The 55,782-nt window shown below is 60.1% G+C and carries 40 protein-coding genes, 1 pseudogene and 1 riboswitch (1 of these 42 only partly in view); of the genes and pseudogenes, 28 read left to right on the forward strand and 13 right to left on the reverse strand.

What is annotated here, in order from left to right:
• The 4 genes and pseudogenes from BK660_RS25020 to BK660_RS25035 all read left to right on the forward strand — a co-directional run.
• A pseudogene (locus BK660_RS25020) lies at positions 1-1,879 on the forward strand (type VI secretion system Vgr family protein); its annotated part reaches 131 nt to the left of the window's first position; the annotation flags it as partial.
• 1,503 nt (positions 1,880-3,382) lie between these two features.
• Positions 3,383-4,120 (forward strand): DUF4123 domain-containing protein, encoded by a 738-nt coding sequence (locus tag BK660_RS25025; RefSeq protein WP_259698532.1) that lies wholly within the window; start codon positions 3,383-3,385, stop codon positions 4,118-4,120.
• 356 nt (positions 4,121-4,476) lie between these two features.
• Positions 4,477-4,800, forward strand: coding sequence for a hypothetical protein (locus BK660_RS25030; RefSeq protein ID WP_123435593.1), 324 nt, complete (start codon positions 4,477-4,479; stop codon positions 4,798-4,800).
• Between the two features lie 392 nt (positions 4,801-5,192).
• The gene (locus BK660_RS25035; protein WP_123435550.1) at positions 5,193-6,032 is read left to right on the forward strand and encodes a 23S rRNA (adenine(2030)-N(6))-methyltransferase RlmJ; all 840 of its coding nucleotides are present in this window, start codon (positions 5,193-5,195) and stop codon (positions 6,030-6,032) included.
• Between the two features lie 150 nt (positions 6,033-6,182).
• Here BK660_RS25035 and msrA read toward each other — a convergent pair whose 3' ends face one another.
• From msrA to aceE, 5 genes are all read right to left on the reverse strand, one after another.
• Complete coding sequence (gene msrA / locus BK660_RS25040; protein ID WP_123435551.1) at positions 6,183-6,830, reverse strand: peptide-methionine (S)-S-oxide reductase MsrA; 648 nt, start codon at positions 6,828-6,830, stop codon at positions 6,183-6,185.
• A gap of 188 nt (positions 6,831-7,018) precedes the next feature.
• A complete protein-coding gene (locus BK660_RS25045; protein WP_123435552.1) occupies positions 7,019-9,712 on the reverse strand; it encodes a putative bifunctional diguanylate cyclase/phosphodiesterase in 2,694 nt (897 codons plus the stop codon).
• A gap of 193 nt (positions 9,713-9,905) precedes the next feature.
• Complete coding sequence (locus BK660_RS25050) at positions 9,906-11,300, reverse strand: alkaline phosphatase D family protein (RefSeq protein ID WP_123435553.1); 1,395 nt, start codon at positions 11,298-11,300, stop codon at positions 9,906-9,908.
• Between the two features lie 272 nt (positions 11,301-11,572).
• Entirely contained in the window at positions 11,573-13,543 is a 1,971-nt protein-coding gene (aceF, locus tag BK660_RS25055) for a dihydrolipoyllysine-residue acetyltransferase (protein ID WP_123435554.1), read from the reverse strand.
• A gap of 11 nt (positions 13,544-13,554) precedes the next feature.
• Positions 13,555-16,200, reverse strand: coding sequence for a pyruvate dehydrogenase (acetyl-transferring), homodimeric type (aceE, locus tag BK660_RS25060; protein ID WP_123435555.1), 2,646 nt, complete (start codon positions 16,198-16,200; stop codon positions 13,555-13,557).
• Between the two features lie 383 nt (positions 16,201-16,583).
• Between aceE and glnE the strand changes: the two genes are divergently transcribed.
• From glnE to BK660_RS25145, 15 genes are all read left to right on the forward strand, one after another.
• Positions 16,584-19,523, forward strand: coding sequence for a bifunctional [glutamate--ammonia ligase]-adenylyl-L-tyrosine phosphorylase/[glutamate--ammonia-ligase] adenylyltransferase (gene glnE, locus BK660_RS25070; RefSeq protein WP_123435556.1), 2,940 nt, complete (start codon positions 16,584-16,586; stop codon positions 19,521-19,523).
• A gap of 307 nt (positions 19,524-19,830) precedes the next feature.
• Positions 19,831-20,865, forward strand: coding sequence for a lipopolysaccharide heptosyltransferase II (waaF, locus tag BK660_RS25080; protein WP_123435558.1), 1,035 nt, complete (start codon positions 19,831-19,833; stop codon positions 20,863-20,865).
• 1 nt (position 20,866) lies between these two features.
• The gene (waaC, locus tag BK660_RS25085; RefSeq protein WP_123435559.1) at positions 20,867-21,928 is read left to right on the forward strand and encodes a lipopolysaccharide heptosyltransferase I; all 1,062 of its coding nucleotides are present in this window, start codon (positions 20,867-20,869) and stop codon (positions 21,926-21,928) included.
• On the forward strand, positions 21,928-23,049 hold the full coding sequence (locus BK660_RS25090; protein WP_123435560.1) for a glycosyltransferase family 4 protein: 1,122 nt from the start codon (positions 21,928-21,930) through the stop codon (positions 23,047-23,049). The genes waaC and BK660_RS25090 overlap by 1 nt, the downstream gene beginning before the upstream one ends.
• A complete protein-coding gene (gene rfaP, locus BK660_RS25095) occupies positions 23,049-23,855 on the forward strand; it encodes a lipopolysaccharide core heptose(I) kinase RfaP (protein WP_123435561.1) in 807 nt (268 codons plus the stop codon). Before BK660_RS25090 ends, rfaP begins: the two co-directional genes overlap by 1 nt.
• Positions 23,855-24,589 carry a lipopolysaccharide kinase InaA family protein gene (locus tag BK660_RS25100; protein ID WP_123435562.1) on the forward strand — a complete coding sequence of 245 codons (735 nt, stop codon included), beginning with the start codon at positions 23,855-23,857 and terminating at the stop codon, positions 24,587-24,589. The genes rfaP and BK660_RS25100 overlap by 1 nt, the downstream gene beginning before the upstream one ends.
• Entirely contained in the window at positions 24,586-25,338 is a 753-nt protein-coding gene (locus BK660_RS25105) for a lipopolysaccharide kinase InaA family protein (protein ID WP_123435563.1), read from the forward strand. The genes BK660_RS25100 and BK660_RS25105 overlap by 4 nt, the downstream gene beginning before the upstream one ends.
• On the forward strand, positions 25,338-26,789 hold the full coding sequence (locus tag BK660_RS25110; RefSeq protein WP_123435564.1) for a lipopolysaccharide kinase InaA family protein: 1,452 nt from the start codon (positions 25,338-25,340) through the stop codon (positions 26,787-26,789). Before BK660_RS25105 ends, BK660_RS25110 begins: the two co-directional genes overlap by 1 nt.
• A 191-nt stretch (positions 26,790-26,980) precedes the next feature.
• Entirely contained in the window at positions 26,981-27,316 is a 336-nt protein-coding gene (locus BK660_RS25115) for a YceK/YidQ family lipoprotein (protein WP_123435594.1), read from the forward strand.
• Positions 27,317-27,480: 164 nt separating this feature from the next.
• Positions 27,481-29,238 (forward strand): carbamoyltransferase family protein, encoded by a 1,758-nt coding sequence (locus BK660_RS25120; RefSeq protein WP_123435565.1) that lies wholly within the window; start codon positions 27,481-27,483, stop codon positions 29,236-29,238.
• The gene (locus tag BK660_RS25125; protein ID WP_123435566.1) at positions 29,222-30,352 is read left to right on the forward strand and encodes a glycosyltransferase; all 1,131 of its coding nucleotides are present in this window, start codon (positions 29,222-29,224) and stop codon (positions 30,350-30,352) included. Before BK660_RS25120 ends, BK660_RS25125 begins: the two co-directional genes overlap by 17 nt.
• Positions 30,352-31,248 (forward strand): antimicrobial resistance protein Mig-14, encoded by an 897-nt coding sequence (locus BK660_RS25130; RefSeq protein WP_123435567.1) that lies wholly within the window; start codon positions 30,352-30,354, stop codon positions 31,246-31,248. The genes BK660_RS25125 and BK660_RS25130 overlap by 1 nt, the downstream gene beginning before the upstream one ends.
• An 8-nt stretch (positions 31,249-31,256) precedes the next feature.
• The gene (locus BK660_RS25135) at positions 31,257-32,699 is read left to right on the forward strand and encodes a PIG-L deacetylase family protein (protein ID WP_123435568.1); all 1,443 of its coding nucleotides are present in this window, start codon (positions 31,257-31,259) and stop codon (positions 32,697-32,699) included.
• Positions 32,696-33,850 (forward strand): glycosyltransferase family 4 protein, encoded by a 1,155-nt coding sequence (locus BK660_RS25140; protein WP_123435569.1) that lies wholly within the window; start codon positions 32,696-32,698, stop codon positions 33,848-33,850. The genes BK660_RS25135 and BK660_RS25140 overlap by 4 nt, the downstream gene beginning before the upstream one ends.
• Complete coding sequence (locus tag BK660_RS25145; RefSeq protein ID WP_123435570.1) at positions 33,847-34,731, forward strand: glycosyltransferase; 885 nt, start codon at positions 33,847-33,849, stop codon at positions 34,729-34,731. Before BK660_RS25140 ends, BK660_RS25145 begins: the two co-directional genes overlap by 4 nt.
• 60 nt (positions 34,732-34,791) lie before the next feature.
• Here BK660_RS25145 and BK660_RS25150 read toward each other — a convergent pair whose 3' ends face one another.
• Together BK660_RS25150 and BK660_RS25155 are read right to left on the reverse strand one after the other, a co-directional pair.
• Positions 34,792-36,009 carry an acyltransferase family protein gene (locus BK660_RS25150; RefSeq protein WP_123435571.1) on the reverse strand — a complete coding sequence of 406 codons (1,218 nt, stop codon included), beginning with the start codon at positions 36,007-36,009 and terminating at the stop codon, positions 34,792-34,794.
• Positions 36,009-37,871 (reverse strand): bifunctional O-antigen ligase/aminoglycoside phosphotransferase family protein, encoded by a 1,863-nt coding sequence (locus BK660_RS25155; RefSeq protein WP_123435572.1) that lies wholly within the window; start codon positions 37,869-37,871, stop codon positions 36,009-36,011. The genes BK660_RS25150 and BK660_RS25155 overlap by 1 nt, the downstream gene beginning before the upstream one ends.
• Positions 37,872-38,027: 156 nt before the next feature.
• On the opposite strand from BK660_RS25155, the gene msbA reads away from it, so the two are divergent.
• Both msbA and hldE read left to right on the forward strand, forming a co-directional pair.
• Positions 38,028-39,830 (forward strand): lipid A export permease/ATP-binding protein MsbA, encoded by a 1,803-nt coding sequence (gene msbA / locus BK660_RS25160; protein ID WP_027922025.1) that lies wholly within the window; start codon positions 38,028-38,030, stop codon positions 39,828-39,830.
• 204 nt (positions 39,831-40,034) lie between these two features.
• Positions 40,035-41,459, forward strand: a complete 1,425-nt coding sequence (hldE, locus tag BK660_RS25165) for a bifunctional D-glycero-beta-D-manno-heptose-7-phosphate kinase/D-glycero-beta-D-manno-heptose 1-phosphate adenylyltransferase HldE (protein WP_123435573.1) — start codon at positions 40,035-40,037, stop codon at positions 41,457-41,459.
• A 175-nt stretch (positions 41,460-41,634) separates the two neighbouring features.
• On the opposite strand, the gene BK660_RS25170 is transcribed toward hldE, so the two are convergent.
• The 4 genes from BK660_RS25170 to BK660_RS25190 all read right to left on the reverse strand — a co-directional run bounded on the left by BK660_RS25170 (position 41,635) and on the right by BK660_RS25190 (position 45,151).
• Positions 41,635-42,600: a metal ABC transporter ATPase gene (locus BK660_RS25170; protein WP_123435574.1), complete on the reverse strand. Its 966-nt coding sequence runs from the start codon at positions 42,598-42,600 to the stop codon at positions 41,635-41,637.
• A gap of 32 nt (positions 42,601-42,632) precedes the next feature.
• Entirely contained in the window at positions 42,633-43,445 is an 813-nt protein-coding gene (locus BK660_RS25175) for an aldo/keto reductase (RefSeq protein WP_123435575.1), read from the reverse strand.
• A complete protein-coding gene (locus BK660_RS25180; RefSeq protein WP_123435576.1) occupies positions 43,442-44,617 on the reverse strand; it encodes an NAD(P)/FAD-dependent oxidoreductase in 1,176 nt (391 codons plus the stop codon). The genes BK660_RS25175 and BK660_RS25180 overlap by 4 nt, the downstream gene beginning before the upstream one ends.
• Positions 44,618-44,818: 201 nt before the next feature.
• On the reverse strand, positions 44,819-45,151 hold the full coding sequence (locus BK660_RS25190) for a DMT family transporter (protein ID WP_123435577.1): 333 nt from the start codon (positions 45,149-45,151) through the stop codon (positions 44,819-44,821).
• Positions 45,152-45,254: 103 nt separating this feature from the next.
• Between BK660_RS25190 and BK660_RS25195 the strand changes: the two genes are divergently transcribed.
• Complete coding sequence (locus tag BK660_RS25195) at positions 45,255-46,151, forward strand: LysR family transcriptional regulator (RefSeq protein WP_123435578.1); 897 nt, start codon at positions 45,255-45,257, stop codon at positions 46,149-46,151.
• Between the two features lie 11 nt (positions 46,152-46,162).
• Positions 46,163-47,440 (forward strand): lipid IV(A) 3-deoxy-D-manno-octulosonic acid transferase, encoded by a 1,278-nt coding sequence (gene waaA / locus BK660_RS25200; protein ID WP_123435579.1) that lies wholly within the window; start codon positions 46,163-46,165, stop codon positions 47,438-47,440.
• Between the two features lie 36 nt (positions 47,441-47,476).
• Here the strand turns inward: waaA and BK660_RS25205 are convergent, their stop codons facing one another.
• On the reverse strand, positions 47,477-48,919 hold the full coding sequence (locus tag BK660_RS25205) for a TolC family outer membrane protein (RefSeq protein ID WP_123435580.1): 1,443 nt from the start codon (positions 48,917-48,919) through the stop codon (positions 47,477-47,479).
• A gap of 193 nt (positions 48,920-49,112) precedes the next feature.
• A riboswitch (TPP riboswitch) is annotated at positions 49,113-49,218 on the forward strand.
• Between the two features lie 168 nt (positions 49,219-49,386).
• Here BK660_RS25205 and thiC point away from each other — a divergent pair.
• Together thiC and cytX are read left to right on the forward strand one after the other, a co-directional pair.
• On the forward strand, positions 49,387-51,276 hold the full coding sequence (gene thiC / locus BK660_RS25210) for a phosphomethylpyrimidine synthase ThiC (protein ID WP_007946989.1): 1,890 nt from the start codon (positions 49,387-49,389) through the stop codon (positions 51,274-51,276).
• Between the two features lie 151 nt (positions 51,277-51,427).
• Entirely contained in the window at positions 51,428-52,720 is a 1,293-nt protein-coding gene (gene cytX, locus BK660_RS25215) for a putative hydroxymethylpyrimidine transporter CytX (protein ID WP_123435581.1), read from the forward strand.
• Here the strand turns inward: cytX and BK660_RS25220 are convergent.
• Positions 52,689-53,435: an RsiV family protein gene (locus tag BK660_RS25220; RefSeq protein WP_059181735.1), complete on the reverse strand. Its 747-nt coding sequence runs from the start codon at positions 53,433-53,435 to the stop codon at positions 52,689-52,691. The two genes, cytX and BK660_RS25220, sit on opposite strands and share 32 nt — an antisense overlap.
• Before the next feature lie 228 nt (positions 53,436-53,663).
• Here BK660_RS25220 and BK660_RS25225 point away from each other — a divergent pair, with 228 nt between their 5' ends.
• The 3 genes from BK660_RS25225 (at position 53,664) to cpdA (ending at position 55,648) form a co-directional block, all read left to right on the forward strand.
• Complete coding sequence (locus tag BK660_RS25225; protein WP_123435582.1) at positions 53,664-54,281, forward strand: NUDIX domain-containing protein; 618 nt, start codon at positions 53,664-53,666, stop codon at positions 54,279-54,281.
• Entirely contained in the window at positions 54,272-54,724 is a 453-nt protein-coding gene (locus BK660_RS25230) for a DUF1249 domain-containing protein (RefSeq protein WP_027922011.1), read from the forward strand. Before BK660_RS25225 ends, BK660_RS25230 begins: the two co-directional genes overlap by 10 nt.
• 108 nt (positions 54,725-54,832) lie before the next feature.
• Positions 54,833-55,648, forward strand: a complete 816-nt coding sequence (gene cpdA, locus BK660_RS25235; RefSeq protein ID WP_123435583.1) for a 3',5'-cyclic-AMP phosphodiesterase — start codon at positions 54,833-54,835, stop codon at positions 55,646-55,648.
• Positions 55,649-55,782 lie beyond the last annotated feature (134 nt).

Below are 55,782 nucleotides of genomic sequence, written 5' to 3' on the forward strand. Positions count from 1 at the left end.
TGAACGGCCAGACATAGAACTGGAAAGCCTGCTGCACCGTCAGGCGTTTCTGAGTTTTGATGCACAAGGCGCCGGTATCCACGGTCAGATTTTTCGCGTCGGCCAAAGCGATTCCGGGAAGCGTCTGACGGGCTACCAGATCAGCCTCGTACCGCAACTGGCCTACCTCGGTCAGCGCATCAACCAGCGGATCTTCCAGCACAAAAGTGTGCCAACGATCATCGCCCAGGTCCTCAAGGATCACGGCATCCAGCGCGATGCGTTCGAGTTTCAACTCGGCAGCGACTACGCACCTCGCGAGTACTGCGTGCAGTACGCCGAAAGCGATCTGGCGTTCATCCAGCGGCTGTGCGCCGAGATCGGCATTCACTACCACTTCCAGCACAGCCCCGACGGGCATTTGCTGGTGTTCGGCGATGACCAGACGGTTTTCCCTCGTCTGCCCGAGTCAACGCTATACCTGCCGGGCAGCGGAATGGCGGCGCAGGCGCCGGCCATCAAGCGCTTCAACGTGCGGCTGGAAACCCGCACCACCGCAGTCGCCCGTCGCGATTACGACTTCAAAAAACCACGCCTGCAACTCGACACCCGTCTCGACAGCGAACAACACCCGGTGCTGGAGGATTACCACTTTCCCGGCCATTTCACTGATCGCGAACAGGGCAAGCAACTGACCCACCGCACACTCGAACGCCACAACGCGGACTTCCGTCAGGCCGAAGGTAAAGGTGACGATTCGGCGCTGGTTTGCGGACATTTCCTGCACCTCGCCGAGCATCCACGTCAGGCATGGAACGACCTGTGGCTGATCACAGAAATCGAACACCGCGGCCGCCAGCCACAAGTGCTGGAGGAGTCGGCCACCAGCGACGACCCGGACGACTTCCAGGGTTATCGCAATACGTTTCTGGCAACGCCGTGGGACGTTTCGTTTCGTCCGCCACTGGGACCGCAAAAGCCTCGCATGCTCGGCTATCAACCGGCCGTGGTCACCGGGCCGACTGACAGCGAAATCCATTGCGACGAGTTCGGGCGGGTCAAGGTTCAGCTCGCCTGGGACCGCGACGGTCAGCTCAACGAACACTCCAGTTGCTGGCTGCGCGTGGCCACGGGCTGGGCGCATGACCGTTATGGCAGCGTGTTGATCCCGCGTGTTGGCATGGAAGTGTTGGTCGGCTTCATCGACGCCGATGCCGACAAACCGCTGGTGATGGGCTGCCTGCCGAACGCGGCGACGCCCGTTCCGCTGGACCTGCCCGCCGACAAGACCCGCAGCATTTTCCGCAGCCAGAGCAGTCCGGGAGGCGGTGGCTACAACGAACTGCGCATCGAGGATCGCAAAGGCGCCGAGGAAATCTACCTGCGCGCCCAGCGAAACTGGACCCAGCACGTGTTGAACGATCAACAGGTGCAGGTCGATAACCAGCGCAGCATCGTCGTCACCGGCACCGCTCGCCATGAGTTGAAAGCTGACGAGCAGCGCATCACCCATGGTCAGCGCCAGGCCGAAGTGAAGCTTGACGATCACTTGGTGGTGATGGGTGATCGGCACATCCGCGTGACCAGTCAGGCGCTGAATGCCAGTCAGCAGTTCCACGTCAGCGCCGGCCAGCAAGTGGTGATCGACGGCGGCGCCAGCGCGACGATTCAGGCGGGCGGGCAGTGGATCAACATCGGGCCTGGGGGGATTTTCAGCAGCGTGCCGATTCAGGTGGGCGGGGCGCTGGTGCCGGCGATGGCTGCCGCGCCGACGTCGCTGAATACGCCGTTGAAACTCGCCGCCGCACCAGCCGCGTTGTTGAGCGCCGCACAGATCATGAGCCTGAAAAGCGACGCGCCGTTTTGTGAGGAATGTGAGCGCTGCAAGGATGGGGTATGCCCTACGCCGGTCACGCAGACCCACTCCCCAAAGCCTTCAGCCCAGCCGGCAGTCTCCAGCGTTGAGCCGGGTTTTCACGTCGTCGAGCAGGGAATGTCCCGGTCTGCGCTCGAATCAATCCTGTTTCCACAACCGGAATCGGCGGTACTGGAGAAGTTTCGCAGCCTTAATCCACAACTCACCCAGTACGCCAAGCCTGGGCAATTGATTGTCCTGAGCGATCCGCGCAATAAGCAATGCACTCGTGAAGAAGCGCTGCTGATGGAGGCAGCGCAAAAAGTCGATGCAGCGCTTGAGCCATTGAGTGATGCCGAGGCGGAGTTCATGACTCGTCATCATGGGGAAATTGAATCGTTTCTTTCGCAGGGCTCGACAGGCGTTGGCATTGGTTCGGCGATGTTCGGCAAGCACTTGGGCAACTTGAAAGGCACCTTGGTAGAACTTGAAAACCTGCACAAGCGCACCTTCGATAAACACGGAAAACTCCAAGGGGCGGATTTTTTTGCTGAGCGTAAAAAATTGATGGGGCGGCTGGATAACAGCCTTGGGCCATTGGTGCGCAAAGGTGTGGGTATTCCTGATCATCCGAAACTGAAGAATGCGCTGGGGATTTCAAACCGCAGCCTCGTGCATCATTGGAGTAAGGCGGGCACGGCTGGGGGGATTCCTGGGTATGCGACGCATATTGATGGGGTGAGTAAGGCTGGGAAGGTGATGAAGCTGGGTGGCTGGGTTGGGATTGGGCTGCAAGCAACTGCGTCAGGTCTCAAGGTAAAGGAAACCTGCCGCAGCGGAACTCAAGAGGTCTGCAAAAAAGTGCAGTTTACGGAAAGTGGTAAGTTTGGTGGGATCGTGGCGGGAGGAGCTGCTGGTGCTGCAATGGGTGCTCCAATATGTGTGGCGATAGGGATAGGGACGTTAGGAGTCGGAGGCGTAGCATGTGGGCTCGTATTTACTGGGTTGGGCGCTGCTGTTCTGGGGGATGAACTAGGCAGTCTTGGCGAGCGCGGAGCTGAAGTTCTATATGAGGTGACGAGGTGAGAAGTGGGTCTGAAACAATATTTTTGTTGGGGGGATTGGTTTTAATTGTATTGATTTTGTCGGTTGTGTTGGTTTTGTTGTTTGTCGCCTATTTTTGGATGCGAACAATACTTAAGTACTTGAGTAATTCCCCTGGTGTGATTTCTAAACATAGTTATTTAGGCTGGGATCCAATTAGTCGCTTTCTTATGGTCAGCTATGTGGGGGCACTGATGATTTTTCCAGCGCGATCGTCTAGAAAAGGGGAGCTAAGCTTGCAAGACTATGAGCTTTTTCCCGTTAAATTAAAGCATGTGTTACGAATGTGTTGTGGGTCAATGATGGTCCTTGGGGTGATAGCCATAGGATTTGTATTGGTCGGCAGATATATGGGTTGGTCGAAATAAAAACATTTTAGCTTGATCTTGATAATCGACTTACTGGTTAAGTTGTTTGAACGGCTTTCTTTTTTTGAAGTAGTTGATGGAAAAATTCATGGCCACCCACCCCGATCTTTGGCTAGTTAACCAGCCCCTTAGTAGCACCGAGCAGATATTCGCGATTTTCAGCAATGCTAGTGCAGTTGAGCCGTTCAAGGCTTGGCAGCGCTCATTGAACACCGCCCCGAGCCCGATTTGGGCCGATACGATTTACTCCGAGTGGGAAGCAGTGATGCCCTATGTCGGAATTGTCGCTTCTGATAGCCAGTTCCTCGATTGGGTTGCCACGACAGCGTCTTGCGATTGGGGTTGGTTGGCAGTGTCTTCGGCGAGCCTTGAGGCAGTGGTCGAACATTTGCGCAGTCTCACACTGGTCAAAATGCCGAATGGAAAATTCGTTTTTTTCCGCTTTTGGGATGGGCGTTATTTGCTGCCGATTTTGCAGTCTGTTGATGTGAATGCCCCGGAACTGTTGCCGGTGATCCAGAGGTGTTTGATCAATGGGCAGTCGGTCGACATTGGGGGCTGTGCATTGCAAGCATCGAAAGTTTTTCCATGGTGGGAAGTCTCTGAGCCCCTCCTGCAATACCTCGATGCTGAAGATGCTTCGACACTTATCAACAATCTGATGCGCTGGTTGAGTGAAGAGCACCGGAGTCTGTTCGAGGCGTTTTCAGAAAGCGTTTTGCGCAGGAAAGTCGAGACGTTTCTTACGACGCCTGGCCTGTCTGCCGGGCCAAAAGCTGAGTTGTTGGAGCACTTGATGGAGGAGGTGGCTTAATTTGGCGGAGGGGCCAGTCGAATTTTCCGGGCAAGGTCGTCGGAAGTTTCCTTCAACTCGTATCGGTTTCCATGAACTGGTTTGAAATGCATTCCATCGATAGTCTCTGGTGGTCACTGAGTTTCAGTGGCGGGGTGTAGGAACCCTTCAAGACTGATGGGATGCTCTTAGCGTCAATACATGGTTTGCGGCCGTTAACAAGCGTCCGTAAGATCTGTTGCGGCGGCTATGCGCGAGCACGCTTCGGCGTGGTCGAGTTTTCCCAAAGGTCTCGATATTCCTACCTCGCGTATAGCTGCCACCCCTAGCCTGTAGGAAGGCTGATGGCAGCTCCTATTCTTCTTTGGGAGTCTCTAATGAAAACACTTCACCCCGATCCACCCTACGAAAAACCAATCCCCCACCCCAAAAGCCGCTTCATGGCCCTCACCAGCAACTGCACTGACATGCCCACGCTGTTCGTCGATACCCACGCGCCGCTCGATGTTTTATACGACGCCGCCAACTACCGAATTCGCGCCGTCACTCAGGTGCTGGAGAACATGTCGATGCGCGGTTCGGTTGAGTGTGAGTCGTTCATTCTTAGTGATTTTGCGTTGCTGTGTGCCATTCCGTTGCGGGATGGGTGTGATGTGCTGGATGTGATTGGGCGGCGGTTGCGGGCTCGGTCACCGGAATAACGGCGTACGGCTATTTGTGGTGAGGGGGCTTGTCGGAACGCCGCATCGCCCCGTTGGGTCGCGCAGCGGCCCCAAAACCTGCAATCCGGTTATGTCAGTTGTACCGAGGGGTTTGGTTTGGCGACTGCTTCGCAGTCGAGCGGGAGCAAGCTCCCTCGCCACAGGTTTTGTGATGTGGCGGGATGTTTTGGGGCTGCTGCGCAGCCCAACGGGGGCAAGCCCCCTCGCCACAGGGTTTTGTGGGTGGCTGGATGTTTTGGGGCTGTTGTGCAGCCCGACGGGGGCAAGGCCCCTCGCCACAGGTTCGTGGGGCTGCAAGTGCCCGCTCGGCTGTGAGGTCCTGACGTTGGCCGCCTTACAAGGTAAACTTCCCGGCCTTCGCAGGAGCAATCATGAATTATCGTCACGCCTTCCATGCCGGCAATCACGCCGATGTGTTCAAACACCTGACTTTGACCCGCCTCATCGCCCTGATGTCGCGCAAGGAGCAGCCGTTTGCCTATCTCGACACTCACGCCGGCATTGGTCTGTATGACCTGCAGGGTGATCAGGCGAGCCGTACCGGTGAGTACCTGGAAGGTATTGCGCGTCTGTGGGATCAGCCGGATCTGCCGGCGCTGACCGCCGATTACATGAAAGTGCTGCACGACATGAACCCGGATGGCCAGTTGCGCTATTACCCGGGGTCGCCGGAGCTGGCGCGGCGTCTGACGCGGCCGCAGGATCGGGTGATGCTCAACGAGAAGCACCCCGAAGACGGCTTGCTGCTCAAGGACAACATGGCCGGTGATCGTCGGGTGAAGGTGCATCTGGGCGAAGGCTGGCATGTGCCGCGCGCGATGTTGCCGGTGCAGGAGAAGCGGGCGGTGATGTTGATTGATCCGCCGTTTGAACAGCTCGATGAGATGCAGCGCTGTGCGGCGTCGTTGAAAGAAGCAGTTGGCCGGATGCGTCAAACCGTGGCGGCGATCTGGTACCCGGTGAAGGATCAGCGCATGTTGCGCCGCTTCTATCAGGATCTGGCGGGCTCGGGCGCGCCGAAGTTGTTGCGGGTGGAATTGCTGGTGCATCCGCTGGATACGCCGAACAGTCTGAACGGGTCCGGGTTGGCGATTGCGAATCCGCCGTGGGGGCTGGAGGAGGAATTGCGTGAGTTGCTGCCGTGGTTGTCCAAGAAGTTGGGACAGACCCAGGGTGGGTGGCAGATGGATTGGTTGATTGCCGAGAGTTGATTTTTAGTCATCTGCATTGGTGGTGCCTGAGAGGGCGCCTTCGCGGGCAAGCCCGCTCCCACATTGGTTTCGTGATCGGCCTCAAAATTTGGGGCGGCTCAGGACTATTGTGGGAGCGGGCTTGCCCGCGATGCTTTTAGGGCCCGAAAATCAGATCGGGCAGGTCACGCCTGTGCCGCCAATCCCGCAATAGCCTTCAGGGTTCTTCGCCAGGTACTGCTGGTGGTACGCCTCGGCGAAGTAGACCGTCGGCGCTTCGTCGATTTCGGTGGTGATTTCGCCTTTCCCGGCCTTGGTCAATTCAGCCTGGAACACGTCCTTGCTGTGCTTGGCGGCTGCCAGTTGAGTTGGGTTGGTCGCATAGATCACCGAGCGGTACTGAGTGCCGATGTCGTTGCCCTGGCGCATGCCCTGAGTCGGGTTGTGCAATTCCCAGAACATCTTCAGCAGCTCGTCGTAGCTGACTTTTTCCGGTTCGTAGACCACGAGCACCACTTCGCTGTGGCCGGTCAGGCCTGAGCAGACTTCTTCATAGGTCGGGTTCGGTGTGAAACCGCCGGCGTAACCCACGACTGTGCTGACCACGCCTTCACGCTGCCAGAAACGACGTTCCGCGCCCCAGAAGCAACCCAGGCCGAAAATGGCAAAGTCGACGTTGGTGACGAACGGGCCCAGCAGCGGGGAGTCGTGGACGAAATGTTTTTCCGGCAGGTTCATCGGGGTTTCACGGCCGGGTAGAGCTTGTTCTTTGGTTGGAAGCACGTTTTTGTTCACCAGGATTTCCGAGCGCAAGACCATGATCAGTCCTCTCAGTCAGGTTTAGATGTAGGGAATCAGACCGCCAGTGTGCCCAAACCCTTCCCGTTACGCACTACCCCTGTAGGAGCGGGCTTGCTCGCGAAGGCGGCGTGACAGTCGGCATTAATGTTGTGAGGTATACCGCATTCGCGAGCAAGCCCGCTCCCACAAGGGATTTGCGTGTGCTGTCAGACCAGAGGGCCGCGCGGGTAGCGCTTGAGCTTTTCGATCAGCTCGGCGCCGGGGATCGGGCGGTCGAACAGGTAGCCCTGGCCGACGTCGCAGCGGTGGCGGCGCAGGAACGCCAGTTGTTCGGCGGTCTCGATGCCTTCCGCCACGACCTTGAGTTTCAGGTTGTGGGCCATGGCGATCACAGCGGAGGTGATTTCCATGTCGTCCTGGTTGTCCGGGATTTCGTGGATGAAGCTGCGATCGATCTTGATGATGTCGATCGGGAATTTTTTCAAATAGCTGAGCGACGAGTAACCGGTGCCGAAGTCGTCCATGGCCAGGGTCAGGCCCAGGCGCTTGAGCTGGTCGAGCTGCAAGTGGGTGTCTTCGGTGGCTTCCAGCAGCAGGCCTTCGGTCAGTTCCAGCTCCAGCAGGTTGGCCGGCAGCGCTTCTTCCTTGAGGATGTTGGCGATGGACGACACCAGGTCCGGGTCGGAGAACTGCTTGGGCGACAGGTTGATCGCCACTTGAAGATTGCCCAGGCCGGCGGCGCTCAGTTCTTTACTCATGCGGCAGGCCTGACGCGCGATCCATTTGCCGATCGGGATGATCAGGCCGGTTTCTTCAGCGACGCTGATGAACTGGTCCGGGCGGATCATGCCTTTGTCCGGATGGTTCCAGCGCAGCAGCGCTTCCATCCCCAGCAGACGGCCGCTGCGCAGGCAGAGCTTGGGCTGGTAGAACACATCCAGCTCGTTCTGGGTCAGGGCGCGGCGCAGGTTGTTCTCGACGAACAGTTTGTAGCTGGCCTCGGCATTCAGCGCTTCGGTGAATACCTGGACCTGATGCTTGCCGTTGGCCTTGGCCTTGTGCAGCGCCAGACCGGCGTTGCGCATCAGGGTTTGCGGGTCGCGGCCGTGTAGCGGCGCGCAGGCCAGGCCCACGGAGCCGGTGACGCTGATCAACTGGTTGTCGACGAACATCGGCTTGTCGAGGGTCATCAACAACTGATGAGCGACCTGTTGGCCGGTGCGCAGGTCGGTGTTGTCCAGCAGTACGGCGAATTCGTTACTGGCGAAACGCGCCAGGCTGCCGCTCGGGCTCAGGCTGTTGCGCAGGCGTCGGGCCAGGCTGATCAGCAGTTTGTCGCCGGTCTGGTGACCGAGGCTGTCGTTGATCCGCTTGAAGTTGTCGATGTCCACCAGCAGCAGGCTGATCGGCGTATCAGTGTCGCGGGCGAAGCGTTCGTCGAGGTTACGGATGAACGCCGGGCGGTTGCCGAGGTTGGTCAGGTTGTCGGTGTAGGCCAGGCGCTCGATGCGCTGCTGGGCGAGTTTGGTCTGGGTGATGTCTTCGTAAATGCCGATGTAATGCGTCAGCTCGCGGTTGTCGCCATAGACCTTGGAGATCGATAGCTGGCCCCAATACGGTTCGAGGTTTTTGCGGCGGCTCTTGAATTCGCCCTGCCAACTGTTGCTCTTGGCCAGCGCCGAGGGCGCGTCGAACAGCAGTTCGCTGAGGTTCTCCAGCGCCGGCAGTTCCGACAGCCGCTGGCCGTGGACTTCTTCGGTGCTGTACTGGGTGATTGCGGTGAAGCTAGGGTTGACGTATTCGACCACGCCGTCGCAATTGACCAGCAAAAAGGCGTTGGCGCTTTGCTCGACCGCACGCTGGAACAGGTGCAGGGCGCTGGTGGCGGTGCGGCGGTTGTGGTTGTTGATGACCTGGGCGAACTGATCCGCCAGCTCGCCGGCGAAAGCGATTTCGTCCGACTGCCAGGCGCGGGTTGCACCGGTCTGTTCCAGGCACAGCACGCCGACCACCTGGCCGTCGACGCGGATACTGGCGTCGAGCATCGCGTTCACATCGCGCGGGCGCAGGCTCTCGGCCATGTCCCGGGTGCGCGGGTCACGCATGGCGTTGTGGGCATCGATGGCGCGGCTGCTGTGCAAGGCTTCGAGGTAATCCGGGAACCCGCTGACGTCGATCGGTTCCGGCAGCAGGTATTCACTGCTGGCGCGGTGATAGGCCGATATCGGCACCAGCATCGAGCCTTCGAGGTTCCACAGGCTGGCACAGTCGATTTCGTAGATGTCGCACGCGCTGCGGGTGATCAGCTCGGCGGCTTCTTGCAGGGAATTGTTGGTGCTGTAGCGCTGGCGAGTCAGCAACAGGATCAGGTCCTGCTGGGCGCGCACCCGGTCCAGATGCTGCAATTGTTCCTGCTGGGCACGCTGGTTGAGCTCGAGGGCGATTTGCAGGCGCGAGTTCTGGGTTTCCAGATCCTGCGCGGGCTGTAGCTGAAGGCCCTCGAACAGGTCATCGACCACCAGCAGATAACCGCGCAACAAGTGCCGATTGTGCTGTTTATAGGCTTCGCCCACTTCCAGCAGGTTCAAGGCGCCCGAGGCGGTGTGCAAGGTGTAGCGGATCTGGTAGTTCGGACTGTCGGTCAGTTGCTGCTGGACCGCGTCATGCAGCTGATAGCGCGCTTCGGGCTCCATCAGGCTGGCGTAGGGGGAGTCGACCAGCGCACACAGGTCCACGGCCGGCAGACCGAAATGGCGTTCGCAATTCGGATCGAGAAACAGCAGCGCCCAGCTAGGCTCATTCAGCCGTTCGAAACGCAGCATGCCGAGCCGCGAGGGCACAGGCAACTGCGTCACTACCTCGGCCACCATACGGCTGGCGGCATCGGGTTGGCTTTTCATTGAGGGAAACTCGCTTCGAATGTGCTGATCGCGCCGGGCTCTCGCCCTCTTAACTGTTGTCTGCGGCAAGGTTGCATCATTGCGGCCCCGACTGACAAGAGACATGAAGGCCAAGTGCTATAAGAATATGTCGGCAGGCGCGAAGTTTTCTCCAGCGCAGGCTCAAAACTAATGCATTTGACCTTCAATAGCCTTAGTGCAGCGGGATGTTGACCGTTTGTAATCGTTGGCCGTCCCGGTCGTGGTAATTGACCTGAATCTGCTCGCTATCAACGATCAGGTGGGCAAAGTTGTCCTCGCTGACCACATTGCTGGTCAGTTCATGCCGATAGTCTCCCGCAGTCGTTTGCGCCAGAGGCTGATCAAGAATGAAGGTGGAGGCCTTGGCGTACGGCAGCAGTTTGCTGTTGCACAGCGGCGAGGAGACGACGGTGTGCACCTCGAAGTCCGGGTCTTCGCTGTGGGTCAGGCGACTCGTCAAGGAGCCGTGGACATCGCCCGAGACGAAGATGACGTTCTTGATGCGGTGCGTGCGAATTGTCTCCAGCAACCGCAGGCGTTGCTCCGGAAAGGCTTTCCAGGCGTCGTCGCCATTGAGTTTGCGGTCGGGGTAGAACATCACGCTGGTGACCACGAATTTGACCCTTGCCGGGCTGTGGATCAGCCATTTGCACAGCGCCTGCTCCTGTTCCTCGTCGAGGATGCGGCGATCATCGGCCGACAAGTTGCGCCGAGTACGGCTGTCGGTGACAAACCATTCAATATCACCGTCGCTGAACTGATACCAATACTGTTCAAGTTTTCTGCTGATCTGTCCATTGGCTAGAAGTTCATGCGCCGGACTATGGCTGGCTTGATATAACTCATAAGCGGCTATGGCATTTTTATATAAGTCTGCATCTGATTTGCTCTCGTTGGCCGGCCAGTTGTCTTCAATTTCGTGGTCGTCGAGGATCATGTAAGTCGACAGGCTGGACATTAACGTTGTAATGCCCGGCTGGGAAAAAGCTGTGCGGTATTTTTTGAGTATGTCGTTGTATTCCCGGTCGGGCGCAATAACGTTCAAATCATCGACGTAAATTTGATCTCCGGTCATCAGCATCGCACTGATGGGCGGTTCGGCCCGCTGCGCGAGGTCGGTGATCGAAGCAAAAATTCGGTCGCCGGCCTTGGGTGTCATGGCGATCCCCGCGGTCATGCGCAAATAGCGGCAGGAGCCGACGATATAGGCCCGTGGCAGGCGGGCCTTGCTGGGCCGCGTGCGAAACCGGTAAATCTCTCGTGGCCATTGCAATGGCAGTTCCTCGACCGTTTCCACGGTATGCACCGGGCTCATCGGGCTGAACCAGCCGGCCTGATATTCGTATTCGGTGTCGCTGGCCAGTTGGTTGAGCACGATCACGTCGGACATGTCGCGCAAGATCGTCAGTTTTACAAATGCGCCCTGGGACCAACGTTCTTCACCCAGACGCCGATAACGAACCCCTGCAAATACCAACGCATTGTCTTGAAGTTCTCCGCGCAGAAAAATGCGCGCGTGATTAGTTGTAGTGTGGCCAATAATAGGGCCGACAGTCGGTTTGAACATGTTCGAATCCATTCGAAGTAATTGCTAACTAAGCAGAGAATAAATAACGCAGTTTTTATTAAATACAGTCCAACTAAGACTAGTTGCTGTTTCAAAAAAAATATCGGGAGGAAGTGGACTTGAGTTGTGGGCAATGTAAGCCGCCGCTGTAGGAAGAGTCTTTATTCAAGGCAAAAAAAAGCCCCGCCAAATTGGCGGGGTTGAGGTACGAGCGTGGCGCTCGGAAAACGTGGTACGCGAACGGCCCTCCGGTGAGGGAGGGCCGGCCGGTGTTACAGCAAGATGGTGCGGATGTCCGCCAGCAGGCTGCTCAGGCGCTGGGTGAAGCGTGCAGCAGCGGCGCCGTTGATCACGCGGTGATCGTAGGACAGCGACAGCGGCAGCATCAGTTTCGGCTGGAAGGCTTTGCCGTCCCAAACTGGCTGGATGGTTGCCTTGGAAACACCGAGGATCGCCACTTCCGGCGCGTTGACGATCGGCGTGAAGCCGGTGCCGCCAATGTGGCCGAGGCTGGAAATGGTGAAGCAGGCGCCTTGCATGTCGTCAGCGGTGAGCTTTTTGTCGCGGGCTTTGGCGGCCAGCACAGCGGCTTCGGCTGCCAGTTGCAACAGGCTCTTCTGGTCGACGTTCTTGATGACCGGTACCAGCAGGCCTTCAGGGGTGTCGACGGCGAAGCCGATGTTCACGTACTTCTTGCGGATGATCGCTTTGCCGCTTGGTGCCAGCGAACTGTTGAAGTCCGGCAGTTCCTTGAGCAAATGCGCGCAGGACTTGAGCAGCAGCGGCAGGATGGTCAGCTTGACGCCGGCCTTCTCTGCAACGGCTTTCTGAGCGATACGGAACGCTTCCAGCTCGGTGATATCAGCCGAATCGAACTGAGTCACGTGTGGGATGTTCAGCCAGCTGCGATGCAGGCTCGACGCGCCGATTTGCATCAGGCGAGTCATCGGCACTTCTTCGGTTTCACCGAAGCGGCTGAAGTCCACGACCGGAATCGGCGGGATGCCCGCGCCGCCGGTTGCGCCGGCAGCAGCGGCCGGTGCTTCCTTGGCCTTCTGCATCATCGCCTTGACGTAAACCTGCACGTCTTCCTTGAGGATGCGACCGTGCGGGCCACTGGCGCCGACGGCGTTCAGCTCGACGCCGAACTCGCGAGCCAGTTGACGCACGGCTGGGCCAGCGTGAACTTTGGCGCCAGGCTTGGCTGGAGCAGCAACCGGGGCAGCAGCCGGTGCGGCTGCGGCAGGCGCAGCAGCGGCTTGAGCCGGAGCACTTGGTGCAGCAGCGGCCGGAGCCGGGGCAGCAGCAGGCGCAGCGCCTTTGACTTTCAGCTTGAGGATCAGGTCGCCGGTACCGACTTCGTCATCCAGCTTGATGGAAACGCTTTCCACCACGCCAGCGGCAGGCGATGGAATTTCCATGCTCGCCTTGTCGGATTCCAGAGTGATCAGCGACTGGTCGGCTGCAACGGTGTCGCCGGCCTTGACCAGGACTTCGATGATCTTGGCCTTGCCCGCCGAACCGATGTCCGGAACGTGGATGTCCTGAACACTGTCGGCCACTGGAGCAGCCGGAGCTGCAGCGGCTGGCGCAGGAGCCGCGGCGGCCGGTGCAGCCGCCTGAGCTGGAGCGGCAGCAGGGGCCGCAGCACCCGCCACTTCCAGGTCCAGAATCAGGTCGCCGGTGCCGACTTCGTCGTTGAGCTTGACGCTGATGGCCTTGATCACGCCAGCGGCAGGCGATGGGATTTCCATGCTCGCCTTGTCGGATTCCAGGGTGATCAAGGATTGATCAGCCTCGACGGTGTCGCCGACCTTGACCTGGATCTCGATGATCTGGGCCTTGCCCGCCGACCCGATATCCGGCACGTGCACTTGCTGAACCGAAGCGGCAGCCGGGGCCGCCGGGGCAGCAGCAGGCGGGGCGGCAGCAGGAGCAGCAGCCGGTTTGGCTTCAGCTTTTGCAGCCGGCGCAGCGGCAGCGGTAGCCGCCGGGGCCGCAGCTGCGGCACCTTCGACTTCCAGCTCGAGCAATTCGTCGCCTTCTTTCAGGCGATCGCCCAGCTTCACTTTCAGGCTTTTGACGATGCCGGCTTTAGGCGCAGGAATTTCCATGCTCGCCTTGTCCGATTCCAGCGTCAGGATGCTCTGGTCGGCTTCGACACGGTCGCCGACCTTCACAAACAGTTCAATTACTTCACCTTCACCGCTGCCGATGTCAGGTACGCGAATGAGTTCGCTCACAGAATCTCTCCTCAGCAGTCCAGTGGGTTGAGTTTTTCCGGGTTGATACCGAACTTGGTGATGGCTTCAGCCACAACCTTAGGTTCGATGTCACCACGGTCAGCCAATGCTTCCAGGGCTGCCAACACCACGAAATGACGGTCGACTTCGAAGAAATGACGCAGTTTCTTGCGGCTGTCGCTGCGGCCGAAACCGTCGGTGCCCAGGACTTTGAATTCCTTGGACGGGACCCACTGACGAATTTGCTCGGCGAACAACTTCATGTAGTCGGTAGAAGCGATGACCGGACCTTTACGGCCGTTCAGGCACTCTTCGACGTAGCTCAGCTTAGGCTTCTGGCCCGGGTGCAGACGGTTGGTGCGCTCGACGGCCAGGCCGTCGCGACGCAGTTCGTTAAAGCTGGTAACGCTCCATACGTCAGCGCCGACGTTGAACTCTTCACGCAGAATCTTCGCCGCTTCACGGACTTCACGCAGGATGGTGCCGGAGCCCATCAACTGAACGTGGTGCGCCGCTTCACGGGTGTCTTCTTCGAGCAGGTACATGCCCTTGATGATGCCTTCCTCGACACCGGCCGGCATGGCTGGCTGCTGGTAGGACTCGTTCATCACGGTGATGTAGTAGAAAACGTCCTGCTGCTCTTCGGTCATCTTCTTCATGCCGTCCTGGATGATCACCGCCAGCTCATAGCCGTAGGTTGGATCAAAGGTGCGGCAGTTCGGGATGGTGCCGGCCAGGATGTGGCTGTGACCATCTTCGTGTTGCAGGCCTTCGCCGTTCAGCGTGGTGCGGCCGGCGGTGCCGCCGATCAGGAAGCCACGGGTACGGCTGTCGCCAGCGGCCCAGGCGAGGTCGCCGATACGCTGGAAGCCGAACATCGAGTAGAAGATGTAGAACGGCAGCATTGGCTGGTTGTGGCTGGAGTACGAAGTACCGGCAGCGATGAAGGAGCTCATGGCGCCTGCTTCGTTGATGCCTTCTTCGAGGATCTGGCCCTTCTTGTCTTCCTTGTAGAACATCACCTGGTCTTTATCGACTGGCTCGTAGAGCTGGCCGACGGAGGAGTAGATGCCCAACTGACGGAACATGCCTTCCATACCGAAGGTACGGGCTTCGTCCGGGATGATCGGAACGATGCGCGAGCCGATTTCCTTGTCCTTGACCAGTTGCGCGAGGATCCGCACGAACGCCATGGTGGTGGAAATCTCACGGTCGCCCGAGCCATCAAGGATTGCCTTGAGGGTATCGAGTGGCGGCGTTGGCACGCTGATGCTCTTCGCGCGGCGCTGAGGTACGAAACCGCCCAGTGCAGTGCGGCGCTCGCTCAGGTAGCGGGCTTCGGCGCTGTTTGGCTCCGGCTTGAAGAACGGCAGGTTTTCCAGCTCTTCGTCCTTGACCGGGATGTCGAAACGATCGCGGAACAGCTTCAGGCTTTCAACATCAACTTTCTTGGTGTTGTGCGCGGTGTTCTTCGCTTCGCCGGCACCGGTGCCATAACCCTTGATGGTCTTGGCCAGGATGACGGTTGGTTGTTCTTTGTGGTTGACCGCTTCGTGGTACGCCGCGTAGACCTTGTACGGGTCGTGGCCACCACGGTTGAGTTTCCAGATCTCGTCGTCGGACAGATCAGCAACCATCGCCTTGAGTTCTGGCGAGTTGAAGAAGTGTTCACGTACGAACGCGCCGTCTTTGGCTTTGTAGTTCTGGTACTCGCCGTCGATGACTTCGTCCATGCGGCGTTGCAGGATGCCGTCGACGTCCTTGGCCAGCAGTGGGTCCCAGAAACGGCCCCAGATGACTTTGGTCACGTTCCACTGAGCACCACGGAACACGCCTTCGAGTTCCTGGATGATCTTGCCGTTGCCGCGAACCGGGCCGTCGAGGCGCTGCAGGTTGCAGTTGATGACGAAGATCAGGTTGTCGAGCTTCTCGCGGCCAGCCAGCGAGATCGCGCCCAGGGATTCCGGCTCGTCACACTCGCCGTCGCCCAGGAAGCACCAGACTTTCTGCTTGCCTTCAGGGATGAAGCCACGGGCTTCCAGGTACTTCATGAAACGTGCCTGGTAGATCGCCTGGATCGGGCCAAGACCCATGGATACGGTCGGGAACTGCCAGAAGTCAGGCATCAGCCAAGGGTGCGGGTAGGACGACAAGCCGTGACCGTCGACTTCCTGGCGGAAGTTGTTCATCTGGTCTTCGGTGATGCGGCCTTCCATGAATGCACGGGCGTAAACGCCTGGCGAGGTGTGGCCCTGGAAGTAGATCAGGTCGCCGCCGTGTTCGTCGGTCGGGGCCTGGAAGAAATAGTTGAAGCCGATGTCATACAGGGTGGCGCTGGAGGCGAAGCTGGAGATGTGACCGCCCAGGTCAGAATCTTTCAGGTTCGTACGCATCACCATGGCCATCGCGTTCCAGCGTACCAACGAGCGAATGCGGCGTTCCATGAACAGGTCGCCAGGCATGCGTGCTTCGTGGGTAACAGGAATGGTGTTGCGGTATGGCGTGGTGATGGCGTAAGGCAGTTGCGAACCGCTGCGGGTCGCCAATTCGCCCATACGGGTCATCAGATAGTGAGCGCGGTCTTCGCCTTCTTTGTCGAGAACCGATTCCAGGGCGTCCAGCCATTCCTGGGTTTCGACGGGATCGAGGTCTTGCATGGCTTGCTCCAGGGCGGAAAGGCTTCCAGAATCGGTTGCCTGAGTTTGCGACTGGCCTTGTGGGCAGACGATATAAATTCTTGGATTGCCGAGAGGTTGTTCCGGCGGCGTGTAGTTTTACTACAAATCTTCGGGCATTTCAGCCTTTCGAATGTATATACGAGTAGTAAAACTACAGATGAATGGCTTGTGGCCTCCGGCTGCGTTGTGAGAATAATCGTTAAGGTTGGTCTTTTACCAACCACAAAAGGTGAAAGCTTGATGTTCACTGCCAAAAATAAAGAATTTTCAGCTATTTCTAACTTTTGTTCGACAGTCCTCCACGTAGTGCAATATGAAAATTCACTACATGCAACCCGTTCTACGCCGATCAAGGATAGACCATGAGCCTGCCCACGTTTGCCGAACTGCCCGCCATTCTCCTGCCGTTTGTCACCCGTGCCGAGCAGTCGTTTCGTGCCGCCGTTGCGGCACTTGAAGACGACCATCGCCTGTCGGCCTGGACGCCTGAACGCTGGGCGCACTTCGCCCGCGTCGCGGCGGCCAGCGACTTTGTGATTGAACAGAGTGTGCGTGACCCTTTGATGTTGCTGGCGCTGGTGCAGTCCGGCGAACTGGACCGCGGCTATGCGCCCGGCGAGCTGTGCGCACAGATTGCGGCGGCAGTGAATGCAGCGCAAACCGAAGACGAACTCGGCCGCGTCCTGCGTCGCCAGCGCACCCGTCATCAGGTGCGGATTATCTGGCGCGACCTGACCCGTCAGGCCGATCTGGTCCAGACCTGCCGCGACCTCTCGGACATGGCCGATGCGAGTATCGATCAGGCCTATCAGTGGTTGTATTCGCGTCATTGCCAGCAATTCGGCGTGCCGACGGGCCGGCGCAGTGGCGAGCCGCAACAAATGGTCATCCTCGGCATGGGCAAGCTCGGCGCCGTGGAGCTCAATCTGTCGTCGGACATCGACCTGATCTTCGCCTACCCCGAGGGCGGCGAAACCATCGGGGTGAAGCGCTCGCTGGATAACCAGGAATTCTTCATCCGCCTCGGCCAGCGTCTGATCAAGGCGCTGGACCCGATGACCGTCGACGGCTTCGTGTTCCGCGTCGACATGCGCTTGCGGCCATACGGCTCGGCCGGTGCATTGGTCTTGAGCTTCAATGCGCTGGAGCAGTATTACCAGGATCAGGGCAGGGACTGGGAGCGTTACGCGATGATCAAGTCGCGGGTGGTGGCGGGTGATCAAGTGGCCGGCGCGCAATTGCAGGAGATGCTGCGCCCGTTCGTTTACCGGCGTTACCTGGACTTCTCGGCCATCGAAGCGCTGCGCACCATGAAGCAGCTGATCCAGCAGGAAGTGCGGCGCAAGGGCATGGCCGACAACATCAAGCTCGGTTCCGGCGGCATCCGTGAAGTCGAATTTATCGCCCAGGCCTTTCAGCTGATCCACGGTGGTCGGGACCTGAGCCTGCAACAACGCCCTCTATTAAAAGTACTGAGCACGCTGGAAGGTCAGGGTTACCTGCCGCCGGCGGTGATCAGCGAGTTGCGCGAAGGCTACGAATTCCTGCGTTACACCGAACACGCGATCCAGGCGATCGCCGACCGCCAGACCCAGATGCTGCCCGACGGCGCACAGGATCAGGCACGCATTGCCTTTATGTTGGGCTTCGCCGACTGGGACGCTTTCCACGAGCAGCTGATGTATTGGCGTGGCCGCGTGGCCTGGCACTTCGCTCAGGTGATTGCCGATCCCGATGAAGAGGAAGGCACTGAAAGCGAAGTGGTTGTCGGCGGCGAATGGCTGCCGCTGTGGGAAGAGGCTCAGGACGAAGAGGCCGCTTGCCGGCAGCTGGAAGAGGGCGGTTTCAAGGACGCCACCAAAGCCCTGAAAGCCTTGGCCGGTTTGCGCAGCAGTCCGCAACTGCGGGCGATGCAGCGTCTGGGCCGAGAACGCCTTGATGCCTTTATTCCTCGCTTGCTGGCGCAGGCAGTGGAGCATGCCAACCCGGATCTGGTGCTGGAACGCGTGTTGCCGCTGGTGGAAGCCGTGGCCCGTCGGTCCGCGTACCTGGTGTTGCTGACCGAAAACCCCGGTGCGCTGCGCCGCTTGCTGACCTTGTGCGCCGCGAGCCCGTGGATCGCCGAGCAGATCACCCGTTTCCCGCTGCTGCTCGACGAATTGCTCAACGAAGGCCGGCTATTCAAGCCGCCGCTGGCGCCGGAACTGGCCGCCGAGTTGCGCGAGCGTCTGACGCGGATTCCCGAGGACGACCTCGAACAGCAAATGGAAGCCCTGCGCCATTTCAAACTGGCGCATCGCTTGCGCGTCGCCGCCTCGGAAATCGCCGGCAGCCTGCCGTTGATGAAAGTCAGCGACTACCTGACCTGGCTCGCTGAAGCGATCCTCGAACAAGTGCTGGCCCTGGCCTGGCGCCAGACCGTGGCCAAGTACGGCACACCACTGCGCACCGACGGTACGTTGTGCGATCCCGGCTTTATCATTGTCGGTTATGGGAAAGTCGGCGGACTGGAATTGGGGCATGGTTCGGACCTCGACCTGGTGTTCATCCACGACGGCGATCCGCAGGCGGAAACCGACGGGCCGAAACCGATTGATGGCGCGCAATTTTTCACCCGGCTGGGGCAGCGGATCATTCACTTGCTGACGGCGCAGACCAACTCCGGCCAGTTGTATGAAGTGGACATGCGCCTGCGACCGTCCGGTGCGTCGGGGTTGTTGGTCAGTTCGCTGGGGGCGTTTGCCCGCTATCAGGAAAATGAAGCCTGGACCTGGGAGCACCAGGCGTTGGTGCGAGCGCGGGTGCTGGTGGGCAGCCAGGACGTCGGCCAGGCGTTCGAAAAAGTGCGCGCGGCGATATTGGGCAAGGCGCGTGACTTGTCGACCCTGCGTCAAGAGGTCAGCGAGATGCGCGCCAAGATGCGCGACAACCTTGGCAGCAAGAGCACCGCGGCCGGCACCGGGGCAAACGCCTTCGAGGCCACGGCGCCGTTCGATCTCAAGCAGGACGCCGGAGGTATCGTCGATATTGAATTTATGGTGCAATACGCGGCCCTGGCGTGGTCCGAAACACACCCGCCATTGCTGCGCTGGACTGACAACATCCGCATTCTGGAAGAGCTGGAACACGAAGGGCTGATGCCCGTCGAAGATGCCAACTTGCTGCGCGAGGCCTATAAAGCCTACCGCTCCGCCGCTCACCGGCAGGCCTTGCAGAAGGACGCCGGGGTAATACCAGGCGACCAGTTCGCGGACGAACGGCGACAGGTAGTGCGGATCTGGCGTGAGCTGGGGTTAAGCTGAAACGCGCTTGTTGCGGTAACAAGATTCAAATGTGGGAGCGGGCTTGCTCGCGAAAGCGGAGTGTCAGTCGACATTGATGTTGGATGTGACGGCCCCTTCGCGAGCAAGCCCGCTCCCACAGTAGATCTGCCTTGTTTCGCAGATCGATGTACACCAAATCCCAATGTGGGAGCGAGCTTGCTCGCGATAGCGGAGTGACAGTCGACAGCAATGTTGAAGGTGATGACCCATCGCAAGAAGCCCCGTTCCCACAGTGATTCTCGAGGCGGGGAGGCGTAGGCCTCCCCGGTTCGTTTTTGGAAACCACATGAAAATTCTGATCGTTGGGCCCAGTTGGGTCGGTGACATGGTGATGGCGCAGACACTGTTTCAGTGCCTCAAGCAACGCCACCCGCAATGCGAAATCGACGTCCTGGCCCCCGAGTGGAGCCGGCCGATCCTGGAGCGCATGCCCGAAGTCCGGCAGGCCTTGAGCTTTCCGCTCGGCCACGGTGCCTTGGAGCTGGCGACCCGTCGGCGCATCGGCAAATCCCTGGCCGGCCAGTACGACCAGGCGATTTTGCTGCCCAATTCGCTGAAGTCAGCGCTGGTGCCGTTCTTCGCCGGCATCCCGAAACGCACCGGCTGGCGTGGCGAATTCCGCTACGGCCTGCTCAATGACGTGCGGACGCTGGATAAAGAACATTATCCGCTGATGATCGAGCGCTTCATGGCCCTGGCCTATGAGCCCGGCGCCGAACTGCCGACCCCTTATCCACGCCCGAGCCTGCAGATCGACCCGGTCACCCGCGAAGCGACGCTGGCCAAATTCGACCTGGCCCTCGACCGTCCGGTGCTGGTCCTGTGCCCCGGCGCCGAGTTCGGCGAGGCCAAGCGCTGGCCGTCCGAGCATTACGCCAAGGTCGCCGAAGCGAAGATTCGCGAAGGCTGGCAAGTCTGGCTGTTCGGTTCGAAAAACGATCACGCGGTCGGTGAAGACATCCGCGCACGGCTGATTCCCGGCCTGCGTGAAGAGGCGGTCAACCTCAGCGGCGGCACCTCGCTGGCGGAAGCCATCGACCTGATGTCCTGCGCCGACGCGGTAGTGTCCAACGACTCCGGCCTGATGCACGTTGCCGCCGCATTGAACCGCCCGCTGGTGGCGGTCTATGGCTCGACATCGCCGGGCTTTACCCCGCCGTTGGCCGAGCACGTCGAAGTGGTACGCCTGGGTATCGAATGCAGTCCGTGCTTCGATCGCACGTGCCGTTTCGGTCATTACAACTGCTTGCGCCAGCTGATGCCGCAAGCCGTGAACGAAGCCTTGCAGCGGTTGCAGGGCACTGTGGTCGAGGTCAAATAGTTTGCGGGTTCTGCTGATCAAGACTTCTTCGCTGGGCGACGTGATTCACGCGTTGCCGGCGCTGACCGACGCGGCGCGGGCGATCCCCGGCATCACGTTCGACTGGGTGGTGGAAGAAGGCTTTGCCGAGATTCCGACCTGGCACCCGGCCGTGGGCAAGGTGATCCCGGTGGCGATCCGTCGCTGGCGCAAGAACCTCTGGCAAACCATCAAGAGCGGCGAGTGGAAACGCTTCAAACAAGCCGTTCGTGCCGAAAAATATGATCTGGTGATCGACGCCCAGGGCCTGCTGAAAAGCGCCTGGCTGACACGCTACCTCAAGGCGCCGGTCGCCGGGCTGGACAAGGATTCTGCCCGCGAGCCGGTGGCGGCGCGTTTCTACTCCCGTCGTCTGGCGGTGGGTCGTGGACAGCACGCGGTGGAGCGGGTGCGTCAATTGTTCGCCCTGGCGTTGGGCTACGACTTGCCCAAAGGCTTGGGTGATTACGGCCTGAACGTCGAACGCCTGGTCGAACTGCCGCGCAAGAATCCGTACGTGCTGTTCCTGCATGGCACCACGTGGGACACCAAACACTGGCCGGAAGCCTACTGGCGTGAACTGGCCGAGCGCGTTGGTTATCTGGGCGTCGGCGTGAAGCTGCCGTGGGGCAACCCGATCGAGAAAGCCCGGGCCGAACGCATCGCCGCCGGGTTCCGCCATGTCGAAGTGCTGCCCAAGCTGAACCTGGCCGGTGTCGGCAAAGTGCTGGCCGGCGCGCAGGCTTGTGTCGCCGTGGACACCGGCCTTGGTCATCTGGCCGCCGCGCTCGACGTCCCGACCCTGTCGCTGTTCGGCCCGACCAACCCGGGCCTGACCGGCGCCTACGGTAAGGCGCAGATTCACATCGCCAGCGACTTCCCTTGCGCACCGTGCCTGCAAAAGAAATGCACGTATCAACCGACGGAACAGGATGCCCGTCAGTTCAACCTGAAACGCGAGTGGCCACTGTGCTTCACGCGCCTGAATCCCGAGCGTGTCGCGACCCGACTGAGCACGTTGTTACTGGCTGAGGAGCTGCGCTGATGCAATTGGCATTCGTCTTGTACAAGTATTTTCCGTTCGGAGGGCTGCAGCGTGACTTCATGCGCATCGCCCTCGAATGTCAGCGGCGCGGCCATCAGATTCGTGTCTACACGCTGATCTGGGAAGGCGAGGTTCCGCCGGGTTTCGAAGTGCTGGTGGCGCCGGTCAAGGCGTTCTTCAATCATCGCCGTAACGAAAAACTCAGCGAGTGGATGGAAGCGGACCTGGCCAAGCGCCCCGTGGACCGCTTGATCGGTTTCAACAAAATGCCCGGCCTGGACGTTTACTACGCCGCCGACGGCTGCTTCGAAGACAAGGCGCAGAACCTGCGGCACTCGCTGTACCGGCGCTGGGGCCGCTACCGGCACTTTGCCGAGTACGAGCGCGCGGTGTTCGCCAAGGACGCCAAGACTGAAGTGCTGATGATTTCCGAGGTTCAGCAGCCGCTGTTCATCAAGCATTACGACACGCCGCTGGAACGTTTCCACCTGCTGCCGCCGGGGATTTCCCAGGACCGTCGGGCGCCGCCCAATGCCGCCGAGATTCGTGCCGGTTTTAGAGCTGAATTCAACCTGAAAGACGATGAACTGCTGCTGGTGCAAATCGGCTCCGGGTTCAAGACCAAGGGCGTGGATCGCAGCCTCAAGGCACTGGCCGCATTGCCCGCTGATCTGAAGAAACGCACCCGGCTGTTTGTAATTGGCCAGGATGACCCCAAATTATTCCAGATGCAGAGCGCTACTTTGGGCCTGGGCGATAACGTGACGTTCCTCAAGGGTCGTAGCGATATCCCGCGTTTCCTGCTCGGTGCCGATCTGTTGATTCACCCGGCGTACAACGAAAACACCGGGACCGTGTTGCTCGAAGCCCTGGTGGCCGGGCTGCCGGTATTGGTGAGCGCGGTCTGTGGTTACGCCCATTACATCGCCGAGGCCGATGCCGGCCTGGTGCTGGACGAACCCTTCGAGCAGGCACAACTGACGCAGTACCTGACCGGCATGTTGAACGACGCTCAAGCACGGGCGGCCTGGAGCCGCAACGGTCTGGCCTTTGCCGAGACGGCCGACCTCTACAGCATGCCGCAACACGCGGCCGATGTGATTCTGGCGGAGCACGCTTAATGAAGTTGATGCTGGCTGAACCGTTCAAGAGCCTTTGGGCCGGACGCGATGCGTTCACCGAAGTCGAAGGCCTCGAGGGCGAGGTTTACCGTGAGCTGGAAGCGCGCCGGACCTTGCGCACTGAAGTGAACGGCAACGGTTTTTTCGTGAAGATCCACCGGGGTATTGGCTGGGGCGAGATCTTCAAGAACCTGCTGACGGCCAAGCTGCCGGTCCTCGGCGCGGGTCAGGAATGGAAAGCCATTCAGCGCCTGCAAGAAGTCGGCGTGCCGACCATGACCGCCGTGGCTTACGGCGAGAAGGGCAGCAACCCGGCGGATCAGCACTCGTTCATCGTCACCGAAGAACTGGCGCCGACCGTCAGCCTCGAAGACTTCAGCATCGACTGGATCAAGAACCCGCCCGTGCCCAAACTCAAGCGTGCGCTGATCGCCGAAGTCGCGCGCATGACCGGCATGATGCACCGCGCCGGGGTCAACCATCGCGACTGCTACATCTGCCACTTTCTGCTGCACACCGACAAACCAGTGACGGCTGATGATTTCAAACTCTCGGTGATCGACCTGCACCGTGCCCAGACCCGCCCGGCGATCACCCAGCGCTGGCGCAACAAGGATCTGGCGGCGCTGTACTTTTCGGCCCTGGACATTGGCCTGACCCAGCGCGACAAATTGCGTTTCCTCAAGGGCTACTTCCAGCAGCCGCTGCGCCAGATTCTGGCCGAGGAAGCGTCATTGCTCGCCTGGCTTGAAGGCAAGGCCAATAAACTCTATGACCGTAAACAGCGATACGGGGATGCGCTCTGATGGCGGGTTGGAGACTGGAGCCCGCTTACAGCGATTTGGCAGAAGATTTTGGCAGCCTTGAGGCGGTGTTCGCCCTGCAAGGTGAGCGGCTGACCCGCGACCTGTTGTCCGAGGTCATCCGCGTCAATCGCAACGGCGTCAATTACTACGTCAAACGCTACGTCGGCGCCGGCAAAGGCCTGCGCCGTTACCTGGGCAAACCTCGGGTGAAGGCCGAATGGCAGAACCTCAAGCGCTTCGCCAAGTGGGGCATTCCCACCGCCGAAGTGGTGGCCTGGGGCCTGGAACGACGTGGCGCGGCGTACGATCGTGGGGCGATGATTACCCGCGAGTTGCCCAACACCGAAGACTTGTCGGCCCTCGCTGATCGGCGCGATCCCAAGTTGGCGGACCGCGCCTGGGTCGACTCGATCAGTCGGCAATTGGCCGGTTACACCCGGACCATGCACGACAATCGCTTTACCCATAACGATTTGAAGTGGCGCAACCTGCTGGTCGATGATCAAGCCCGACTGTTCCTGATCGATTGCCCCAATGGCGATTTCTGGCACGGCTTCTGGCTTAAGTACCGCATCACCAAAGACCTGGCCTGTCTGGACAAGGTGGCCAAATATCACCTGTCGGCGACCCAGCGCCTGCGCTTTTATCTGCAATACCGCCAGCGTGACCGGCTGAATGCCGCCGACAAGAAACGCATCCGGCACGTGGTGAGATTTTTCGAGGGACGCGAATGACTGATTTTCTGGCCGCTGAAGACCGTGCGCTGCTTGAGCGCCATGGCCTCGGTACGTTCGATGCGCTCTGGGCCAAACAGCTCGAGGCCGTGGATGAGCCCAACACCGCGGGTGGTGGCTGGAGCAGTGTGTTTCGGCTGGATCTGGAAGGTCGTGGCTTCTACCTCAAGCGCCAGAGCAACTACCTGACGCGTACCTTTCACGCGCCGTTTGGCGAGCCGAGCTTTGCCCGTGAGTTTCGCAACATCAGCCGCTATGAAAAGCTCGGTATTCCGGCGCTGAAGGCGGTGTTTTTTGGTGAGCGTAAAGTCAACGGCGAAGTCCGCGCGGTATTGCTGACTCGCGCGCTGGACGGTTGGGATGACCTGGATTCGCTGTTACAGCGCTGGTCGGACCTGAGCGAGGCGCAACACTTGGCCATTCTCAAAGCCTGTGGCGAACTGGCGCGCCGCCTGCACGGCGTGCGTCAGGTTCATGGTTGTTTCTACCCAAAACATATTTTTCTTCAGGCGACGGGCGACGGATATCTGGCTCAGTTGATCGACCTGGAAAAGACCCGGCCGCTGTTGTTCGGTCAACGTGACCGGGTCAAGGATCTGGAACCGTTGCTGCGTCGCGCGCCGGAGTGGACCGACGCGCAGTTGCGCGAGTTGTTGGCGGTCTACGTCGATCAGCCCTCGGACAGTTCGTTGGTGGACAGTTGGGTGTCGCGCCTGACTGCGCGGCGCAGTCGCAAGGAGACCCGCTGATGCGTTTGTCCGAACTGAAAAACGCCGGCCGCAGCCCGAGCCTGCCCATGAGCATTGCGCTGGCCGATGCCGCAGGTCCCGCCGATTTGCAATTGTTGAGCCTGCTGCGGGTCTTGCCGGGGCAGCGTTATGTGGGTGCCGGTGTCTGGCGTGGCCGTCCGGTGCTGGCCAAGTTATTGGTCGGCAGCAAGGCGGCGCGGCATTTTCAGCGTGAACTGGACGGCGTGCGTTTGCTTGCCGATCAAGGCCTGACCACACCGCAATTACTGGCGGACGGGCTAAAGGAGGGCGAGGGCGGCTGGCTGCTGTTCGATTTCCTCGAGGGCGCCGAGAGCCTGGGGGAGACCTGGAAAAAAGTCGAACACTTGCCCGTGTTGGCGGACATGCAAGGGGCGGTGATTGCCGAGGCATTGGGCGCTATCGGCCAAATGCATCGCAAGGGACTCTGGCAGGAAGACCTGCATCTGGACAACCTGCTGCGCCAGCGCGGCCGCTTGTATCTGATCGATGGTGGCGGTGTCTGTGCTGAGACGCCGGGCCAACCGCTGTCGCGTAACAAAGTCCTGGAAAACCTCGGCGTATTTTTTGCGCAGTTGCCCAAGACACTCGAGCCGTTCATCGAAGAACTGCTGGTGTATTACCTGTTGAGCAACGGCGAGCACGCCTTGCCCATGGAAGCGTTGCAGAAGCAGATCGACAAGGTTCGCACTTGGCGCTTGAAGGACTTTCTGATCAAGGTCGGCCGTGAATGCACGCTGTTCAGCGTCCAGCGCGGGGCGTTCGGACTGCGGGCGATTCGTCGTGAGGAAGAGGCGGCGATGCTGCCGGTGCTGGGGCAGGCCGATGCCTTGCTCGATCAAGGCCATTTGTACAAGACCGGTGGCGCGGCCAGTGTAGGAAAAGTCGAGATTGATGGTCGGACGCTTGTAATCAAGCGCTACAACATCAAGGGCTTTGCCCATTGGCTCAAACGCTTCTGGCGCCCGAGCCGTGCCTGGCACTCCTGGCGCGAAGGCAATCGCCTGGCGTTCCTCGGTATCGCCACACCGAAGCCGCTGGCGTTACTGGAGACGCGTTTCTTCTGGCTGCGCAGTCGGGCCTATCTGGTGACCGAGTATTTGCCGGGGCCGGACATCATCGAGCGGTTTGCCCCCTACGTTGAAAACGGCAATGCGCCTGAGGCGGAGTTGCTGGCGCTGGATCATCTGTTCGCCGAGCTGATCGGCGCGCGCATCAGCCATGGCGACTTCAAGGGCCACAACCTGTTCTGGCAGGAAGATCGCTGGGCGCTGATTGACCTGGATTCTATGTGTCAGCATGGCTCGGTGGGCAGCTTTGCCCCGGCGTATGCGCGGGACCGGGCGCGGTTCATGCGCAACTGGCCTGAGAGCAGTGCGCTGTATCAGGTCATTGATCAGCGTCTTCCCAAAGATATCTCCAGCGCTGCCTGAAGCGCCATCGCGAGCAGGCTCGCTCCCACAGGGGGGGCGTGCGCGACGCAGATCCAGTGTAGGAGTGAGCCAGCCCTCCGAGATCTAGAGGACAAATTCTTATGAATTGTCCTACATGATCTACAGACCCCATGAACTGTGCCCTGAATAGCCACGATGCTAGTTTGCCTGACGTTCACGGAGGGCAAATCTTGACCATAAAAATGGCTGTTATGTTGGGTGCTTTTTCGCTCGCGCTGACGGGCTGCGGGACCGCTATGACGGTGCTGCAAGACGATGAAGACGCAGCCCGCAGTCTCAGGAAACAAAAAACCTACTGTCAGTCCATTCCCCGCATTTACAGCGGTCTGGCCTATGACTTTTGCGTATTGAATGCCCCGCCGGATCCTACCGGCTTCCTTGTGCCGTTCGTGCTGCTGGACCTGGGCCTGTCGGGTGTCTTCGATACCGTGTCCTTGCCGCTTACGATCTACCGCCAGGCTACAGACGGCAATCTCAGCATTTACTGGCGCCCAGGCCGTGGTTAAGCGGGGCGCCATGCTTTCCTCCCTGGTAGGACAATAAGCGCTGGGTCATTCCCGCCATGTTTACGCTATAATCCCGCCCTTTAGCTGTCTCTCGCCGCTTGCGAGGGCATATTAATTTTTGAGGCGCTTGTCGCCTGCACGCAGACTAAAGAGGCTAGACCCCTGTGGCATTGACGATTCTTGGCCTGTCCGGCGCCCTTAGCCATGATCCTTCCGCAGCCTTGTACATCGACGGCAAGCTGGTCGCGGCGGCTGAAGAAGAGCGCTTTGTGCGCGATAAACATGCAAAGAACCGCATGCCCTACGAGTCGGCGAAGTTCTGCCTGGAACAGGCGGGCATCAAGCCATCCGACGTTGATGTGGTGGCGATTCCATTCGCACCGATCAGCATATTCGGCAAGGCTCGCTGGCAGTACGCCAAGCGTTACTGGTACGCCCCGGACCGCGCGCTTGACGCGATCCTGATGGGCAACCGTCGCTACAAGCGCTATCGCAACAAGATTGTCTGGTGCCTCGAGCAACTGGGCTTCGATCCGAAGAAAATCAAGATCGAGCCGGTCGAGCACCACCTGGCCCACGCCTCCAGTGCTTACCACTGCTCCGGTTTCAAAGAGAAAACCGCGATCCTGGGGATCGACGGCAAGGGTGAGTACGCCACGACCTTCTTCGGTTACGGCGAGAACGGCAAGATCCACAAGATCAAGGAATTCTTCGATCCGGACTCCCTCGGCGGCCTGTATGGCGCGATCACCGAGTTCCTCGGTTTCGATATGCTCGACGGCGAATTCAAGGTCATGGGCATGGCGCCGTACGGCGACGCCAGCAAATACGATTTCTCGCGCCTGGCTTCGTTCGAAAACGGCGAACTGGTGATCAACACCGATTACGCCAACGTCATCGGCCTGCGTCGCTACAAAGAGAAGGGCAAGGGCTATTACTTCTCGCCGAAGCTGATCGAGTGGTTGGGACCAAAGCGCGAAGGCGACATCGCCGACGAGCCTTACATCCACTACGCCGCGAGCATTCAAGCGCTGTTCGAAAAAATCGCGCTGCAGATGATCGACTACTACCTGGGCGACGTGCTCAAGGAAACCGGCAAACTGGCTTACGCCGGTGGCTGTGCATTGAACGTCAAGCTCAACCAGAAAATCATCGCTCGCGATGACGTCAAGGAGCTGTTTGTCCAGCCTGCCTCCGGTGATGCCGGTACTGCGGTCGGTGCGGCAGCTTATGTGTCTAACGCCCGTGGCGTGCCGGTCGAGAAGATGGAACACGTCTACCTCGGCCCGTCGTACACCAACGAAGACGTGCTCGCTGCCTGTGCCCGTCACCCGAGCAAACCGGCCTGGCGCAAGCTCGACAACATGCCGGAAAACATCGCCAAGATCATGGTCGACGGCAACCCGGTGGCCTGGTTCCAGGGGCGTATGGAGTTCGGTCCGCGTGCCTTGGGCGGTCGTTCGATCATCGGTTGCCCGAGCGCCGTTGGCGTGGCTGACCGGATCAACCACCAGATCAAGTTCCGCGAGCGCTGGAGGCCTTTCTGCCCGTCGATGCTCGACACTGTGGCCCCGCAGATGATCAAGATCGATCACCCGGCGCCGTTCATGACCTTCACCTTTGAAGTGGCTGAAGAGTGGAAGACCCGCGTGCCGGAAGTCGTCCACGAAGACGGTACGTCCCGGGCCCAGGTGCTCAAGCGCGAGTACAACCCGCGCTACTACGACATGATGAAAGCGCTGGAAGTGCTGACCGGCAACGGCGTGTCGCTGAACACCTCGCTCAACCGTCGTGGCGAGCCGATGATCTGCTCGCCGACCGATGCCCTGAACATGTTCTTCGGCTCTGACCTACAGTATCTGATCATGGAAGACATCCTGGTGGTTAAAGAGGGCGCTGACGCATATGACTCGCTCGGCTGAACGCCATGTGTTGCAGTTCTGTCACGGCTATGACGGCCCGTTTCTGGACTGCGCCCGGCAGTACGCCAGCCTGTTCGCGGGGACTGGCTATCGAGTGACGACGGTCTTTCTGACCGGGGCCGCCGACAGTGAAGTCGCTGCGGGCTGCGCTTCCGATGAAGTGCTGTTCATGGAATACAGCTCCAAGGCCATTCGTGGCCTGAAGCTGGGCGCCATCGGCGATCTGCGCAAGATCGCCGCATCGCGCAATTTCAGCTTCTGCATTGCCCACCGATTCAAGCCGATCTACATCGCACTGCTCGGCACTTCGCTGCCGGTCATCGGTGTGCATCACGGGTTTGACGATTACAAGCGCGGCACTCGCAAACTCTTCGCCCATATTTTCCGCAAGCGCCTGAGCCTGCTCGGGGTCTCCGATGCGGTGCGTGACGACATGCGTCGTTGCCTGCCGAAATGGCCGGCCGGGCGGATTCAGACGCTCTATAACCGGATCGATGTGCCAGCGCTGCAGACCAGCCAGGTGTCGGTGCGCGAGGCTCGGGAAACCCTCGGCCTGTCAGCGGATGCCTGGATTGTCGGCAACGTCGGGCGACTGCACCCGGACAAGGATCAAACCACGTTGCTGCACGGTTTTGCCTTGGCATTGCCGCAGTTGCCGGCCAACAGCCAACTGGTGATTCTCGGTAGCGGTCGACTGGAACAGGACCTCAAGGAACTGGCCCGTGAACTGGGTATCGGCGATCGGGTGCTGTTCCTCGGTCAGGTGCCGGATGCTCGTCGCTACTTCCGTGCCTTCGATGTGTTTGCCCTGAGCTCCGATCACGAGCCGTTCGGCATGGTGCTGCTCGAAGCCATGGCCGCTGGCGTGCCGTTGCTCGCGACCGCATGCGGTGGCGCGCGGGAAGTCGTTGAAGGGGTCGGCATCCTGTTTCCGTTGGGCGATGCCGAACGTCTGGCCCAAGGGCTGCACCATCTGGCCGCGATGGACGCACAGCAACGTCACCAGTGTGCCGAGTTGATGCTCGACCGCTTGCGTGAGCGTTTCTCCGACCGCGCCGTGCGCGAGGCTTTCTGGCATTTGCCACACGTCACAGAACTGGCACCGAGGGGCTGATGCTCAATCGATTTCAAGGCTGGCGCGAACGTGGCTGGACGGTGGTCGACGCCTCGACTTATGCACAGGCCTGGCAACGTTTTGGCGGTAGCGTCGCGACGCATCCCATGGTGGTTGAGCGTCTGGCGCAGTTGGCCGACATCCCGGTGCGCTACCTGGCCTGGGAGCACAACGGTGAAGTGAAAGCCGCCATCCCGACCTGGGGGCGCGACCTGGCGCTGTCCAAGGACGTGCTCAAGCGCCGTGGCAAAAAAGGCTTGTTCGACCTCGGCAATGCCGAGGTGATCCTGCCGGCGGCTGCCGATGCAAAAGCACCTCTGCGCCATCGCGGGCGTTACCTGTCGGCCCTGAACGAAGGCCGTTTCAGCGATCTCAAGCTACAGGCCGAACAACTGGCCATGGCGCGCACGCCCGAAGAACTGTCGAAAAAATTCCGCTACAACCAGCGCCGTGAATTGCGCCTGCTGGAAGAAGCCGGTGGCGTTGTGCGTCCGGTCGCCGAGTTTTCCAGTGCCGAACTGGCCGCGATTTATTGCGACTTGTTCCAGCGTCGCTGGGGCTTCCCGGCTACGGGGGCAGAACGCATGGGCGAGGTGATCGAGCTACTGCGCGACTTGCTGATCGGCTCGGTGATTTTCCTCAACGATGCACCGATTGCAATTCAACTGGTGTACCGCGTCGAAGCGCCGGAATGGATCAGCGTCGAGTACATCAACGGTGGCGTCGATCCTGAAACCCGCGAGTTCAGCCCCGGCAGCGTGCTGAGTTTCCTCAACACGCAAAGTGCCTGGGAGCACGCTCGCGCCCTCGACAAGCCATTGCGGTTTTCCTTTGGCCGCGCCGACCGGGAATACAAAGACCGCTGGTGCAATCCTGTGCCGGTTTTTACCGTGTGAGTGAACCCATGAGCCGCAAACAGCAACTGCTCAAGCGCCATCGGCGCAACAAACGCATCAGCCTGTTGATCGCGCTGGTGGTGTTGATTGCCCTCGGCGTGCTGGTGGCCTGGTGGTTGCCGTTGGTGCTTGCCGTGCTGGGCTGGATTGCCCATGAGGCCTGGTTCGCCGACCACCTGTTTTATTCCCCCAAAGACGATTACCAATACAGCTTTCCGCCCTACACCCCGCAACCCAAGGTGCACCTGGACGGCGAACGTTTGCGGCTGGATGAAGGCGTAATGCTGGTCGACGACGCCACACTGGTGTTGGCGCTGCGAGTAAAAAGCAACTGGCTGGGTCGCTTTATCGATCCGGTGGTGGAGTTGTCGGGTGGCGATAACCCGGACCGCCAAACCTTTGAGCGTGGCGTCGACGGCCTGCGCTACCTGAACCTCAGTGGTCAGGCGCAAGTGCTGTCGCGCGGTGAGTTGCGCCTGCGTGGACGCTTCTGCCGCGTGCTCGGCGAGCCGGTGTTGTGGGCGCTGGAGCAACCTGACTTCCGTCGTCAACGGGTGATGGTGATTGCGCCTCACGCCGACGATGCCGAACTGGCCGCCTATGGTTTGTACAGCCAGGCCGATGAAGCCTGGATCGTCACTCTGACGGCGGGTGAAATCGAAGCCGAACACTATCAACAGATCGGTCTGAGCAAGGTCGAGGCGGCGCGCCTCAAGGGTCGTTTGCGGGCCTGGGACAGCATTGCGGTGCCACGCTGGGCTGGCGTGCCGCAAGCGCATTGCGTGCAGCTGGGTTATTTCTGTCTGCAACTGGCGGCGATGCAGGCCACGCCGGCACAACCGGTGGCTTCGCGGGAAGCGGACCTGAGCGACACCCGGCTGTTCCGCCAGTTGAACCCGTTTGCCCTGCCGGGCGATGCCGACGGCGCACCGACCTGGAACAACCTGTTGGCCGATCTGCGTGAATTATTACTGCGAGCACGGCCCGAAGTGATCGTGCTGCCGCACCCGACCCTCGATCCGCACCCCGATCATATCTGTGCCCAACAAGCAGTTATCGAAGCCTTGAAAGGCCTGGAATGGCAGCCGACCACATTGCTCGGCTACGCCAACCATCTGCACGACAACGACCGCTGGCCAATGGGCGACGACGGTCATGGTATCGCGTTGCCTCCAGCCTTCGACCCGGCCACGTCGATGCAGCCTTGCTGCCTGCCATTGTCGCTGGAGCTTCAGCGCGACAAAGCCATGGCGCTGGGCATGATGCATGACCTGCAACCGCCCATGCCGTTCAAGCGACGTCTGCGCCGGTTGATCCAGCGTCTGTTGGCCAGGCGCAAGCCGCCGGCCTACGGCGAGAACGAATTCTTTCGCAAGGCGGTTCGACGTCACGAGCTCTTGTGGATACTCAAGCACACACCAACAAACGCTTCTCAGCGGGGAGAGTTATGAGCCAGCGGCTAAAGGTTCTGCAATTGCAGCCTGACTACAACGTCAAAGCCCATGATTTTGCCGACCTCGCAGAGCAGATCGTCAAGGCGCTGCCCGGTGATCGCTACGAAGTGACGGCGGCGTTCCTGCGCGGCAAGCCCGGGCCGGGTGAGGCGGTAAGCCGGGCCGACCGTTCGGTGTATTTTGAGTTTTCCGACAAGTCCCTCAAAGGCATGCGCCTGCGGGCGATGTGGGCGCTGTACAAGTTTTGCCGCGCGGAAAAGTTTGACGTGGTGATCTGCAACCGCTTCAAGCCCGTGAACATGATGCTGACGCTGAACCGCTGGTTGAAAGTGCCGCTGTGCATCGGTATTTCCCACGGTTTCGGCGAGTACGACCGGTTTTACCGGCGCCGCCAGACCCAGCGCCTGATCGATCGTCACTGGCGTTTTGTCGGTGTGTCGCCGGCGGTCAAACAGTACCTGCTGGACTGCGATTGCGGTTTCACCGACCAGAACACCTACGCGATCACCAACGCCATCGACATCGAGCAGGCCGAAGGCTTGCAGCACAGCCGCGAACGCGCCCGCGAAATGCTCGGCATCGATCCATCGGTACGCCTGATTGGCGCGCTGGGGCGTCTGGTGCCGGTCAAGGGTCACACGTATCTGTTGCAGGCGTTTGCCGCGCTCAAGGACAAGTACCCGAACAGCCAGTTGGCGATCATCGGTGCAGGCCGCGAAGAGTCGCGCCTCAATGCCGAGATCGAACGCCTGGGCCTGACCGGGCGTGCGCACCTGCTGGGCTTCAAGGAAATCGCCTTGCAGTACATCCGCGCCTTCGACATCTGGACCATGCCGTCCCTGGCGGAAGGCCTGGGGTTGGCGCTGCTCGAAGGCATGAGCGGTCATCTGCCGGTCATCGCCTCCAACGTACCGGCCATGCTGCCGCTGATTGAAGGGGCGGGCGGGCTGGCGATTACGCCCAAGGATGTGCCGAGCCTGGTCGCTGCGCTGGATACCTACCTCGGGCTGTCGGATGACGAACTCAAGGCCAAGGGCGAGCAGGCCTATCGTTATCTGCAGGAACAACACGACATCGAGGTGTTCCGTCAGGAGTACCTGAACCTGATCGACTCCGGCCTGGATCAGGCCCGCAAGGAACAACCATGAGCGCCGCGCAACCTCTCGTCACGGTCATCATCGCGTCGTACAACCACGCTCCCTATATTGAGGAAAGCATTCTCAGCGTCCTCAACCAGACCTACAAAAACATTGAGCTGCTGGTGGTCGATGACGGCTCCAAAGACGACAGCGTTGAACGCATCAACGTGCTGCAGGCGCAGTATGGATTCGATTTTCGGGTTCAGCAGAATCAGGGCCTGACCAACACGCTCAACGGTGCCATCGCTCGCTCAAGCGGCAGTTTGATCGTGCCGTTCGGTTCCGACGACATCATGTTGCCGGAACGCATCGCCACTCAGGTCGAGTACATGGATGGCAAGCCCGAGGTCGGTATCTGCGCCGGCAACATCGAGCTGATCGACGCCGACGGCAATCTGTACCCGGAGAAGCGCCAGCGTCGGGATGTGCCGTTCCGTCGCCTGGACTTCGATGACATGTTTCTGGAGCGTAAACCCTATCCACCGGCCCCCACCCTGATGATCCGCCGGGAAGCGCTGGACAAGGTGGGCGGGTTCGATCCGGACATTCGCCTGGAAGATTTGGCGATCGAATTGAAGGTGACCCATGCCGGTTACTTTATCGATGGCCTGAATGTGCTGATGGCGCGCTATCGCAAGCACGCCACCAACTCCTACAAGAACCATCGCTTCATGATCGACAACATCCTGCGTACCTACGCCTTGTTCAGCGATCATCCGCTGTACGACGAGGTTCGCTACAAATCCCTCAACTCGATGTTCCTCAAGACCGCCAACCGCGATCGCAAGCTGGCTCGTGAACTGCTGGCGCAGATCCCGTTCAAGGCCTGGAACAAGAAGACCTGGCGCGGTCTGGGGCGTCTGTACTTCTCGCCGCTGGAAAAAGACTGACCCTGCCTTGAGGCGCACTTTGTAGCAGCCGGCGCCAGCTGCTACAAAGGTGCGTCGACTTCAGCGAGCGATTTTCTCTGCCAGAGCCTTGTCGGCTTTTTTGCGTTGGCGCAGCCACTGCAATACTGTCCTGCCGGCCGTAATACCCGGCTTCTCGATGTACAGGAACGTCAGGCTGCTGATGATGATCAGCAGGCAGCTGCACACGGCCAGCAGCGGCAGGAAGGTCCAGATGTCGCGGACGTCCAGGTGAAGCACCAGCGGCAGGCGCTGGACTAACACCCACAGTACGAAGCCGTGCAGCAAATAGGTGCTGTAGCTGATTTCACCGAGCCAGCGGATGCTGCGTGGTTTCAGTGCGCCAAACAGGGTGTTGCCGGATGCCACGATCACGAAAAACAACGACATGAGCAGCATTGGCCTCAGGCTGAAAGCGCGGTTGAATGCCGTGAAGGCAATCACCAATGCCAGCAGCGCGATGATCCCCGCCATTCGAGTCTGACTCCAGGCCACCAGTTGCGGTCGACGAATCCAGTACGCAGCGCCGATACCGCCGAGAAAACTCGCCAGAAAGTGTTTTTTCAGCGAGTGTTCCAGGCCGACCACTTTATACAGCGCGACAATGCCGATCAGGCACAACAGCACTTGCAACCAACTGCCCCGGTAGATAAACACCATGCCGGCAAGGGGCAGTGCCATATAGAAAAACACCTCGTAGCCCAGGGTCCAGGTGACGTTGGAGATCAGCATGCCGGTTTGGTGGTACTGATTGACGTCGGGTCGGTCGAAGGTCAGCCAGGCCAGTATCTGGCCAATGAAGCGGATGCCGGAGTCCTTGAGTTCCCAGTTTTGCAGGTAGAACACCGTGACGAATACGATCAGCATCAGCGGCAGGTACAGCGGGTACAGACGAAACAACCGCGATACGGCAAAGGCCAGCCAGTCGTGTTGACGTCCCTGGGTGAGCAATCGGCTCCAGAACAGAAAACCGGTGATCATGAAAAACAGCGCGACACTGCCTTGTCCGAGCTGTGAGTAGAAGTTGCTCGGCGGAAAATCGATCACGCCTGTGCGCAGGAAGATCAAGGTAATGATCGAGTGGTGCACGAACACGCCGAACGCCAGATAGCCGCGTAGCCCGTCAATGCTGGCATAACGGCTTTCACCGGAATGTTCGATGTGTCGGGCGATTTTCGGGACGGCACGCACTAACAGGGCGGCGGTCACGATGGCCAGCAGATAAGCTGCCAGCGCAATGAGTGGGTTGGTTTCTGTCATCAATGAGCCCGGGCCGGGGAGCTCCCGGCCAGCACTTGCCTGTGCAGGTTCTCGACAGCGGACTTCGGTGCCGTCATGGCGTAACCCTGAAGCAGCGCTTCGAAGTGCTCTTCGAACAGCCAGCGCCGGTCCACGGTGTAACGCTGCATATGGCGCAAGTTGCGCTGACGCAAGGCCAGGCTCAGGGATGAAGGGTAAATGCGCAGGTCAGCCACATCGATCAAGCCAAACTCGCCATCCTCAAGCACCAGTACGTTCCCCAGGTGCAGCGAACGGAAGTAGACGCCTTGTTCATGCAGTTGAGCCATGAACTTGCCGAAACGCTCCACCAGTGCCTGGCGCACCGCCGGTGCGGTAATGCCCTGCAGGACCTGGCGCAGCGTATTACCGGGCAGCGGCGAATAGTGCACAGCGCTGCTGCCGTCTGCGAGGCGATACAGGTCAAGAATAGGCGGGGCAGGAATCCCGAGATTGCGCAGTTGCATGCTATTGACGGCAAAGCGTTCGGAGTAGGGGTTGAAGCTGCCCGAGGTGTACCAGCGGCGCCCGCGAAACAGCTTGAAGAAGCTGCCATCGAGCAGGCGCAGGACTTTAGGGCCCAGGCCATCTTCTTCGATCACCTGTGCATTGGCGCTCAGTTGCTGCTGGGCCGTCGCGGTCAGCGTCTTGATGGGCATCGCCAGCAAGCGTCTGGCGCGCTGGTTGATGCTGAGTGCGACGATCAACGCCAGCGGGATCCACAGCAGGAACCAGTGTTCCTTGGGACGAGAGATGATACCGCCGCCCTCGGTCAGGCCTGCGCCGATACCGAATATCAGCCAGGTCGAGGCGATGATAAACAGCGGTTGCAGACGATTACGCCAACTGCTGTACAAGCTCCAGAGCTGGAAAAACAACCACGGCAGTAAACCCATAACACCCACGTAATAGAGCACGCCCAGAACGAAGCTATGGGGTTCCTGGAAACTGACGCCGACGCCCGGGTCGATGGTCAGATTGGCGCTATAGCCATGACCGATCCAGGGGTGATCGGAAATTTTCTGCACGGCCAGTTGCCAGATTTCGAAGCGATAAGAGTCGCCGCGTTCAATGATCATTCGCGCAAACAGTACATAGACCGTGGCTGCGCTGGCGACCAACCCCCCCATCAATACGATGGAGCGACGGTTCCAGCAAACGAAGCTCAGCCAGAGTGCCGCCATCGTCAATGCAACCAGAGGCGTCCTCGAGCCGGTGGCTATTACGGCGGTGAACATGATGACCATCGCCGGGAGACTCAGCCAGAGCATCTGCCGGCGCTTGCAGACCATGCTCATGCTCATCCAGTAGGCAGCGTAAAAGCCATACATATGAGAGCTCAGCAGCGGGTTGTCGAATGCACCGCCACCGATCAAACGCAAACCTGGCTCATACACGCGGGCGAACATGACCAAGTCGTGGGTGGTGCCGATCAGTCCGATCATTGCCGCGGCGAACAGCAACGGCTGGATGATTTCGCTGCGATAGCGCACCAGCATGTAACAGCCAGCAAACAGCAGCAGGGTATGCAAAGGTGGTTTGAACTGGCCGCCCAAGCCCCCCTTTTCCGGTCCCCAGCACAGACTCAACAGCGCCCAGGCCGCGAACACCAACACAGCGACGAAGACCGGTTCACGAATCATTTCCTTGAGTTCACGGGGACGCAGGCACAGGGCGATCAGCGCAGGAATGCTGAACAGGCCATAAAAAAGCTTGTGGTGCAAACTTCGGCCCGGCAAGAAGAACAGGGCACACAGGAGCAAGAGATAGCCGAGTGGAAGAATCCAGAGGCAAATGAAATCGAAAACTCGATTTGACGCACTATTGAAACCGCTGAGTTGCATGCTGAGAGATTCAATCCTGAAGTTGATCGGCCATTTCGGGGTGATGGCTATTTGATGCTTAATTCGATGCGTAACAATAACAGCCTTTATGCGATTGCCAGAACCCTGAAGAAGCTGTGCTAAAGTCAGCGTCCTTTTTATCGACAAACGCGTGATATGACCGACTCCAGTCTCTCCGCAAGCCCATCGAGCTTGAAAATCTACTTCCGCCTGCTCGGCTATGTCCGGCCGTACATCAGTCTGTTCCTGATCAGCATCGTCGGCTTTCTGATTTTCGCTTCGACCCAGCCAATGCTCGGCTACATCCTCAAGTACTTTGTCGATGGCCTGTCCAATCCTGAGGCAGCGCTCTTCCCGACGGTGCCTTACCTGCGCGACCTGCAATTGTTGCAGGCGGTGCCGCTGCTGATCATCCTGATCGCCGCGTGGCAAGGGCTGGGATCCTATCTGGGCAACTACTTTCTAGCCAAAGTTTCCCTGGGTCTAGTCCATGATCTGCGAGTACAACTGTTCAATAACCTGTTGGTCCTGCCCAACCGGTATTTCGACAAGCATAACTCGGGTCATCTGATTTCGCGTATCACCTTCAACGTTACGATGGTCACCGGGGCGGCCACAGATGCGATCAAGGTCGTAATCCGTGAGGGCATGACGGTGATTTTCCTGTTTGCCTCGCTGCTGTTCATGAACTGGCGCCTGACGCTGGTCATGGTCGCCATCCTGCCGTTGATCGCCGTCATGGTGCGTACCGCGAGCAAGAAATTTCGCAAGCAAAGCAAGAAAATCCAGTTGGCCATGGGTGACGTGACGCACGTGGCTTCGGAAACCATTCAGGGCTATCGCGTGGTGCGCAGCTTCGGTGGCGAAGTCTACGAAGAAAAACGCTTCTTCGACGCCAGCCAGGGCAACACCGACAAGCAACTGCGCATGACCCGCACGGGTGCCATCTACACGCCGCTGCTGCAGCTGGTGATCTACACCGCCATGGCAGTGCTGATGTTCCTGGTGCTGTACCTGCGTGGCGATGCCTCGGCCGGTGACATGGTTGCCTACATCACCCTGGCCGGCCTGTTGCCCAAGCCAATTCGCCAGCTGTCCGAAGTCAGCTCGACCATCCAGAAAGGCGTGGCGGGTGCCGAAAGTATTTTCGAACAACTGGACGTTGCGCCTGAAGTCGATACCGGCACCGTCGAGCGCGATGCCGTCACCGGTCGCCTGGACGTACGCAACCTGAGCTTCACCTACCCGGACACCGATCGCCAGGTGCTCAACGACATCACGTTCTCGGTCGAGCCGGGGCAAATGGTGGCACTGGTCGGACGTTCAGGCAGCGGCAAGTCGACCCTGGCCAACCTGATTCCACGCTTCTATCACCACGACAAGGGCGAGATCCTGATCGACGGTGTTGAAGTGGAGCAGTACAAGCTGCTCAACCTGCGCAAGCACATCGCCCAGGTGACCCAGCATGTGACGTTGTTCAGCGATACCGTGGCCAACAACATCGCCTATGGCGATCTGGCTGGCGCGCCGCGTGAAGACATCGAGAAAGCGGCGCGAGACGCCTACGCCATGGATTTCATCGCGCAGTTGCCCGAAGGCCTGGACACCCAGGTCGGCGAGAACGGTGTGCTGCTGTCCGGTGGTCAGCGTCAGCGCCTGGCGATTGCGCGAGCCCTGTTGAAGAACGCACCGTTGCTGATTCTCGACGAGGCCACCTCGGCGCTCGACACTGAATCCGAGCGCCACATTCAGGCGGCGCTGGATCAAGTGATGAAAGGCCGGACCACGCTGGTGATCGCTCACCGACTGTCGACCATCGAAAAGGCTGACCTGATCCTGGTCATGGATCAGGGTCGGATCGTCGAGCGCGGCACCCATGCCGAGCTGCTGGCGCACAACGGTTACTACGCCCGCCTGAACGCCATGGGCCTCGACGCCCCGGCTGAAGACATCGCCTGACCACTGCTCGCCGGGCGCGCAATGCGCCCGGCGATTTGTATCCAGACCTTTACCCTTCTTGACCAAACCGGTCTGTTATAGATATTTCTGCTCAATAACTGAACAGATTTGCCCGCAAAATCATCCCGTTGCAGCCGTCACGCAAGCCAGCGCCAACCCTGTGGTAATATCGCGCCCCTGTTCATTTTGTATGTGGGTTGCTCCATGAAGTTGTCCATGCCGCGATTCGATCAAGCCCCTGTCTTGGTGGTCGGCGATGTCATGCTCGACCGTTACTGGCATGGTGGTACCTCACGGATTTCCCCTGAGGCGCCGGTACCGGTGGTCAAGGTCGAGCAAATCGAGGACCGCCCGGGCGGTGCCGCCAACGTTGCGTTGAACATTGCCGCGCTCGGTGCTCCGGCGTCGCTGGTCGGCGTGACCGGCGACGACGAAGCGGCCGACAGCCTGGCCAATAGCCTACAGGGCGCAGGTGTCCGGGCTATCTTCCAGCGCATCGCGCACCAGCCGACCATCGTCAAGCTGCGGGTCATGAGTCGTCACCAGCAATTGCTGCGTATCGATTTCGAAGAACCCTTCGCCACCGACGCGTTGGCGCTTGGCGAGCAAGTCGATGAATTGCTCGAAGGCATCAAGGTGCTGGTGCTGTCCGACTACGGCAAAGGCGCCCTGAAAAACCATCAGGTGCTGATCCAGGCCGCTCGTGCCCGTGGCATTCCGGTGCTGGCGGATCCCAAGGGCAAGGATTTCTCGATCTACCGTGGCGCCAGCCTGATCACCCCGAACCTCAGCGAGTTCGAAACCATCGTTGGTGGTTGCGCCGATGAGCACGAGTTGGTGAGCAAAGGCGCGCAGTTGATGCACGACCTCGACCTCGGCGCTCTGTTGGTGACCCGTGGCGAACACGGCATGACCTTGCTGCGCCCGGATCATCCGGCGCTGCACCTGCCGGCCCGTGCCCGTGAAGTGTTCGACGTGACCGGTGCCGGCGACACGGTGATTTCTACCCTGGCAGCGGCGATTGCTGCTGGCGAAGAATTGCCCCATGCGGTGGCCCTGGCCAACCTGGCGGCGGGCATCGTGGTCGGCAAACTCGGTACGGCAGCCATCAGCGCCCCGGAACTGCGTCGCGCCATCCAGCGTGAAGAAGGTTCCGAGCGCGGTGTGTTGGGCCTTGAGCAGCTCTTGCTGGCCGTCGCCGATGCGCGAGCGCACAAAGAGAAGATTGTCTTCACCAATGGCTGCTTCGACATTCTGCATGCCGGCCACGTGACCTACCTCGAGCAGGCACGGGCCCAGGGCGATCGTTTGATCGTTGCGGTCAATGATGATGCTTCGGTCAGCCGCCTGAAAGGGCCGGGTCGTCCGATCAACAGCGTCGACCGTCGCATGGCGGTTCTGGCCGGTCTGGGCGCGGTGGATTGGGTGATCAGCTTCCCTGAAGGCACCCCGGAAAACCTGCTGCGCGAGGTCAAGCCGGACGTGTTGGTGAAGGGTGGTGATTACGGGATCGACCAAGTCGTCGGCGCAGACATCGTGACCGCTTATGGCGGGACGGTGAAAGTGCTGGGGCTGGTAGCGAACAGCTCGACCACGGCGATTGTCGAAAAAATCCGTCAATCCGAGTGAGACGACGCGGTCACCTGTGGCGAGGGAGCTTGCTCCCGCTCGGCTGCGAAGCAGTCGTAAAACCTGCGAGTGCGATGTGACTGGCAGAATGCTGGGGGCCGCTCCGCAGCCCAGCGGGAGCAAGCTCCCTCGCCACAGTTAAACCCCACAGCCACAGAATTCAGTGGTGTTCCTTCTATCGTGCCGCCTTGCGCGGCACGATCTTCTTCAGCAATTGCTTCGCCTTCCCGCGTAACCGCGCCAATCCTGAATCCTTCCCCGGCGGGCTCAGCCCTTGCTGGCGCACCCAATCCTTCCAGCGAATCCGCTCATCACGCACCACCCAGCCTTCCTGTTGGGCGAAGCTCTCCGCCAGGAACAACCCGCGCGTGCTCGCCGGGTAGAGTTGATCCTTCTTCAAGGTATACAGCTCGGCCATCGGCTGGCCGTCCTGCAAGGGCATCAGGTACAAATCCGGGCGCTTGCGGTCGAGGCGGGCCACAAGCTGATCGCCTTCCAGCCGCTCATCGACATGAAACAGGCTCAGGGATTTGGCTTCCTTGGGCACGTCCAGACGCAGGTCATAGATCAGTTGCAACGACGCGGTGGGCAAATGCACGTAAGCCCGCGGACGTTCGATCAGCTGCAGGTTGGCGCAACGCACCGGTCGCGCAGAACCGGATAACGGCGTCAGGCGAAACGGTAGCGCCTCGCGGTAGTGCAGGGCACTGGCATAGGGTGCTGGCAGCCACGTGTCATTAAAACGCCCGCCGAGCCAGCCTTCCGGGGTTTCCAGCAGACACTCTTCGGCAATTTCCTGGATCGCGGTGTGCAACGGCAGGTTCAGCTCATGGGCCGGCACGTACCCGGAGATCAACTTGAGCACCACGTCGCCACGGTCTTGCCGACGCTGACGCACCAGCACCCAGTATTCGCGATTCTGCCAATGCAGGGTCAGGCGCACCGAGACCCCGAGGTTGGCCAGTTCCAGCGCAAACCGCTCGGTGCTGGCCACCGTCACGGGGCGGCGACGTTGCAGGGTCTGGGAGAAATTGAGCGGCATCCCGACGCTCTGATAACTCAAGCCTTCGGGAGTCGCTTCGACGTACAACGGCAGGGTCTTGAAGTTGCTCGGGTTCTTTCTAATGAGCGTACGCGGCATGTCGGCTCCTGCTTAAGGCCGCGTGGGCGGCATCAGTTTCTACGGAGGACCTGGGCAACGGTCGCAACGTTGTGGGCGAGGTGCAGCGGATTAATGGTCCCGACAATAGCACTGGCCACACCCGGATGTTCAAACAACAACTCGAAGCTGGCGCGCACCGGGTCCACACCTGGACTCAGGCACACATGACCGCTGGCGAGGGCTTTTTTGACCAGAATGGCTTTGCCGTGAGCAGCAGCATAGTCAATGACGGGCTTCTCGTTCTGCTCGTTCAGATTGTAGGTGACCATGGCGCAATCACCTTGTTCCAGAGCCTTCAAGCCACCCTCGACAGTTTTCCCGGAAAAACCGAAGCCGCGAATCTTGCCTTCGGCCTTGAGCGCGGCGAGGGTTGTGTAGACCTCGCTGTCATTGAGGATCGCGAGATCGTTGCCGTCGGAGTGCACCAGCACCAGGTCGATAAAATCCGTTTCCAGGCGTTGCAGGCTGCGCTCCACTGAAAGTCGGGTGTGGGCGGCACTGAAATCATGGCTCGACTGGCCATTGGAAAATTCTTCGCCGACCTTGCTGACAATCACCCAGTCCAGACGCTGATCGCGCAACAGCGGGCCGAGGCGTTCTTCGCTGCGGCCATAGGCCGGGGCGGTGTCGATCAGGTTGATGCCCATGTCGCGGGCGAGTTTGAGCAACCGGCGTGCATCGTCGTCGTCGGGAATCTGGAAACCATTGGGGTACTTCACACCCTGGTCACGGCCGAGTTTGACCGTGCCCAGGCCCAGCGGCGAAACCAGCAGGCCGGTGCCGCCCAGTGGGCGGTGCAGATCGTGCAGGGTAGGTTGACTCATGGCAGCAGTTGCTCCCAGGCCGGCACGCCCATTGGCGGTTTCGGTAATTCCGGAAGCGGCGCGGGATGGCTTGGCTGGATGCCGTCACGCGTCAGGCTGGCGATGACCCGGTCGGCAAAGTCCGGCGCCAGCGCCAGTTTGGTCGGCCAGCCCACCAGCAGGCGACCTTGTTCGGCGAGGAAGGCGTTGTCGGGACGGGTAAGCCCCGATTGCAGCGGCTCGGCGCGGTCCACGCGCAAGGTGGCCCATTGCGCGGTGCTCAGGTCGATCCATGGCAGCAAGTGGCCGAGCTCTTGCTGGGCCGTGGCGATTTGCTCGGCAGGTTCGCGGGCAACGCCTTCGGCCTCGGCAATATCGCCCCCCATGTACCAGACCCACTGACCGTCGGCCGCCGGGTGAGTGGTCACGGTCAGGCGCGGTTTGGTGCCGCCGCCCAGGCAATGGGCGTACAGCGGTTTGAGGCCCGGGCCTTTGGCGATGATCATGTGCAACGGCCGACGCTGCATGGCGGGTTGACTCAGCCCCAGCGCTTCGAGCAACGCGGCGGTGCCGGCACCGGCGCTGAGGACGATGCGCTGGGCGCGAATCTCGCGTTCGTCGACCTTGAGGCCGACCAGCACGTTGCCGTCCAGCAGCGGCTCGATCTTCTGCCCGGCGAGCAGGCCATCACCGGCCAGGTCGGCCAGGCGCTGGACCAGGCTTGGCACGTCGACCACCAATTCCGCCAGGCGATAGACCTTGCCCTTGAAGCGTTTGTCTTGCAGGGCCGGTGGCAGTTGATCGCCCTTGACCTGATCGACACGGCCGCGCACGGCCTTGCTCGCGAAGAAGCTGGTGAGGTTGCCGGCGAGTGTGCCGGGGGACCAGAGATAGTGAGCTTCGGACAGCAGGCGCACGCCGGACAGGTCCAGTTCGCCATCGCCCGCCAGCGCCTCACGCCAGCGGCGCGGCATGTCGGCAATCGCTTCCGACGCCCCGGTCAGGGCGCCATGCAACGCGTACTTGGCGCCGCCGTGAATGATGCCCTGGGACTTCACACTCTGCCCGCCGCCGAGGCTGGCGCTTTCCACCAGCACGGTCGAAAAACCCTGGCGTCGCAGGCGCGCATTCAGCCAGAGGCCGGCGACACCAGCGCCGACAATCAGAACGTCGGTGGAAATAACGGATGGCATGCGGCGACCTCAGTGTTCAAGACGAGGGCGCAGTATACAGACTCGAAGAAAAGGGGATTTGTCGGTGATCAACAGGAGGGATGCAAAACCCTTGTGGGAGCGAGCCTGCTCGCGAATGCGGTGTGTCTGGCAATACTGATGTCGACTGACACGGCCCCTTCGCGAGCAGGCTCGCTCCCACAATGAAAAGTGTCTCAGGCTTTAGTGGCCGGCGGTTTTGGAGAACAGTTGGATCACGACAACGCCCAACACGATCAACGCCATCCCCAGCATCGCCGGCACGTCCAGTTTCTGCCCATAAATAAACAGCGCCGCGACGCTGACCATCACGATGCCCAAGCCGGCCCACACCGCGTAAGCGACGCCCACCGGAACGCTGCGCACCACCAGGGTCAGCATCCAGAAGGCAATGCCGTAACCGACGATCACCAGAACCAACGGCAGCGGCGTGCTGAAGCCTTTGACGGCTTTCATCGAAACAGTCGCGATCACTTCGGCGCAGATGGCGATGGCCAGGTAGTAGTAAGCGGTCATGGGTGCATCCTCGTGTGAAGTGTTGCTTTCTGAGGTCGGCATTTTAGAGACTCTCCAGATGCGGTAAAGTCATTACCTATCTGCCAGAGAGATGGGATGGCCTATGCAATGGAATCTTGAGCAACTGCGGTTGTTTGTCAGCGTAGCGGAGCATCGCTCGTTTTCTGCGGTGGCACGCGATCAGCGCAAGGCGCAGTCAGCGGTCAGCAGTTCGATTGCGCTGCTGGAAGAAGATCTGGGCGTGAGCCTGTTCGATCGCAGCAGCGGCCGTCAGCCGAAACTCACCGAGGCCGGCAATGCCTTGCTGGACGAGGCGCGCGAAGTGTTGCGCCAGTGCGAGCGCCTCAATGGCCGCGCGTTGGCCATGATGCGCGGACAAGAAGCGCGTCTGCGTGTGGCCCAGGATGAGGCCATGCCCTATCAGCCGATAATTGAAAGCTTCGAAGCCCTGGCGGAAAAATTTCCCAGCCTCGAAGTGCAGCTGACCAGCGCCGCCCAGGGCGATGTCGCGCGCAAACTGGTGGAGCGCCGGGCCGATCTGGGGTTGCTGTTTTATCACGACCAGATCCCCGAGGCCCTTGAGCGGCGGGTGTTGGGCCGCGTTGAAATGGTCACGGTGTGCGGCGTCGGGCATCCACTGGCGAAACAGGCTCAAGTCGATTGTCAGGCGCTGGCGCAGCATCGGCAGTTGCTGATGTCGACCCAATCGAGCGTCTACCCCGGCAGCGAGCCAGCCAGCCCGCAAGTCTGGCGTGCCGACAGTTTCTACGTGATGGCCGAATGGCTGGTGCGCGGTCTCGGTTGGGCCTGGTTGCCACGGCACGTGGTGCAATACCCGGCGTACCAGGGCCTGATGGTTGAACTGGACAGCGAATGGACTCCGCCGGCGCTGGTGGTGGAGCTGGTGTGGCGTCGCGATGAGCCGCTGGGCCCGGCGGCTCGTTGGCTGGCGGAACGTTTTGCCGTGCACTTGCAGGCGATCGGCGAGAAAAGCCGATAAACTCCGCCGCCATGAATAGAACTCTCTATACCGCGCTGTTTTATCTGGGGCTGCCACTGGTAGCGATTCGGCTGTGGCTGCGCTCGCGTAAGGCGCCGGCGTATGCCAAGCGCATTGGCGAGCGTTTCTCCCTCGCACTGCCGGTAATGAAGCCGGGCGGTATCTGGGTGCACGCGGTGTCGGTGGGCGAAAGCATTGCCGCGGCGCCGATGATTCGCGCCTTGCTGCAACGTTATCCACAGCTACCGATTACCGTGACCTGCATGACCCCGACCGGGTCCGAGCGCATCCAGGCGTTGTTCGCCAATGAACCACGCATTCAACACTGCTACCTGCCTTACGATTTGCCCTGCGCCGCCGCGCGTTTCCTGGACCGGGTCCGGCCAACGCTGGCGGTGATCATGGAAACCGAACTCTGGCCCAACCACATTCACCAATGCGCCAAGCGCGGGATTCCTGTGGCGTTGGCCAATGCGCGACTGTCCGAACGCTCGGCCAAGGGGTATGGCCGCTTCCGCAAACTGACCCAGCCGATGCTCGCGGAGATGAGCCTGTTCGCGGTGCAGACCGAGGCCGAAGCCCAGCGCTTTCGTGACTTGGGTGCGCGTCCTGAAACCGTGGAAGTCACCGGCTCGATCAAGTTCGACCTGACCATCGACCCGCAATTGCTGCAACGCGCCGTTGAGCTGCGCACGCAATGGCAGACGCTTGAGCGGCCGGTCTGGATCGCCGCCAGTACCCATGAAGGCGAAGACGAAGTGGTCCTCGCGGCCCATCGTCGGTTGCTGGCCAATCATCCCGATGCGTTGCTGATTCTGGTGCCGCGCCATCCGGAGCGTTTCAACACGGTGTTCGAGCTGTGTCAGCAGCAGGGTTTTGCGACGCTGCGGCGTTCCACGGGCGAGCCGGTGACCTCGGCCACGTCGGTGCTGGTGGGCGACACCATGGGCGAGTTGCTGTTTCTTTACGCCTTGGCAGATAGCGCTTTCGTGGGGGGCAGCCTGGTGCCGAACGGCGGGCATAACCTGCTGGAACCGGCCGCGTTGGCCAAACCGGTACTGAGCGGCCCGCACCTGTTCAATTTCCTCGAAATCGCCGCGCAGTTGCGCAGTGCCGGGGCGTTGCAGGAAGTGGAAGATGCCGAAGGCCTGGCGCTGGCAGTGCAGCGGCTGTTCGAGTTGCCGCGCGATGCGCAGCGGATGGCCGAGGCGGGGTTGAAGGTAATGCGCAGCAATCAGGGCGCGTTGCAGAGGTTGCTGGATGGGCTGGGGCGGTTGATCGGCCGCTAATGTGTTGCGAGGGGGCATGCCCCCTCGCCGCAAGCATTACTGGGTGGGTGGTCTTGACTTGAGTTGCTGTTCCGCCGCCTTGGCCAAATCGGGTGGCAAAAAGTCCTTGTCCGGGTTGTAGTCGGCCTTGAGGTAACGCTTCAAGTCTTCCAGATCTCCCGGACTCAACGTGCCGGCCTGCTGCTTCAAGCGCAGGTTGTCGAGGATGTAGTCGTAGCGGGTGTTGTTGTAGTCACGTACCGAGGTGTACAGCGAGCGCTGCGCATCCAGTACGTCAACGATGTTGCGTGTCCCCACCTGATAACCGATTTCAGTCGCTTCCACCGCACTCTGGTTGGAGATGATCGATTGCTTGCGCGCCTGTACCTGATCCACATCGGTGTTGACCGCGCGATGCAGGTTGCGAGTGCTTTCGACGATTTGCCGACGCAGCGCTTCGCGTTGCTGCTCGGTCTGATCCAGCTGTGCATACGATTGACGCACCTGGGAGGTGGTCAGGCCGCCGCTGTAGATCGGGATGTTCAGTTGCAGGCCCACCGTTGTTTGCTCAACGTTGCCACTGTACGGTTGGCCAAAGGCATTCGGGTTGCTGAAGCCCAGTGCGTCGTTGTCACCTTTTTCGTATTTCGCCACCGCGTCGACCGTCGGCAAGTGACCGGACTTACGCTGCTTGAGGGTTTCTTCGGCAGCACTGACCGCGTAGTTGCTGGCCTGCAGATTGAGGTTCTGGCGGGCAGCCGTGTCGACCCAGGCTTTGGCGTCGTTCGGCGCCGGTGGCAGGATCGGCAGGCTATGGGCGACGCCCCAGATCGAGTTGTACTGACGGTTGGTCAGGGTGATCAGCGCTTCAAACGCGTCGTCGACCTGGCGCTGGGCAACGATCCGGTTGGCGCGTGCGGTGTCGTAGCTGGCTTGAGAGTTGAGCACGTCGGTCTTGTCCGACAGGCCGACGTCGAAACGTTCGTTGGACTGATCAAGTTGGCGTTTGAACGCGGCTTCTTCCGCCTTGGTCGACGCCAGGTTGTCTTGGGTGCGCAGCACGTTGAAGTAATTTTCAGCGGTCTGCAGGATCAGGTTTTGCTCGGTGGCCGAGAGTTGCAGGGCAGCCTGTTCGTTGACGTCCTTGGCGGCCTGGAACTGGAACCAGCGATCAGCGCGGAACAGCGGCTGCGCCAGGGTGGCCTGATACGAATTTGCACTGCGATTGGCCGTCGCCGAAGGCTGGTCGATCGCGGTACGGATGCTGGCCACTTCGGCACCACCCGACAGATTGGGCAGCAGGCCGGCGCGGGCCTGAGGCACGACTTCTTTCTGCGCGCCATATTGCGCGATGGCTGCCGCGAGGTCGGCGTTGTTGGCCTTTGCTTCCTGGTAAACGCTGACCAGGTCGTTCTTGGTCGATAAGGGCGCTTCTGCTGCCCAGCCCGTTCCATAAGACGCACAAGACACGGCAAGGGCCAGTGAAAGTTTGCGCAGCATAGGCGTTCCCTAGAATTAATATTACACAAGTAATTTGAGCGCCAAGGCTAAGGCGCGGCACGTACCACGTCAACGCATGGCTTGGCGTAGCGAGTGTAGTTGTGCAATCGGGCGGCAACAATCCTGTATCTGCCATTCATCAAGGCGTTTTGTTCGGTGTTGGCGTTCTTTGTCAGTTGTGTCTAGACTGGCCGGGTTCTTGTCGGGGTGCCTTGCTATGAGGCTGAGATCGAATAATTTCGGATCCCGTTGAACCTGATCAGGTTAGCGCCTGCGTAGGGAACAAGATTTCTCGTCACCCGGCGAGTCCTCTTGTGCTTCGTCCGGGATGTTGTTCGACAATCGAACACCCCTCGAGCACTGAGCACAGCACCAACAGCTTCGTTATGGCTGATTGGTCGCGTCCATTCGTTACAGGTTCGCTCCGACAAAATTCCACTGCCTGGATGCTGTCTGGAGAGCCCGTGATGACGATAAAACCAAAAAATACGATGAACCTGAGTGATTCGGCCCAAGTCGATCAACAGTCGGTTCAACCGTTTACCCGCTCGCAAAAAATCTATGTCCAGGGCTCGCGCCCCGACATCCTCGTGCCCATGCGCGAAATCAGCCTGGATGTGACCCCGACCGACTTCGGCGGCGAGATCAATGCGCCGGTGGTGGTGTACGACACCTCGGGCCCGTACACCGACCCCAACGTCATCATCGACGTGCGCAAAGGCCTGGCCGATGTGCGTTCCGCGTGGATCGAGTCCCGTGGCGACACTGAACGCCTGCCGGGCCTGAGCTCCAATTTCGGCCAGGAACGCCTCGCCGATGCCGAGCTGACCAAGCTGCGTTTCGCCCACGTCAACAACCCGCGCCGCGCCAAGGCCGGGGCCAACGTCAGCCAGATGCACTATGCCCGCCAAGGCATCATCACCGCCGAGATGGAATACGTTGCCATCCGCGAAAACATGAAGCTGGAAGTGGCCCGCGCCGCCGGCCTGCTGGACCAACAACACGCCGGCCACAGCTTCGGCGCCAGCGTGCCGAAAATCATCACCCCCGAATTTGTCCGTGACGAGATCGCCCGTGGTCGCGCGATCATTCCGGCCAACATCAACCACACCGAACTGGAACCGATGATCATCGGCCGTAACTTCCTGGTGAAGATCAACGGCAACATCGGCAACAGCGCCTTGGGTTCGTCCATCGAAGAAGAAGTGGCGAAACTAACCTGGGGCATTCGCTGGGGTTCGGACACGGTCATGGACCTGTCCACCGGCAAACACATCCACGAAACCCGCGAGTGGATTATCCGTAACTCGCCGGTGCCGATCGGTACGGTGCCGATTTATCAGGCCCTGGAAAAAGTCGGCGGCGCCGCCGAAGACCTGACCTGGGAGCTGTTCCGCGACACGCTGATCGAACAGGCCGAGCAGGGTGTCGACTACTTCACCATCCACGCCGGCGTGTTGTTGCGCTACGTGCCGCTGACCGCCAAGCGCGTGACCGGCATCGTTTCTCGTGGCGGTTCGATCATGGCCAAGTGGTGCCTGGCGCACCACAAGGAAAACTTCCTCTATACCCATTTCGAAGACATCTGCGAAATCATGAAGGCCTACGACGTCAGCTTCTCGCTGGGTGATGGCCTGCGTCCGGGTTCGATTGCCGACGCCAACGACGCCGCACAATTCGGCGAGCTGGAAACTCTCGGCGAGCTGACCAAGATCGCCTGGAAGCACGACGTGCAGTGCATGATCGAAGGCCCGGGCCACGTGCCGATGCAGTTGATCAAAGAGAACATGGACAAGCAGCTGGAATGCTGTGACGAGGCGCCGTTCTACACCCTCGGCCCGCTGACCACCGACATCGCGCCGGGTTATGACCACATCACCTCCGGCATCGGTGCGGCAATGATCGGTTGGTTCGGTTGCGCGATGCTCTGCTACGTGACGCCGAAGGAGCACCTGGGCCTGCCGAACAAGGATGACGTGAAGACCGGGATCATTACTTACAAGATCGCCGCGCATGCCGCCGATCTGGCGAAGGGGCATCCGGGCGCGCAGATTCGCGACAATGCCTTGAGCAAGGCGCGGTTCGAATTCCGTTGGGAAGACCAGTTCAACCTCGGCCTGGATCCGGACACCGCCCGTTCGTATCACGATGAAACACTGCCGAAGGATTCGGCCAAGGTCGCGCACTTCTGCTCCATGTGCGGGCCGAAATTCTGCTCGATGAAAATCACCCAGGAAGTCCGCGAGTACGCGGCCAACCAGCGGATCGAAACCGTGGATGCCGAGGTCGCCCAGGGATTGGCGGAACAGGCTGAACGGTTCAAGCAGGAAGGCAGCCAGCTGTACAAGAAGGTTTGATCTGACCTGAAACGGTGGGGCCTGCACAGGCGCCATCGCCAGCAGGCTGGCTCCCACATTGGATCTGTGGCGTTAACACGTCCCCTGTGGGAGCCAGCCTGCTGGCGATTGAGATCTACACAACAACAAATGTCCCTCTGAGATAACACCCTTGAGCATTCAACCGAGTACTTATTCCCCCGACATCGCCGTGCCAACCGACAAACGCGTCTTCGGCGGTCGTGATCTGTTTTCCCTGTGGTTCTCCCTCGGTATCGGCCTGATGGTGCTGCAGACCGGCGCCTTGCTCGCGCCAGGTCTGGGCCTGTCCGGTTCGCTGCTGGCGATTTTCCTCGGCACCCTGGTCGGCGTTCTGCTGCTGGCCGCCGTCGGCGTGATCGGCAGCGACACCGGCCTGTCGTCGATGGCCGCGCTCAAACTCAGCCTCGGCAAACGTGGCGCGAGCCTGCCGGCCGTGCTGAACCTGCTGCAACTGATCGGTTGGGGGTCGTTCGAAATTATCGTCATGCGCGACGCCGCCAGCCTGCTCGGCGCGCGAGCATTCAGCGAAGGCAGCCTGCTGTCGAACCCGCTGCTCTGGACAATTGTCTTCGGTGGTCTGGCGACGTTGCTGGCCGTCAGCGGTCCTCTGACATTCGTACGGCAGATCCTGCGCAAGTGGGGCATCTGGCTGTTGCTGGCGGCGTGCATCTGGCTGACCTGGAACCTGTTCGCCAAAGCCGATCTGGCTGCCTTGTGGGCGCAGGCCGGTGATGGTTCGATGCCGTTCGCCGTGGGCTTCGACATTGCCATCGCGATGCCGCTGTCGTGGCTGCCGCTGATTGCCGACTACTCGCGTTTCGGCAAGCGTGCCAAAAACGTCTTCGGCGGCACCGCTCTGGGCTTCTTTATCGGCAATTTCTGGCTGATGAGCCTGGGCGTGGCCTACACCCTGGCGTTTGCGCCGAGCGGTGAAGTGAATGCCTTGTTGCTGGCGCTGGCGGGTGCAGGCCTGGGGATTCCGTTGCTGCTGATTCTGTTGGACGAGTCGGAAAACGCCTTCGCCGACATTCATTCGGCAGCCGTTTCCAGCGGGATTCTGTTGCGCTTGAAAGTCGAGCATCTGGCGTTGGCCATCGGTGTGATTTGCACACTGATCGCGTGCCTGGCGCCATTGGCCCAGTACCAGAACTTCCTGCTGTTGATCGGTTCGGTGTTCGCGCCGCTATTCGGCGTGGTGCTGGTGGATCACTTCATCCTGCGCAAGCGTTCGGCGCAAGTGGCGTCAGCCGCGTTGCGCTGGCCGGCGTTGCTCGCCTGGTTGGGCGGGGTGAGCACTTATCACTTGCTGGCTAATCTGTATCCGGACATCGGCGCAACCCTGCCGTCGTTGATTCTGGCAGGGCTGCTGCAGCTGGTGCTGGGCCGGGCCTTCAGTTACGGCCGGGAAACAGCTCGGGCTTGATGATGCCATTCAGGCGTGGGTAGGGGATCTTCAGTTCGACATGGCCCAACGCGTAAGGCGCGATGGTGCTGGTTTCGTACTTGAGGATCACCCCGCCGTAGGTCAGCGCCACGTTCTGGGTTTTCTGGAACGGCCAGCTCTTCACGAACTCCGGTTCCTGATCGAGCTTGGTGCTGATCAGCCAGCTGTTGTGCGCCACTTGCGCGGCTTTCCAGAACGCTTCTTCCTGACCCGGCACCAACATGTCCGACAGCGTCAGCACTTTGTGCTGCTGGCGTGAATAGTTGATAAAGCTGCGGCCCGGGGTGCCATGGGCGCCGCCGGTGTCCAGATAGCTGGAAAATTCAACGATCACCAAGCCGTCATGCTGCTCACGTACCTTGGCTTGCAGGTAACTGCTGTAGCGCGGCCCGGCGGTGCGCAAAAACTCATCGCGATAGGCCGTCAGCGTCGGTGCCACCGGGGCGTCCGGTGTGGTGCGGGTCATTTGCAGCAGGCGTTTTTCGACGATGCCGTCAAGCTGCGGTTCGGCAGGGAAGCGCAGTGTATCGATGTTCACCAGCGGGCAATCGGGAGTGGTGCAACCCGGTTTCAGGGTTTCGGTGGCGTCGCGGGTAGTTTCCAGCGGCGCCCGGTAGTTGGGCTGGAACAGACTCTGGCAAGCGCCCAGCGTCAGGGCGATTGCGGCCACGGAGGCGATTTTAAAAAGCGACATGGGCGTCCTTTGTAAAACAGGGAAAGGCAAAAAGTTATCCGCTTCGACTCTCAACGAAGCAGTCAGTTCGCCACTAAGCTAATTAGAGTTGGTTTCGCCCTCACCGTCTATCCCGCTGACGGGAAAGGGGCTGCATCAAATGTCGCAGGCGCGTTAGGATGGCGCGAAGTCGAGGTTGCAAGTCACAAAAAGGAGCCTCGTAACGGATTAGCAGTAAAGAGGATTGTCATGACTGATTTTGCCAACGCCATTCCGACCGCCGTTGATATCGTTCGGCGCGAAAAGTGCTACGAGGGCTTTTACAAGCTCGACCGTGTGCACTTGCGCCACGAGCTGTTCGCTGGCGGCATGAGTCGCGAAATCAATCGTGAAGTGTTCGTGCGCCACGATGCGGTGTGCGTGCTGCCTTACGATCCGCAGCGCGACGAAGTGGTGCTGATCGAACAGTTTCGCGTCGGCGCCATGGGCAAGACCGACAACCCCTGGCTGATCGAACTGGTCGCTGGTCTGATCGACAAGGAAGAAGTGCCGGAAGAAGTTGCTCACCGCGAAGGGCAGGAGGAAGCTGGGCTTGTGTTCGGGGCGCTCTGGCCGATGCTCAAATATTTCCCGTCGCCGGGCGGCAGCAATGAGTTCGTGCACCTGTTCCTGGGGCGTTGCGATTCTACCGGGGTTGGCGGCCTGCATGGGCTGGAGGAAGAAGCTGAAGATATCCGCGTCACGGTCTGGGCGTTCGAAGATGCCTTGCAGGCCGTACGTGACGGGCGAATTGCCAACGCGGCCAGCATCATTGCCTTGCAATGGTTAGCTTTAAACCGCGCTGAAGTGAGGGGGTTATGGTCGTAAACAAGCTGCGCGATCGCTATCGTGTCGACCTTGCGGGGCTGCAAGCTTCCTGCGAGGCGAACTACGCGCGCTTGATGCGACTGCTGCCGGACATGCGCGACGAGCCAGCGGCGCGGCGCATTGCCGTGACGCATGGCGAACAGATGCTCGGCGTGCTGGCGCTGGAAGTGTTGCAGGTCTGTCCATACACCACGACCCTGCAAGTGCGCCAGGAGCACAGCCTGCCGTGGCTGCCGATTCCGCAGCTGGAAGTGCAGGTCTATCACGACGCCTGCATGGCCGAAGTGGTCAGCGCCGAACATGCACGGCGTTTTCGTGGCATCTATCCTTACCCGAACGCCTCGATGCACCAGCCGGACGAAAAGGCCCAGCTGAACATGTTTCTGGGTGAGTGGCTGAGCCATTGCCTGGCGTGTGGACACGAATACGCCGTCGTTCGCTGAGTGCGCGAGTTGTGAACTGCGTCAGGTTCACAGGTTTCCCCTTTTGAGCGTCCCCCAGCATAATTGCGGCACCTATCCACCCCCGTGATTCAGCCCTGGGAGAACGCCTTGCCGAGCGTATCCACATTGACCACCGCCGATCCGGCGTTGCTGGTGCAACTCTCCGACAGCCATCTGTTCGCCGAAGCGGACGGCACATTGCTGGGCATGAACACGCGGGACAGCCTGCAAAAAGTCATCGAGCTGGTGCAACTTCAGCAGCCGAGTATCGACCTGATCATTGCCAGCGGCGACCTGTCTCAGGACGGGACGCTGGAGTCCTACCAGCAGTTTCGCGACATGACCGGGCAGCTCGATGCGCCGGCGCGCTGGATCCCCGGCAATCACGACGAGCCGCAAATCATGGCCGAGGCGGCGGTGCAGAGCGCATTGCTGGAACCGGTGGTGGATGTCGGCAACTGGCGAGTCACCTTGCTTGATTCCGCCGTGCCGGGTTCGGTGCCGGGGTACTTGCAGGAGGAGCAGTTGCAGCTGTTGGCCCGATCATTGAGCGAGGCGCCGGAGCGGCATCATCTGGTGTGTTTTCACCATCATCCGGTGTCGATTGGCTGTGCGTGGATGGAGCCGATCGGGTTGCGCAATCCTGAGGCGCTGTTTGCAGTGCTGGATCGTTTTCCGCAGGTGCGGGCGGTTTTATGGGGGCATGTCCATCAGGAGATTGACCAGATGCGCAATGGCGTTCGGTTGATTGCTTCGCCGTCGACTTGCATTCAGTTCGAGCCGGGCAGTGATGATTTCAAGGTCGGGGAGCAGGCGCCGGGGTATCGCTGGTTGCGGTTGTTGCCGGATGGGCAGATCGAAACCGGGGTCGAGCGGGTCACCGGGTTTGATTTTCAGGTTGATTACGGCTCTAACGGCTACTGATTTTTTATCATTAAGATAGTCCGAGTCGCCACCTTCGCGAGCAAGCCCGCTCCCACAGGGGACTACATTCCAATGTGGGAGATTCTATGTTTGGGGGGAACCCCCAAACATAGAATTTGGGCTGTATTCACTTT

Origin of the sequence: Pseudomonas brassicacearum, from assembly GCF_003732265.1 — a bacterium.
GTDB lineage: Bacteria > Pseudomonadota > Gammaproteobacteria > Pseudomonadales > Pseudomonadaceae > Aquipseudomonas > Aquipseudomonas brassicacearum_D.

Excerpts from the sequence above, each read along its gene's own strand:
- BK660_RS25025 (WP_259698532.1), top strand. The coding sequence starts at position 3,383 with ATGGAAAAATTCATGGCCACCCACCCCGATCTTTGGCTAGTTAACCAG.
- BK660_RS25030 (WP_123435593.1), top strand. The coding sequence starts at position 4,477 with ATGAAAACACTTCACCCCGATCCACCCTACGAAAAACCAATCCCCCAC.
- BK660_RS25035 (WP_123435550.1), top strand. The coding sequence starts at position 5,193 with ATGAATTATCGTCACGCCTTCCATGCCGGCAATCACGCCGATGTGTTC.
- msrA (WP_123435551.1), bottom strand. The coding sequence starts at position 6,830 with ATGGTCTTGCGCTCGGAAATCCTGGTGAACAAAAACGTGCTTCCAACC.
- BK660_RS25045 (WP_123435552.1), bottom strand. The coding sequence starts at position 9,712 with ATGAAAAGCCAACCCGATGCCGCCAGCCGTATGGTGGCCGAGGTAGTG.
- BK660_RS25050 (WP_123435553.1), bottom strand. The coding sequence starts at position 11,300 with ATGTTCAAACCGACTGTCGGCCCTATTATTGGCCACACTACAACTAAT.
- aceE (WP_123435555.1), bottom strand. The coding sequence starts at position 16,200 with ATGCAAGACCTCGATCCCGTCGAAACCCAGGAATGGCTGGACGCCCTG.
- glnE (WP_123435556.1), top strand. The coding sequence starts at position 16,584 with ATGAGCCTGCCCACGTTTGCCGAACTGCCCGCCATTCTCCTGCCGTTT.
- waaF (WP_123435558.1), top strand. The coding sequence starts at position 19,831 with ATGAAAATTCTGATCGTTGGGCCCAGTTGGGTCGGTGACATGGTGATG.
- BK660_RS25090 (WP_123435560.1), top strand. The coding sequence starts at position 21,928 with ATGCAATTGGCATTCGTCTTGTACAAGTATTTTCCGTTCGGAGGGCTG.
- rfaP (WP_123435561.1), top strand. The coding sequence starts at position 23,049 with ATGAAGTTGATGCTGGCTGAACCGTTCAAGAGCCTTTGGGCCGGACGC.
- BK660_RS25100 (WP_123435562.1), top strand. The coding sequence starts at position 23,855 with ATGGCGGGTTGGAGACTGGAGCCCGCTTACAGCGATTTGGCAGAAGAT.
- BK660_RS25105 (WP_123435563.1), top strand. The coding sequence starts at position 24,586 with ATGACTGATTTTCTGGCCGCTGAAGACCGTGCGCTGCTTGAGCGCCAT.
- BK660_RS25110 (WP_123435564.1), top strand. The coding sequence starts at position 25,338 with ATGCGTTTGTCCGAACTGAAAAACGCCGGCCGCAGCCCGAGCCTGCCC.
- BK660_RS25125 (WP_123435566.1), top strand. The coding sequence starts at position 29,222 with ATGACTCGCTCGGCTGAACGCCATGTGTTGCAGTTCTGTCACGGCTAT.
- BK660_RS25130 (WP_123435567.1), top strand. The coding sequence starts at position 30,352 with ATGCTCAATCGATTTCAAGGCTGGCGCGAACGTGGCTGGACGGTGGTC.
- BK660_RS25135 (WP_123435568.1), top strand. The coding sequence starts at position 31,257 with ATGAGCCGCAAACAGCAACTGCTCAAGCGCCATCGGCGCAACAAACGC.
- BK660_RS25140 (WP_123435569.1), top strand. The coding sequence starts at position 32,696 with ATGAGCCAGCGGCTAAAGGTTCTGCAATTGCAGCCTGACTACAACGTC.
- BK660_RS25145 (WP_123435570.1), top strand. The coding sequence starts at position 33,847 with ATGAGCGCCGCGCAACCTCTCGTCACGGTCATCATCGCGTCGTACAAC.
- BK660_RS25150 (WP_123435571.1), bottom strand. The coding sequence starts at position 36,009 with ATGACAGAAACCAACCCACTCATTGCGCTGGCAGCTTATCTGCTGGCC.
- BK660_RS25155 (WP_123435572.1), bottom strand. The coding sequence starts at position 37,871 with ATGCAACTCAGCGGTTTCAATAGTGCGTCAAATCGAGTTTTCGATTTC.
- msbA (WP_027922025.1), top strand. The coding sequence starts at position 38,028 with ATGACCGACTCCAGTCTCTCCGCAAGCCCATCGAGCTTGAAAATCTAC.
- hldE (WP_123435573.1), top strand. The coding sequence starts at position 40,035 with ATGAAGTTGTCCATGCCGCGATTCGATCAAGCCCCTGTCTTGGTGGTC.
- BK660_RS25170 (WP_123435574.1), bottom strand. The coding sequence starts at position 42,600 with ATGCCGCGTACGCTCATTAGAAAGAACCCGAGCAACTTCAAGACCCTG.
- BK660_RS25175 (WP_123435575.1), bottom strand. The coding sequence starts at position 43,445 with ATGAGTCAACCTACCCTGCACGATCTGCACCGCCCACTGGGCGGCACC.
- BK660_RS25180 (WP_123435576.1), bottom strand. The coding sequence starts at position 44,617 with ATGCCATCCGTTATTTCCACCGACGTTCTGATTGTCGGCGCTGGTGTC.
- BK660_RS25190 (WP_123435577.1), bottom strand. The coding sequence starts at position 45,151 with ATGACCGCTTACTACTACCTGGCCATCGCCATCTGCGCCGAAGTGATC.
- BK660_RS25195 (WP_123435578.1), top strand. The coding sequence starts at position 45,255 with ATGCAATGGAATCTTGAGCAACTGCGGTTGTTTGTCAGCGTAGCGGAG.
- waaA (WP_123435579.1), top strand. The coding sequence starts at position 46,163 with ATGAATAGAACTCTCTATACCGCGCTGTTTTATCTGGGGCTGCCACTG.
- BK660_RS25205 (WP_123435580.1), bottom strand. The coding sequence starts at position 48,919 with ATGCTGCGCAAACTTTCACTGGCCCTTGCCGTGTCTTGTGCGTCTTAT.
- thiC (WP_007946989.1), top strand. The coding sequence starts at position 49,387 with ATGACGATAAAACCAAAAAATACGATGAACCTGAGTGATTCGGCCCAA.
- BK660_RS25220 (WP_059181735.1), bottom strand. The coding sequence starts at position 53,435 with ATGTCGCTTTTTAAAATCGCCTCCGTGGCCGCAATCGCCCTGACGCTG.
- BK660_RS25225 (WP_123435582.1), top strand. The coding sequence starts at position 53,664 with ATGACTGATTTTGCCAACGCCATTCCGACCGCCGTTGATATCGTTCGG.
- BK660_RS25230 (WP_027922011.1), top strand. The coding sequence starts at position 54,272 with ATGGTCGTAAACAAGCTGCGCGATCGCTATCGTGTCGACCTTGCGGGG.